The sequence below is a fragment of the Hyphomicrobium sp. genome, assembly GCF_041674905.1.
Classification (GTDB): domain Bacteria; phylum Pseudomonadota; class Alphaproteobacteria; order Rhizobiales; family Hyphomicrobiaceae; genus Hyphomicrobium_B.
This window is the reverse complement of record NZ_JBAYUV010000011.1, coordinates 57,016-97,433: the sequence shown is the minus strand read 5'-3', so window position 1 is coordinate 97,433 and position 40,418 is coordinate 57,016. Positions and strand designations below refer to the sequence as shown.

Sequence of the window (40,418 nt, the reverse complement as noted above, 5' to 3'; positions counted from 1 at the left end):
GCTTCATCCCCGCCCTCGCGCCGACGCAGGCACAGGGCTCCAATCTGCCGCACTTTTAGTCCGGCGCGGCCGAACAAATCAGCCGCTTCTGTGAGGGATTATTGCTCCGGCTTTTACACCCCTCGTTCGGAGCCTCCTTGCGCTTTCGACCCCCGCTCTCGCCGAGCGGCAGGGGTGCATGCGCACCCCCTTTCTTATTTCAAGTGATGCTAGTGCTAGCGCCATCTTGAGCGCTTCCACCCAAGCAGAACCGCTAGCGTTGATAGATTGGCGCAGAAGGGAGTGCGCCATGCCTCATACGTCATTCGATCCGCAAAATTACCTCCATCACCTCGAAGGCATGGATCTCAACGAGGCTGAGAAAGCCGAGTTCATCCGCACGCTTTGGCTGATTGCGCAGTGCTTCGTCGATGATGCGTACAGCGGGAGCGCGGCACCCGATGTTTCTCAACTAAAATCGGGCTTTGACGCTGCCAATGTTGTAAACTTGTCTGCATTCAGACAAACCCGCGCCACAGCAGCGAACGACAACGCCGCATCGCGCGCAAAGAAGGAGCCTAGCGCCCGAAGGAAAAAAGCATGAGCGCCAACGACAACACATCAACGCAGACCACCCGCGCCGTCATCTATGCCCGCGTTTCCAGCGTCAAGCAGGTGGAGGAGGGCCACGGCCTTGAATCCCAAGCCATGCGTTGCCGGGAATATGCCGAGCGGAAGGGCTATGCGGTCGTAGAGACCTTTTTCGATAAGGCTATCTCCGGCTCTCTGTCCGAACGGCCCGGCGTGATGGCCATGCTTTCCTATCTCAAGCACCACAGCCGCACGGGCGAAATCGCTGTCATCATCGACGATATCAGCCGTCTTGCGCGTGACACCCGCGTTCATACCGATCTGCGCCTTGCGATCAGCCTGGCTGGCGGCAAGCTGGAAAGCCCCTCGATTACCTTTGGGGATGATTCCGACTCCATCTTTGTTGAGAACGTGCTTGCTAGTGCTAGCCAGCATCAGCGCCAGAAGAACGGCGAGCAGACCAAGAACCGGATGCGCGCCCGCGCTATGAACGGCTATTGGGTGTTTCGTGCGCCAACGGGCTACACATACGGGAAGGTTGCCGGGCACGGGAAACTGCTGGTGCGCGATGAACCGCTGGCTTCCATCGTGCAGGAAGCACTTGAGGGCTTTGCGTCAGGGCGCTTCCAGACGCAAGCAGACGTTAAGCGCTTCCTTGAAAGCCAGCCTGAATATCCCTGCAAGACCGAAGCAGGAGCTGTTCGTTTTGAGGAAGTGCTGCGCCTTCTCACCCGTCCGCACTATGCCGGATATATCGAAGCACCAGAGTGGGGAGTATCCCTTCGCAAGGGCCATCACGAGGGCCTGATCGATCTTCAGACCTATGAGGCCATCCAGCGCCGCATCAAGGGCGGGCTACGCCTGTTCTCTGCCAACGATATCGGCGAAGACTTCCCGCTGCGAGGCTATGCCGCTTGCGCCGATTGCGGCGGGCCGCTCACCGCAGGCTGGTCAAAGAGCAAGACCGGGAAGAAGCACCCTTACTATCTCTGCTTCACCAAAGGCTGCGCGTGCCGTGGCAAGTCTATCAAGCGCGATATGCTCGAGGAGCAGTTCGGCGCGTTGCTGGAGGGCCTGCGCCCGTCAGCGCAAACCGCTGGCTTGTTCAAAGACCTGTTCTTCAAAGCGTGGGATGAGCGCGGCAGCCGTACCGAAGAAATCGCCAAGGCCCTGCGCGATGACCTCCGCAAGACCGAGCAGCAGATCGAACAGATGCTTGACCGCATCGTGGGGACATCGACAGCCACCGTCATCGCGGCCTATGAGCGCCGCATCGCCAATCTCGAAAGAGAGAAGCTCATCATCATCGAAAAGCTGCAATCCAACGCCTTCCCCAAGCGTGGCTCTGCCGCTCAGTTTGAACTCGCCTTCCGCTTCCTCGAAAACCCGCATGAACTTTGGGTTTCTGAGCGACTGGACGACAAGCGGCTGGTGCTGAAATTGACCTTCGCAGACCGCTTGGCCTACTGCCGGAATGGAGGGTTTAGAACCCCGCAAACCACCTTACCGTTCAAGGCTTTAGAGGCGGTTCAGGGCGGGAAATGCAAAATGGCGGAGAGAGTGTCCGCCTCGCAGCGAACTGACGACTGAAATATCTGAGATAATTGACGTGTTTTGCACTAGCCACCCTGCTAATCACCCTGTCGACAATTGATTGCGGGGGCGTGCAACCATCTTGATTTGCAACTCGCAAAGCTTCTGTCGGTTCTGCTTTAGCAGGGCGCTAGCAAAGATCCGGTGTGGGGGTTCGAGCTTCAGGACGTCTTTGGCTGAACTTGCGGATGCAGGCCGCCAACTTTCACGCTCATCACCGCGACGAGATTGGCAATTCGGATCGCTATCTCTCCGGATGGCAGCAGTTTCCGCGTGAACGTCTCAACACTACAGCCGAATGCATGACGATTAGCGGGCAGCGTGGGTTGGGTCCAACCACCTGCGCGGCATCACGTTCCAACGGGCCGGGGAGCCGCGGGCCTATCCATAGTTCGTCCCAGTCCCCGCCGACCGAGAGCGTAAGCGAATTACTCCATGAAGATTGCGATCTGCTCCAGCAGGATCGAGGATCCTTCGGTCGTTGCGGTCTTGGTGCAGCGGAACGGCCGGTAATTGAGCTCCTCCGGGTCACTCGCGCCAAATTTTTTGCAAGACTGCATAGTTGACTTTTTTAGTAATATTCGCCTAGCTGAACGAGCGATGGCAAGAGGCGCCTCGCGCGGTCGGGGGAAACATGGAGCATCTTGGGCTATCCGTTGGGGGCTTCACTCTATGCGTCTCGCTGCTGTTCGCATCGGGGACGCGCGCCGGACAAGACGCCAACTTCATTTTGTACAATCAGCATATGGAGGAAAAAGGCTCTACCGAATTCGAGGTCTTCTCCGACTACTCCCACGTCGGCAAAGGCGATCCCAATTATACCGCTCAGCTTTTTGAATTCGAGTACGGCGTTACCGAACTCCTCACGACTGCCGTCTATCTCGAAGGGGTGAAGACGTTCGAAGGCAATCAGAACTATGACTTTGGCAGTTTTCGGTTCGAAAACCGCTTACGCCTGTTCGAAGAGGAGACCCTCCTCAACCCGGTCCTCTACGCTGAGTACGAATACAAAAAGCCGTTGAGCCGCTTTGTCCGCGCGGTTGTCGGTCGCACTGACGGGGAGAAAGAAGGGGAAGAGGGAGGCACGCAAGAGAGCGAGCACGAACTCGAAACCAAGCTGATTATCGGACGCGACTTGACGAGCAATTTGAATGTCGCATTCAACACTATCCAGGAAATCAATTTCAACAATGGGCTCTGGTCCTTCGGATACGCAGCCGGCCTGAACTATGCGTTCTTCCGTGCAGCCGAGGCGTCGAACCTGATTGACGCCGGAGAATCTGGGTTGGAGAAGATGACAGTTGGGCTTGAACTCTACGGCGGTCTCGGCGACTCTGAAAAGGGCTTCACATTTAGCGGCAGCAAGACCGAGCAATATGTCGGCCTCAATCTTCGGGCCGACTTCAAAAACGACTTCCACGCCGGCATTGGAGGCGCGTTCGGGCTCACGGATCAAAGTGAAGACGCGATCGTGCGATTGACGGCTGGTTACGAATTCGATTGATGGGCCTGGTCCATGCTGATTAACAGATTGTGGCTTAACGGAGAGAAGTGAAATTGCGAGGCACCTGATGAGATGCAGCTTGCCCTAGATCCCCGCGTACCATTCGTAGCCACGGTCCTCCCAGTAGCCCCCATTACCACCTGCGATATTTGCGAAGCTGTCTGTGATCTGAATGCTCTGGATGTACTTAGCTTGCTTGTCGCCAACCGTAGCCGTAGCGGCACGTCAAGCGCACTTCCGTTGAGCGCATAAGCAATCAGCGTTTGCGGGTGAAAGGCATCCTTTAGACCGATGCTCTCGTAATATTGCCCAGGACTTTGCTCACCACCTTTCGTGGGCTTGCCCGAAAGATTGTCGGCGCAGTGGAACACCACGTACCGCGCCTGCGGACTCACTCCTGCGGCGTTGAGCAGGAGCCCGAGATGAACGCCGCCGGCCATCCCTCGACGCAGTCATGTTTGGTGATTTGCGACCTTGCTTAGCAAATGCAGGAAGGCGATGAATGCCAGATTCTCCTAATTTGGTGTCGCGAAGGAACGGTCAGAGCACCGTCTTTTGCGCGGACTGATCACTTCCGACCGCTCCTCAAAACGCGACACCAGCGGACACCGTGCCGCTAGATTCTATAAGCGAACATTAATGCCGGAACTTGGGGTGTCCTGATGATCGCCCAGGTTGGAAGATCGGTCTGAAGATGGGCTTGGGCGGTTTCGGCAGCTTCGTCGGCTTTGGAGCGCGCATGATATTTCCTGGGCCAATGAGCATGGCCGACCCTCATGTTGCCACCGCACTTGTTAAGAAACGTGCCGAACTCTCCGGCGACATCGAAGCCACCCAAGCCAAACTCCGGCAGATGATCTTGGACCTAGAGTCCTTGGACAAGACGCTTTTGATGTTCCATCCTGACTACAAAATCGAGTGCATCAAACCCAAAGCGGAAGACCGGTCAAAGCGGGGAGAGATGTCTCGGATCATTCCGGGATACTGCGGCAATCAACGGAACCGATGACCAGCTCCGATATCGCTGTTGGATTGATCGCGGAGCGGGCGTTGGATCAGACAGACGCCATGCTGCATCGGCTGATGACGAAACGCGTTGGCGGGGCGCTCAGAGGCTTACGGGATCGCGATGTGGCCAGATCCGAACCGGAACCGGAAATGTCAGTCTTGTGGTGCCTATCGAGATGAGGCGATCTTGACTGATCCACGGCTTCCGTTGCCCGCGTGTATCACTTTTCGACTGATCGAGATGGATTTCGGCAACAACGCGGCGTCATCTTGCGCGCGCAGAGTTGCACAAACGCGAAACAAGCGGCGCTTGGCTTGACGCGCAACTGCCGAGACAAATAAGCAGAAAGGGTCCACCTGCAATCCTTTGGACGGGAATAGCGCAGATGAACCCTTGAAACCTTGGTGGCGCATGGCGCCATACCAAGCGAATCTTGTCTCGCGTATTCGCCCCCTATTGGTTAAGCGCCACCGCGCAACACCGCTATCATCACGGGGGTGCTTGTGAACAATCTTGTTCCGCATAACATTGAAGGCGAGGTCGTCGGACAGCGCGTAAGAGATGGCTACATCAATGCGACGGCGATGTGCAAAGCCGCCAAGAGACTTTGGGCGGACTATCTCCGTCTGAAGTCATCCAAAAAAATCGTCGTCGCACTGGAAGCCGATATGGGAACTCCCATATGGGAACAAATTCAGATGGTTAGGGGCGGCTTTCCGGAATTGCAGGGTACGTGGGCGCGCCCGCAGGTTGCCATTAACTTGGCTGTCTGGTTGCCACCGCGTTTCGCAGTGCAAGTTTCGAAATGGATCTACGACTGGATGACCCGAGCAGGGGACAAAAAAGGCCGAGGTACCCTTCCATTTGCGCCGCTACATGGCGAACTACAACAACGTTCCGACCGGACACTTTTCGGTTCTCACCGAAATCACGCTTGCTCTCATCGCCCCAATGGAGGTGATTGGCTACACGCTGCCGGAACGCCTTTGGCCGGACATCTCAGAAGGCTTGATGTTCGCGAGCTGGCTCCGCCTGAAGTACGGAATCGAGACCAGGAGTCTCCCGATGTACAACACGTTTTCCACGACGGCCGCCGCCCAGTGATGGCGCGAGCGTATCCGGAAAGGCTGTTGGGTGATTTCCGCAGCGACGATCAACGCGGTCTGCCTCACGTTCTCTGACGCCATCGCTTCGCGGATCTTGTGGAACATCACCCAAGCCGCTTTGTGCTGCACATCGAGGTCGCGAGCAAGCTGCACGCCGGAGGGTTTCTTCCCACCACGCGGCTTTTTCAGCCTCACGCGCAATCAGCGCGTCGGCAGCGGCATCAAAGGCAGAGCTTACGCTGGGGTAGGCACCTTTTTCGACGAGTTCGCGAATAAGAGCTGCGCGGTCTTTATCAACGCTGATGCTGAATCGTTCGGTATTTGCCATATGCGTGTGCTTTTATTGTGCGTATCTTATTACTTATTGCACAACACGACAAAAGTATTTTTGAATAAGCTGACACTGCTATAATTTGAAAAATGCGCAAAGCCATATAATTCAAATAATTAGACACGCATAATGTATCTTATGTTAAATGGCCGCGCGCTTTCTTACATTTTTTCCTTAAGCCCTGTCCGCAGAAGCCACCAGTTCACCGGATAGCTCGTGATGAACCCACAAATCATCGCGATTTGCATCATGAACCAGAATTCGGGCGTATTGACTTTGAGTTCAGTCCCTAGAATATCTCGGAAAATCCAAAAGAATGCCACCGCCATAAAGCCATACATTCCGATCTGCCAAGCCGTCAGAGACAGCGTATCTGCTTTTATCGCCGCCCAAATACCTTCTGCAAACCCAAGATTCCGCATGGGTGCAATCGTGTAATATTGAAAGAAAATGCCGAAGAGATAGGCAAATATATAATCAAGGATCCAAACCGCAAATATTTTCTCTGAAAATACCGTATGCCATCCAAGCCAGACCGCTATGGCTGGGAAGCTAAAGGCCAGCCATTCCGCGATGATGTCACCAAGCGTGCAGCCGCTTCCGCAATGAGAGGCTGCTTCTCCAACCATGACTGGGAAAGGCTTGCCTTGGTTCGGAGGTGGGTGCTTCTGTTCCTTCGCTCGCATCACCTGCTCCTTGGTGGCAAGCCGTCCGTATTTGAAATAGGCCCAAAGCCAAAATACAGTTCCGAATAGCGCAGTGATCGGCCAAACGACGTTCATGATCCACATGTGCTGTGGGTGAATCACTTCATCGACGACGATGACAAGTGCGCAGCCTGCACCCAGCAGGAGGGTAGCCACTGACAGGATATGAAGCCACTGTGGGACCACTTTACGGTCTCCTGCTTGGTTTGCTCCTACGGGTTTATGGGTTACCCATTCGTTCGCGTATCATTTGCCGTGTTCGTGAATAATGGTCTGGAGCCTGCGGATGCTCTTTTCCTTTTCAGAAATGATGTTCTGCGCTTCTTCCCGCGCCTTCTCGCTCTTCCCGTATTTCAGTTGAATCTTGGCCATGTCGACGGCGCCCTGGTGGTGGGGAATCATCTTGGCCGCGAATGCCACGTCCGGGTCGGGCGAGTTGGCTTCCATCATGGACTTATATCCGCTGCATCGCCGTCATGTACCCATGAGGACTCGGCAAGCACCGGGCCCGCCATCATCACCAGGGATAGAACGATGCAAGAGATCTGGTTCATTCATTGAACTCCTTACTTGTTGATGTCACCACCTGCACAACAGCTTCGTCTGCTGGTGGTTTCGCGCCATTGGGAAAACGCGACGTTCTCGTCAGAATTCCATATGGATCATTTGTCATGATGCGGATGCTGACGGGAATGCGGGTGCGCCCTGCGATGTTCGCCACTGCCTGAGAACCTTGCGGTATTTGGCGTCAGCGGCTCCCGTGGATCTTTCTTGAAGCAGACGGCAAAGCGACCGCGATCGTTATGGCAATGACGGTCTTTGCGCGTATCGACGAGGGTGAACTCTGTCTGCGGCGGAGCTCCTGCGCCTGACAATGCGAGAGCGACGATTATGCTGGCCAGCTGCATCTTAGCTCCCGGAACCTTTTGTTTGATTTTGTACGAATTGCCGTGAGCCTTTCGGCTCACGGCAGAAGCTCATTGGCTTTTTTCGATGCTCATGACCGTTATCTGGCCATTTACCTTGTCGGCACTGAACTTGACTTTATCGCCCGGCTTCACCTGCTTGAGCAGGGCTGGGTCGTTCGCTTTGAAGACCATGGTCATGGCGCCCATGTCGAGATTGGTGATGGCCTCGTGTTTGATGGTCATCTTGCTCGCGGATTCATCGACCTTTTTGACCTCGCCGTTGATCATCGGGAGGTCGGCGGCGTGCGCCATTCCGGTGATCGCCAAGGCTGCGAGAGCAAGTATCAATGCCTGGGGGGACCGTCTCATAGGGATACTCCTAGTGCTGTTGGATGGATGCGGAATGCTCCGCTGATGCAGTCGTGTCATTTGACCACGACCTTCCCGTGCATCCCGGCTTCGTAGTGACCAGGGATAAGGCACGCGAACTCGAACACGCCGGGCTTTGTGAACCGCCAGAGAAGCTCAGCCGTCTTGCCGGGCTCCACCGTTTGGACGTTGGGTTCATCGTGAACCATTTCGGGGTTCTTCTGCATTTCGATCAGGTGGCTTGCGTTTTGCGCGACCGACGCGAGGTGAAACTCGTGTTTCAATGCGCCGGCATTGTTGATGACAAATTCGATCTGTTCTCCACGCGCGACCTCAATGCTCGCTGGCGCGTACATCATCGCGCCGTCCCGCTCGGACATTGTGATCTGAATGGTTCGGAACTGCTTCGTAGGATCGCCGGGCTCGCCGGCGGCATAATCATCATCGTCCTCATGCGCGCTGGCCTGCATCAGCGCCGACGGCATGGTATGGATCGCGGTGCCGAGCACAAATGCGACGGCGAAAGCCTTCATGGTACGATTCATCAACTACTCCCTATTGCTGATCAGTGATTCATGGGACCGGTGGGTTTCACGACATGCAGTTCGACGTCGCCGGGCGTTGTGGGAGGCTGCTGCGCCTCATCCGCTTTCGCGAGATCACCGGTCCATTCCCGTGCGACCGAACCTTCGGGATGCTTGAACCAACCAGGATCCTTGTAGTCGTTGCGGTCGAGACCTTCCCGGACCTTCAGCACCGTGAACATGCCGCCCATTTCGATTGGGCCGTATTGCCCAAAGCCCGTCATCATCGGCAATGTATTATCGGGCAGCGGCATCTCCATCTCGGCCATGTCGGCGCCGCCAGCCTGGCCCATGGGCATGTAGCCGTCGGGGATGACCTTCGCGATCTTCTTCTGCATACTTTTGAGATCGACACCGACATACGTTTTCACGTCATGTCCCATCGCATTCATGGTGTGGTGCGACTTGTGACAGTGGAACGCCCAATCGCCTGGGTTGCTCGCGACAAACTCCACTGCGCGCATCTGGCCGACCGCGCAGTCGACGGTGACTTCAGGCCAGCGCGCTTCCGGCCGCGTCCAGCCGCCGTCGGTGCAGGTCACTTCGAACTCGTGGCCATGAAGGTGGATCGGATGGTTCGTCATGGTGAGGTTGCCGAACCGGATGCGCACCCGATCATCCTTACGGACCACCATGTGGTCGATGCCGGGGAACGCGCGGCTATTGAAGGTCCAGAGATTGAAATCGAGCATGGTGTTGACCTTGGGCACGTAAGAGCCCGGCTCGATGTCATAGGCGTTGAGCAGGAACACGAAGTCGCGGTCAACGCGATGGACGGTGGGATCCTTGGGATGCACGACGAAGAAGCCCATCATTCCCATGGCCATCTGCAGCATTTCGTCGGCGTGCGGATGGTACATGAAGGTGCCCGACCGCCTGAGCTCGAACTCGTATGCGAAGGTCTGACCAGGCTTGATCTGCGGCTGGGTGAGTCCACCAACGCCATCCATTCCGTTCGGCACCGGCATTCCGTGCCAATGGATTGTGGTGTGTTCCGGCAGCTTGTTGGTGACGAAGATCCGGACCTTGTCGCCCTCGACGCCTTCGATGGTCGGACCGGGTGACTGGCCGTTATATCCCCACAGGTGCGCCTTCATTCCCGGTGAGATCTCGCGCACCACCGGTTCCGCGACCAGGTGAAACTCTTTCCAGTCGCCATTGCGGCGCCACGGAAGTGACCAGCCATTGAGCGTGACGACCGGCTGGTAATCAGGGCCACTCGAGGGATATAGCGGCGGCTGCATGAGCGGAGACGGTTGGGTCGGCGCTTCTGGCACGCCCGCGAATGCAACACGTCCGGTGACTTGGCTCACGCCGGCAAGCGCGATGCCTGAACTTGCGATGAAACTGCGGCGCGAGAGACTCATGCGCTGGTATCCTTCCTAATTGCTTTGTGAGCTGGCTTGCGTCGGCCCTGATGAAGCTCCGGACAGCCCCCCTCCCCCGACCGTCGCGGCATGCAGGTCGGCCTCGGCAATCCAGAAATCGCGCTTGGCATCGATCGCCCGCTGGTTGGCCGCAATGCGGTCGCGGGAATCGGTCAGCAACCCGAAAAGGTCGGAGAGCATGCCGTTGTAGTTGAGGAGAGTTTGCTCGGAGATCGTTTCTCGCAGCGGCAAGACGGTTTTTTCGTAGTAGCGGGCGATATCGTACGAGCCCCGGTATGCCTGGTAAGCCTGACGGGCGTCGGCGCGCGCGTTGACCGACCTGTCGATGAGCATGTTGACGGCGCGCAGATAGGTTTCTTCGGCACGGCGGGTTTTCGTTTCCCCGAAATCGTAGATCGGGATTTCGAAGGTGAGTTGATAGCCGCTGCGCGGTGTGCGTTCTCCCTGCCGAATCTCGTTGCGGTCGACTCCGCTCGCCTCGAGCCTGTTGATGAAGCGCGTCGCGTGGGTAAGGCCATACTCCTTGGCCAATGCGGCAAGGTCCATGCGGGCGATTTGGATATCGACCCGCGACATCACGGCTTGCGCCTCTACGTCAGCCACCTTTATCGGCGAGGATGGGAGGGGCGGGAGCTTATTCGGCAAACGGTAGGTCAGGTCACCGCCCCAAAGTCCGAGCGCGCGGTTGAGGGCCTCGCGCTCGCTGCGCTGCATGAGGCGCGCGGTCGCGAGTTCGCCCACCACCTCCGCATAGAAGGCGTGTTCCCGGGCTTGCTCGAGCTTGGGCATGGCGCCGGTCTCGCCCAGCTTTTTCGCGAGTTCCGACACCGCCTCGGCCGAGGTGCGCGACTGTTCCAAGAAGGTCACCGATTGTGCCGTAGCCACCGCGCGATAATACGCGCGACGCGCCTCCCATGCCGCAGATAGGCTGGCCTGCAACGCCCGCGCTTGCGCCACCTTGAAACGGTCTTCGGCGATGGCCCGCCGACGCGGCAGCGTCAGCAACGCCAGGATGTTCTGCGTAACCTGGCGTTCGATCTCGAGTTCGGCACCCGTCAGATGCACCAGGGAGAATGACGGCGCGGGAGGCAGGCTTGCTTCGACCATCTCCGTCTCGGAGACGCCCAGCTCGTTGTAGGCCGCCTGAAGTGCGCGGTTGTTGAGCAAAGCAATCTCGACAGCTTTGTTGGCGGTGAGCGGCGTCGCGAGCAGCGCGGCAACGCGCGCGTGCGCGGCGGCCGCATCGGCCTCGTCCCTGATCTTGAGCGCGGCTGTCCCGACGATGGCGCCGGTCTGGTCTGCGACGAGTGTCATTCCGCCGTCCTTTGAAAACGTCGCGCAGCCGCCGAGCAATAAGCCGGCTGCCGCGATTGCGATGATGGTCCCTGCGCCCCCGCGCCGTCCCATCCCCTGCTCTCCCCCCTGCATCGACTTCACATCTCCTCAGGTGTGCGCTGGTCAGTGCTTGTCATGTTCCGGCACGGCCTTTCCGTTGGATGGTGCGGGCGCGACGCGCCGGTTCACGTCGCCCCACGGTGCGGGATCCACAGGCTGGAAGCTTTTGGCCCCGGCATTGACGGGTGCGTACTGGCCGCTGCCGGTTCGGACGGGGCGGTCGGGCATCTGGCCGCTGACAGGCCACGGTGGTCCATCGCTCCAACCCGCGAGTGCCGGGATGAGCATTGCGATCGCCAAGCGATACAGCATGGGAGCCTCGTAAGGTGAGGTATGACGTCGGTACCGAGCCAGAGGCTCGATCGACCGGTGAATGAATGTGAATTGCGCGGAGGCGATGCGCCTGACCGCGAGGGGGCTGTTCGCGTTAGCCCACGTCTAGCTGGACGCAATTAGACTCTTGGCGGCCTTTCAAGACCGAAGAGTGCTCTTAAGTGCGTTGAGGGCTCGTCATGCGGAGGTCCGACGCGTTCGCTACGGGCGTGCTGGGGCAGCGCCCATGTTCCATCCGTGATTGCCGAGGCAGAAGGCCCGCAGGGCGCGCAGTGAGACATTCCCTCGCAGCAGCATGACCCATTGCAGTGCCCGCCCGGAAGCGAAGATCCATTTTCAAAATAGCTGGAATGGGACGCTTGGTCGGCGCCGCCGCTGCCCATGTCGGCCGATGCGGTTGGCGGATGTTCATGGCCGTATGCGCCGTGCGCGTTGGCGGCCGCTGGGAGCCCCAGCAGCACGAACACGGTCAGCGCAAAAAATGTAAGCCAGCCTCGCAACTGATTCGGTCCTCGATCTCCGCGCTATTCTCGACACCAATCGATTCTAACTCAAGCGCATACAGGCGACACGGTTCCGGTGTCGCATGCTTGTTGTTGCGGCGCAACTTCCCAAGTGATGTGGCTGGTCGTGCTAAATAGTGACTGCCCCCACGAGCAACGACTACACCGAAGGAACGAGCATGAACACAGAAGCGGCGCACGATATCGAACGGCTCAATACCGACTGTGCGTGCGTCACGCTCGATATTGCGGTTCTGCGGCAAGCGGCTGAAGAAGTCGTGAACGATCCCGCCTTCTTCCGCGAGCTCGCGAAGACGCACCCCTATTTGCTCGCGGCGCAACCGTTGTTCCTGTCTGCAGCTCACGCCGCGCAAATGCAGACGATCATACGCGGCATCGAGAGGATTGCCGGTCTTCCATACTACCAATCCGCCGTCTTGGAGCATGCCCCCGAGATCTCGCGCTTCCAGCCGGGGCCCGTTGGGGTCTTCATGGGCTATGATTTCCATTTAGGAGCGGACGGGCCAAAACTTATAGAGATCAACACCAATGCCGGTGGTGCTCTAATCAATGCCTACCTGTTGCAAGCTCAACGCGCGTGTTGCAGTGAGACGGCAATCTCAGCTGATATGCCTTGCGATCTGCCAACACTTGTAGGCCGGTTCATGGCGAGCTTTGAAAGTGAATGGTCCCGTCAAGGCCGAACAAGCAAACTGAAGTCGATCGCGATCGTGGATCAATCTCCGAAAGAGCAATACCTCTATCCTGAATTCATCCTGTTCCAAAAGATGTTTGAAGCCTACGGCATAGCCGCATTCATTTCGACGCCGGAGGCGTTGTCCTTTCGTGATGGCGCCTTGTGGCATGGGGAGCAGCGTGTGGATCTCGTCTATAACCGTCTTACGGATTTCAACTTGTCCCAACCGGAGAGCGAAGCCCTTCGAAACGCCTATAGAGCAGGTCAAGTGGTGCTAACGCCAAATCCGCGTGCACATGCGCTGTTTGCGAACAAGAGCAACCTAGCCGTCCTCACCGACGAGACCCTGCTTCGGCATTGGGGTGTGGCCGAGGAGCTGATCGCCACGCTGAATAACGGCATACCTCGGACTGAGTTGGTGAAGCTCGCCGACCCCAACGAATTGTGGGGCCGACGCAACAAGCTGTTCTTCAAGCCGAGTTCAGGATTCGGCAGCAAAGGCGCCTATCGTGGGGAGAAACTTACGCGCAAGGTATGGAACGAGATCTTAATGGAAGATTACGTGGCGCAGGCCATTGTGCCTCCCAGCACTCGGACAATCTCGGTAGACGGCCAAATTCAGAGCATGAAGGCGGACCTGCGAAATTATACTTACGGTGGCGAAGTTCAATTGATCGCCGCCCGTATTTACGAGGGACAAACCACCAATTTCCGGACACCAGGTGGTGGATTCGCGCCGGTGTTCGTCGGTAACGGAAATCAACCACGCGCCTGTATGGTGGCAAGAGAGTTGGAGCGGGACTCGGATTGACCCTGCGCTCCTGTCGGGGGATGCGTCCCGCGATCGAGATCACGTCCTACAGACCCGAAATCGTCAGGCCGTAGCGTGCGAGCTGTGCGCGATCGGGGAGGATCTCGAGATAATACCCACCCATGACATGCTCTGCATAGGCGCTGGAGGTGCCTGGGCCCGATTTGAGAACGATTTTCACCTGGCGGGCGAAGGAACCGCCGAAGAGTGGCGCCTCATCGACGAGCATGAGTCTCACCACCCCGAAGACGTCAATCGCGCCGCTAAACTGCCGCTCTAGCCTGTATTCGTGCTGGAGTTCAAGCGCACAAATTCCGAAGAATGATCCGGTTTCCACTGCGTCGTTGTGTGAAGCACGAAATCGATGTCATCATTTTTACTTTGACCATTATAGGGTACCCCACTATATTATCAACGCTCCGGGAGGCCCGCTCATGGCACACACGATCAAAGAGAAATCGAGGCTCGTTGCCAGGGTGCGGCGGCTCAAGGGCCAAATCGATGCCATAGAACGTGGACTGGAAGCCGAGGTTGGATGCGCTGACATTCTGCAGCTCGTCGCGTCCGTTCGCGGCGCATTTAATGGGCTCACCGTCGAGCTGATCGAAGACCACATTCGGAATCATGTCGTCGCAGCGAAGAACAATGATGAGCGCGCGGCAGGTGCCGACGAACTCATCGATGTCGTGCGCTCATACCTCAAATGAAGAAGTTACTTTGAAGAATAGCCTGGTACCCAGCGCCTGCGCCGACGAAAAACATGCCACAACGTGGCGTAGGGAGCGTTTCAACGCCTCGAATAAGAATGTCCGTACCCATGAGTGATTTTTTCTCTCTTCTTCAATCTGGCAACGCCTGGCTATTCATCCCAAGCGCGATTCTTCTTGGTGCCCTTCACGGCCTTGAGCCCGGGCACTCGAAGACCATGATGGCCGCTTTCATCGTTGCCGTTCGCGGCACCGTCGGTCAGGCGATTTTGCTCGGACTGGCGGCAACCCTTTCTCATACCGCCGTGGTCTGGGCCATCGCGCTCGCGGGGCTTCACTTCGGCTCGCAATTCAACACCGAAGCGACAGAGCCCTACCTGCAGTTGGTTTCCGCCGTGCTGATCATTGGCGTTGCACTCTGGATGGTGTGGCGTACCCGGCAGGAGGTGAAGGCTCACAGCCATCATCACAGCGATGAGGTACGAGAAATCGATACCGGCCACGGCGTATTAAGCCTCGAAGTATTCGAAGGCGGTGTGCCGCCGCGATGGCGGATTCGCTCTCTCTCCGGGTCCGCGCTTATCGCCTCAGATCTCGCCGTTAAGACCACCCGCCCTGACGGGGCGACGCAGGACTTCACTTTCGCATCGCGCGGGGACTACCTCGAGTCCTTTGAAGAAATTCCCGAACCCCACGAATTCAAGGCCAGCCTCACGCTGAGCCATGGAAACCATGCGCACAGCTATGCCGTGGCGTTCCACGAGCATGATCATCATCACGCGGAGAACACCGGCCTCGATGTCAGCGACGGTGAGTATGCCGATGCCCATGAACGCGAGCATGCGGAGGACATCCGCCGGCGTTTCGCCGATCAGCACGTGACGACTGGTCAGATCGTCATGTTCGGTCTCACCGGTGGACTCATCCCCTGCCCGGCCTCGATAACGGTGCTGTTGCTATGCCTGCAATTGAAGAAATTCACACTGGGCGTGGCCTTGGTTCTATGCTTCAGCATCGGGTTGGCGGCGACAATGGTGGCTGTAGGGGCGGCAGCCGCGCTAAGCGTCCAGCACGCCTCCAAGCGCTGGTCAGGATTTGGAGACCTCGCACGACGTGCGCCCTACTTTTCCAGCGTGCTGATCATTTTGGTGGGACTGTATACGGCGTATCTCGGAATCAAGGGGCTAGGCGTGACGCACTACTAAGCAGCATCTCGCCAAACGAGATCAGTTGTTTTGTCAGCACGGGCCTGATCTCACTCACCCAGTCCCTTGAGGCTTTCTTCCGAAGCGCCATCGTTTTGCTTTCCACTCGCTCTCAGTGAAGCTCTATGACTGTGAGTGGTTACCCTGCCTCTCAAGCGCCAGCCCTTCACCAACCCATAGATCGCCGGGATGACGATCAGCGTCAGCAGCGTGGACGACACCATGCCGCCGATCATCGGTACCGCGATGCGCTGCATCACCTCCGAGCCAGTCCCGGTACTCCAGAGAATGGGCAGAAGCCCCGCCATGATGGCGACCACCGTCATCATCTTCGGCCTGACGCGCTCCACCGCGCCGACCATGATGGCGTGATAGAGGTCCTCGCGCGTGAATGGGCGCTTGGCGAGCAGGCACTCCGCATGGATCTCGCGCGCGGCTTGGTCGAGGTAGATCAACATCACCACGCCGGTCTCGGCCGCGACGCCGGCGAGCGCGATAAAGCCCACCGCCACCGCCACGGAGAGGTTGAAGCCAAGCCACCACATCAGCCAGAAACCCCCGACCAGCGCGAACGGCAGCGACAGCATGACGATGAGCGTTTCGGTAAGGCGCCGGAAGTTGAGGTAGAGCAGCAGGAAGATGATCATGAGCGTCACCGGCACCACCATTTCAAGGCGGGCCTCGGCGCGTTCCATGAATTCGAACTGCCCGCTCCAGACGAGATAGGTCCCCGGCGGCAGCTTTACCTTCGCATCCACCGCTTTCTTGGCATCAGCGATATATCCGCCGAGGTCGCGGTCGCGAATATCAACGTAGACGTAAGTGGCGAGCTTGGCGTTCTCGGTGCGGATGGTGGTCGGGCCTTGCGTGAGCTTGATATCGGCGACCTCTCCCAATGGCACCGTGCCGCCGCCTGGCAACGACACCACGACGTCTTTGGCGATGGCTTGCGGGTCCGAGCGCAGGTCGCGCGGATAGCGCAAGGCGACCGTATACCGTTCGCGCCCTTCCACCGTGGTGGTGAGCGGCTCGGCGCCAAGCGCCATCGAGATCACATCCTGCACGTTCGAGATCATCAGCCCGTAGCGGGCGAGTTGCTCCCGATTGGGGATGATTTCGAGGTAATAGCCGCTCATTACTCGCTCGGCATAAGCGCTGGAGGTGCCTGGGACGGATTTGAGGACGGTTTCGACTTGGCGGGCGACCTGCTCCATGGCGGTGAGGTCGGAACCGATGACCTTGATGCCGACCGGCGTGCGAATGCCGGTCGATAGCATGTCGATGCGGGCCTTGATGGGCATGGTCCAGGCATTGGAGACGCCGGGGAACTGCAACGCCTTGTCCATCTCGGCCACGAGGCCGTCGGTCGTGATACCCGGCCGCCAATCCTCCTTGGGCTTGAGGTTGATCACCGTCTCGTACATCTCGGTGGGCGCCGGGTCGGTGGCGGTCTCCGCGCGTCCCGCCTTGCCGTAGACCGAGGCGACCTCCGGAAATGACTTGATAATGCGGTCCTGCGTCTGCAGCAGTTCCGCCGATTTCGTCACCGAAATTCCCGGCAACGTGGTCGGCATGAACAACAGCGTGCCCTCGTTGAGGCTGGGCATGAACTCGCTGCCGATTTTTGTCACAGGCCACACCGAGACCGCGAGGATGAGCACCGCGAGCCCGATGGTCAGCGTCTTGGCTTTCAGCACCCTTTTGATGACCGGGCGATAGATGGCGATGAGCGCCCGGTTGATCGGGTTTTTTTTCTCAGGGATGATGCGGCCGCGTACAAAAATCACCATCAGCGCCGGCACCAGCGTCACCGACAGCAATGCCGCCGAAGCCATGGCGAACGTTTTGGTGAAGGCCAGCGGACCGAATAGGCGGCCCTCCTGCGATTCCAGCGTGAATATCGGCAGGAACGACACGGTGATAACCAGCAGCGAGAAGAACAGCGCCGGACCAACCTCGCTTGCCGCGTCGATGAGGATCTGCAGGCGCGGTTTGCCGGGAGGCGCGCGCTCGAGGTGTTTGTGGGCGTTCTCGATCATCACGATGGCCGCGTCGATCATCGCGCCGATGGCGATGGCGATGCCGCCGAGGCTCATGATGTTGGAGCCCAGGCCCAGCATCTTCATCGCGGTGAAGGCCATGAGGATACCGACCGGCAGCATCAGGATGGCCACCAGCGCGCTGCGAACGTGCAGCAGGAAGATGATGCATACTAGCGCCACCACCACGCTTTCCTCGAACAGCGTGTGCTTGAGGGTTTCGATGGCGCGGTTGATGAGCTGCGAGCGGTCGTAGACCGGGATGATCTCGGTCCCGGCCGGAAGCGACGGCATGATCTCCTTGAGGCGCGCCTTGACGTTATCAATGACGGTGAGCGCGTTGGCGCCGGAGCGCTGCAGGGCGATGCCGCTTGCAACCTCCCCTTCCCCGTTGAGTTCGGCAATGCCGCGACGCTCGTCGCCCGCGAGCTCGACATGGGCCACGTCCTTGAGCAGCACCGGCGTGCCGCCGTCGGACTTGACCATGATGTTGTTGAGGTCATCGATGCCGCGCAGATAACCGCGTCCTCGAATCATGAACTCATGCTCAGAGAGCTCAAGCGTGCGGCCACCGACGTCCATGTTATTGCCGCGAATGACGTCGCGGATTTTGGATAAGGGAATGTTGAGCGCGCGGAGCCGGCTGGGATCGACGATTACATTGTACTGTTTGACGAAGCCGCCGACGCCGGCCACTTCCGCCACGCCCTCGGCCTTAGACAGGCCGAAACGCACGTCCCAATCCTGCATCGAGCGCAGGTCGGCCAATGATTTGTTCGGCGCCTGCAAGGCATACTGGTAAACCCAGCCCACGCCGGTGGCATCGGGACCCAGCGTCGGCGTCACACCGGTGGGCAAGCGCTTGGCGGCAGCACTCAGATATTCCAGCACGCGCGAGCGCGCCCAGTAGATGTCCGTGCCATCCTCGAAGATGATGTAGACGAACGAGACGCCGAAAAAGGAAAACCCGCGCACGACTTTGGAGCGCGGCACGGTGAGCATCGCGGTGGTCAGCGGATAGGTGACCTGGTCCTCGACCACCTGCGGCGACTGGCCGGGGAACTCGGTGTACACAATGACCTGGGTGTCCGAGAGGTCGGGGATGGCGTCCAGCGGCAAAGTCTTCACCGCCCAAACGCCCGCCACCACCACGAAGACGGTGGCGATGAACACCAACATCAGGTTCTTCGCCGACCAGGCGATGAGGCGGGCGATCATTGGGTGGCCTCCGTGCTCGACGGTATGGTGGGCGAAGGCGCGTCAAAGCCCTTCAGCGCCGATTGCAGGTTACTTTCCGCGTCGATCAAGAAGTTGCCGTTGACCACGACCTTGTCACCTTCCGAAAGCCCGCTCACGACCTCGCGAAATCCGTCACCCGTCCTGCCGAGTTTGATGTCGCGCGGCTCATAGCGGCCGTTGCCGAGGTCCATCAGCACCACCTGTCGGTTGCCGCTGTCGATCACCGCGCTGGCCAGTACCGAAAGGGCATCGCCGCTGCCGCCGGTCGCGATCTCGACATTGCCGTACATGTCGGGAAGCAACGCCATATCGGGGTTGGGCAGCTCAATCCGCACCTGGGCGGTACGCGTCTCCTTCATCAGATGCGGGTAAACCACCGTCACCCGGCCCTGGAACGTTCGGCCGGGATAGGCGCGCGTCATCACCTTCACGCGTTGTCCGGCCCTGACCAGCGCGATGTCGCCTTCGGCCACATCAGCCATCATCCACACCATGGAGTGATCAACGATGCGAAAGCCGACGTCGCCGGCCTTGAAGCCCTGGCCGTCGCTCCAGTTACGCTCCAGCACGTCTCCGCTGATTGGTGCCCGAATAGTGAACGTGTCCGGCACACTGCGACCATGCTTGACCTGGTCGATGAAGTCCTGGGTCACGCCGAGATTCTGCAGGCGGCGGCTGGCGCCGACCACGCCGCCGGGACCTTTGAGGCCGGGGGGCGTGAACGCGTCGTCGCCGCGCGTGAAGCCGGAATTCTGCTCGATGAGCAGCCGCGCGGCCTGGTCGAGGATTGCCTGGCCGAACACCGTTGCCAGCACATCGCCCTCCTTGACGTGCGTGCCGGTGGTGGCCTCGCCGACTTTGACGACGTAGCCATCGAACTTCGGCGCCACCACCGCGACGCGGCGCTCGTCGATTGCCACCGTACCCGGCGCCTGAATGGTGCGGGTGATGTGATGACGGCCAACCACCACGGTTTCCACGCCGGTGCGCTGAATCTTGCCCGGAGAAACCTTCACCGCTCCATCATCGCTCTCCTCGCCCTCGAACACCGGAATGTAGTCCATCCCCATCGAGTCTTTCTTGGGCGTGGGCGAGGTGTCCGGCAGACCCATCGGGTTGCGGTAAAACTTGATCTTTTTCGCGCCACCCGGTGCGTCGGCAACCTGCGCCACAGCCTTGGCTTTCGGACCGAAGGACACGTCCTCGCTGGCGAGGACCGGCACATAGGCCTGCCCACTGTCGGTGTTGCGCGGCGTCAGCGAATAGAACGCCTTGCCATTGGGATCGCGGTAATAGATCACCGGCCCGCTGGCGGCGGGATGCACTTCGGTCATGGCCGCTGGGGTGGTCATCGGCAGCTTGAGCATGCCGGTCTGGCCGGCCCACAGCCCGGCTGCCGCCGCAGCCAATATGGCTGCGACGGAAGCCAATCCCTTGAGCGAGCTCATTCGGTGGCCTTGACGATGAGCTTGTCCTCAACCGTCCCGGTCTCACCCTGCACCTTGGCGCCGAGCGACAAGGCCCATTCCCCGGCCATGCCGAGGTCGGTCTTGAAGCGGTAGACGCCGGGCTCGGTGGACGAGGTCAGCTCGATCGGGGCGGTCATCATCTCCATGCCGTCCGGGCCCATGTCGATGCGCTTGGCGAAGATCACGGCGTCGGCGATGCCACGGCCCGAAGGCTTGTGCACCAGCTTGACCGAAATGACGGCCGCGCCCTCTTTTACTTCCTTGTCGAGAAGCTGGAATTGGTAGTCCTTGGCATCGGCCAGAGCCGTGCCGGCCAAACCCATGAGCAACGCGACGCCGACGGCGGCCGCGCGCAACGAGAAAGGTTGCATGTTGGTAGTCTCCTATTGTCGTGAACCGGCGCGGGCCACCATGGCCGACGCTGCGCGAAGCCACGGCATCAGCCGTAGCCACAGTCACGCCCGATGGGCGCGGTTCAGACGCTGGGAGGACGGAGGAGCGGCGGGATGAGGGAACTGACGGTGACGCGCGACGGCGTCGGCATCACCCGTTCGCTGCGCACAACGCCTCGAAGGCGCGCCTCGGCGGCGGGTGGCGACAGGGGTTGGAAACATTTCACCAGGCAGCTGCCCATTTCCGGACAGAACTTCTGCGGGCAATTCGGACAGTGTTTGGCGGCTTTGGCGCAATCCATGTCTTTCGGCATGGAGGCCGTATCCATCGCGTGATCGCCAGTCGCCATCGCACTGGCCTGTCCCGCCATCGCGAAGGCGTAGGTCGCGGTCACAGGCATGGACAGCAGCGCCCCGAACATGGCGACCATGCCGAGGACCACAAACCAGCGCTGGAACAAACGGTTTCTCACGGACGGAGAATGGCACAGCTTCAGCTGAATCACAACTCAGCTGGGATCGCGGCGGCCACCCTGATTTCATTCTAAAGCTGTGGGAATGGCTTGCCTACGGCGACCTGGTTAAATCTGCGGGCCGACGAAACTCACAACGATGCGATTACCTTTTCCAACTTGCCGCGAACGATGCCTGCTTTCTCCAGTAGCAGCGGATTGTCGATCTTCGCCATCGACGCCACAGGATCGATTGCAGCAACTTCCACCACCCCTGGAGAAAGTTGCTGAACGATAACATTGCAGGGAAGCATGGTTCCGACCTTATCCTCAAGCTCAAGCGCCTGGTGGGCGAGTGTAGGATTGCAAGCGCCCAGGATCCTGTAAGGGCGGAATTCCACGCCGAGTTTCGCCTTTAGCGTCGTCGTGACGTCGACATCGGTGATGATGCCGAAACCCTCGTCCTTGAGCTTGGCGATGACCCTCGCCACTGCAGCGTCAAATGCGAGTGGCAGCGTTTTGTTAAAGTAGTAGCTCACGGCCCCTCACATCATGCAGCAGCCATTGCCGAGCAGGTAATCGGCCTTTTTCTTTTGGTCGTCACTGAGGGCTTTGTACAATGCCTCGGTGGCGGGTTTGATCGACTTCATGCTGTCGAGCATGCCCTGCATGGCTTCAAGGTGGGCATTCATGCGGTCGATCGCGCTGCCGGACTGCCACGTCTGCATCATCGTTGCGTGCATGCCCTGCATGGCCGTAGAACGCTGCTGGAGCGCGTCAACGTAGCCGTCCCAAACGGCCTTCTGCGCGTCGGTGATTCCGAGCTCGGCTTTAAGATAGGTAAGCTGACCCTGCAACATCGGCCCAGAGCCCATCATCATGCCGGGCCCCATCATCCCCGAGCCCATGCCTCCGTAGCCCATCATGCCGGGACCCATTCGGCCATTCCCCATCATGCCCTGGCCCATCATGCCGTAGCCGTTGCCCATCATACCCTGGCCCCATCCGCCATTTCCCATCATGCCGGAGCCTTGACCCTGGTTGCCGGGCGATTGTGCTGACGCGACCGAAGCAGTGACCGCCATCGCCGCAAAGAGGCCGATGAATACCCGTTTGTGCATATTCATTGCTTTTACTCCCTTGATTGTTGGCGATGGAGGAAACCTCCAAACGTAGGCCTAACGGGATAAGTGTAATTCAGTCCGACGAGATCATATTTGATGTTCGTCAAGCATCATCGCGACGATACCCTTCTGGCCATCCGCTCGAAAGCTAAGTGCCTAAAAAACTGCCGTGTTTCGATTGCGGGCATGGTCCAGGCCCTTCGCCTGCGCGAGGCCTTTCACGTTCTTGAAGACGACGCCGTATATGTTTGCATCCGTAAAATCGGTACCTTCGAGGGCCGCACCGGTGAGGTCGGCATTGGACAGGTCGGCCCTATTCAACATCGCGCCGTTCAGGTTTGCGCCCGCCATGTTGGCGAAAATCATATTGGCGCCCGTCAAATCCGCGCCCTCGAGGTTCGCGCCGCCAAACAGCGCCCCCGACAGGTCGGTCTGCTTTGGCATCTTGAACTGGTTCCGCTCGGTGCCCAGCCGCGCTCCTGAAAGATCGGCGTTGCGAAAGTCCGCACGGCTCAAGCGCGCGAAGATGCGGGCGTGCGAAAGTGGCGTGGGACAGATCTGCGCCGTTGAAATTCGCGCGGGCCAGCGTCGTGCGATCGAGTTTGGCGCCGGTGAGTTTCACGCCGGAGAGGTTGGCTCCCGTCAGGTCATCGCCGAGCATGTTGGCGCCGGCCAGATTGGCCTGCTTGAAATTGACGCCGCTCAGATCGAGAAGCGACAAGTCCTTGCCGGAATAATTGAGGCGCACGCCAGGTTTGGCCTGGAACAGCGCTTGAACGATATCACGGAGAGGCAGCTCTGCGGCGTGCGCGGATGCGACGAACGTCAAGACCGCTAACCAGCCGCAATACCTCAGTCGCATCTCGAACTCGCTTACGCGGTTATGGCTTCCCGACGCTCAGCCCAGGCCTGCCGGAGGATTTGCGTGGACGAGGACAGGAACACCGCCGCCATGATGCCGGCCACCACCAGGTCGGGCCACGCGCTGGTGCTGCCCCAGACCGCCACAGCGGCGATCATCACCGCGACGTTGCCGATGGCATCGTTGCGCGAGCACAGCCAGACCGATCGCACATTGGCATCGCCGTCTTTATAGCGCAGCAGCAGAAGCACGCTGCTCAGATTCACGGCCAACGCCAGGACACCGATTCCGCCCATGATTTCGGCGCGCGGCAAGCCGAGGACCAGGGCGTGATAGAGCGTGCTGCCGAACACCCAAAGCCCCATCAGCAACAGACTGCCTCCTTTGAGCAGCGCCGCCGCCGAGCGCACCTGCAGCGAGCGGCCAATGACGGCCATGCTGATGCCATACGTGAGGGTGTCCCCCAGGAAATCCAACGCATCGGCTTGCAGCGCTTGTGAACCGGCCAGTTGGCCGGCGAGCATCTCGACCAGAAACATGATGCCGTTCAAAGCGATCACGATCCACAGGACGCGCTTGTAGCGCGGGTCGAGGCCGTCAAAGCGTGGGTTTGAATGACAGCCGCATGCGGAAGATTGGCAGGCGTCGGACATGATATAATTCCCTTTCAGCCCCCAAGATAAACCCTCTAGTCACTAGAGGAGCAAGGGCTCGATGACGACCTCGAGTAAACAAGCGATGAGCTCCGCACAAAAATCATACGGTCAGAGTGGTCTCCACGAAGACCCTCAGCAATGCATACTGGCAGAAGCCCATAAAGGCGCAGCGCTGGCGTAGCCGCGCATGAACATGTTCCGTCAAACGACCTAAGCGAATGCCTCGGGGCTCCTGGACAGGTCCGTGTGGCTTTCGACCGGTCTGCTCCTGCTTCCGAACCTGACGCACAGCGCCGGGAGGATAAGAAGCGTCAGGACCGTAGCGCTCGCCAGGCCGCCGATCACAACCGTAGCCAATGGCTTCTGCACCTCCGCACCGGTGCCGGTCGACAGTGCCATCGGCACAAATCCAAGAGAGGCCACCAACGCGGTCATCACCACGGGTCGAAGTCTGGTGACAGCGCCCACGAAGATGGCGCGCCTCCGCGTGAACCCTTGCTCAAGCAACTGATTGATGCTGGTCATCATCACCAGACCGTTGAGGACCGCGACCCCCGATAGCGCGATGAATCCCACGGCGGCCGATACGGAGAATGGCATGTCTCGCAACCACAGAGCGATGATGCCGCCCGTCAGGGCAAGCGGAACGGCGGAAAACACCAGCAGCGCGTCCCGTGGCGAACCGAGCGCAGAGTAGAGCAGCAGGAAGATCAGAAAGAAACAGGCGGGCACCACGACCAGCATGCGCTGGCGGGCAGACGCCAGGTTTTCGAACTGGCCGCCCCAGGCAACGAAGTATCCGGCCGGCAATTCAACCTGCTCGTTCACCTTCGCCTGTGCTTCCGCCACCACCGAAGCGATGTCGCGACCCCGCACGTTGGCCGTGACCACCACGCGTCGCTTTCCGTTCTCACGGCTGATCTGGTTAGGACCTTCCGTGAAGTTGAAGCTTGCGACCTGCTCCAGCAGGACCGAGGAGGTACGACCGTTGCGGTCTTGAGGCAGCGGGACAGGCAGGTGCTTGAGGTCCTCGAGATCTTCCCGCACACCGTCCGACAGCCTCACGACGATCGGATAGCGACGGTCACCCTCGAATACCACCCCAGCCTCTCGGCCGCCTATGGCGGCGCCTATGACATCCTGCACGGCCATCATACTGAGGCCCAGCCGCGCGATCTCCTCCTGGTTGAGTGCGATCTCGAGGAACGGCAGTCCCGACGCCTGTTCCACGCTGATATCCGTTGCGCCTTCCGTGCCCCGGAGGATCGACGCGACCTGGTTCGCCGCGCGAAGCATGGGCTCGAACTCTTCGCCAAAGATCTTGACCGCGAGGTCACCTCTCGCTCCCGCCAGAAGCTCATTGAATCGCATCTGGATCGGCTGCGAGAACACAAGATTGTTTCCCGGCTGCTTCTCGATAGCCGATTGGATTTTCTGGACCAGGGCGTCTCTGCTGAGCGTGGGGTCAGGCCATTCCTCGGCGGGTTTAAGGATGATGAAGGTGTCCGAAGCGTTGGGCGGCATGGGATCGGACGCGACCTCCGCCGTGCCGGTTTTGGAGTATATGAATCCGACTTCCGGAAAGCGGCTAACCACCTTCTCCAGCTCGATTTGCATTTGCTGCGATTGGGCCAGCGAGGCGCTCGGGATGCGGATAGCCTGCATGGCAAGGTTCTTCTCGTCGAGGGTTGGAATGAACTCCTGCCCGAGCTTGGAGAGTAGGAAACCCGACAGCACCAACAATGACACGGCCCCACCGATGAACACCACAGGACGCAGCAGCGCCCTCCGCAACAGGGGCTCGTACACCCGCTTGCATGCGCGAACCAAAACATTCTCGCTCTCCCGGACGCGCCCTGAAAGCGCAATCGCGATGGCAGCAGGAACGAAGGTCAGGGAAAGCACAAAAGCCGCTATCAGCGCGATGATCACCGTCAGCGCCATTGGCTCGAACATCTTTCCTTCTACTCCGGTGAAGGTCAGCAACGGAACGTAAACAAGGATGATGATGGCCTGCCCGTAGACGGAGGGCTTGATCATCTCCTCGGCGGAGATAACCACTGTCTGCAATCGCTCTTGCAGCGTCAGCCTCCGCCGAAGGTCGTGCTGGTGCTCCGCCAGGCGCCGCAACGTGTTCTCTGCGATGATGACCGCCCCATCCACGATCAGACCGAAATCGAGCGCGCCAAGGCTCATGAGATTCGCGCTGATCTTTCCCTGGACCATCCCGGTCATTGTCAGGAGCATGGCGAGGGGGATGACCAGCGCGGTGATAAGTGCCGCGCGAATGTTCCCGAGCAGCAGGAAGAGGACGACGATGACCAACAAGGCGCCTTCGGCCAGGTTCTTGCTCACGGTCGCGACCGTGGCATCGACCAGAAGCGTGCGGTCAAGCACGGTCTGCGCCTCAATGCCCGGGGGAAGGCTCCGCCTGATCTCCTGCATCTTCGCGTCTACAGCCGCTGAGACCGTGCGGCTATTGCCCCCGATCAGCATCAGCGCGGTCCCGACCACGACCTCTTGGCCGTTTTCGCTGGCGCTGCCGGTTCTCACTTCGCGCCCGATGCCGACCTTGCCGATATCTTTGATGCGGATGGCAACGCCCTCGCGACTCGCAACGACCACGTTGGCGATTTGCTCCAGACTCGTGAGCCGTCCCGTGCTGATGACCGCGTAGCCTTCGCCGTTGCGCTCGACGTAGCCCGCCCCTCGATTGACGTTATTGCGCTCGAGCGCCTGCGCCACATCTGCAAATGAGAGATTGAGCGCCGTCAGACGTGAGGGATCCGGCTGAACCAGATATTGCTTTTGGAAACCGCCGATGACGTCGACGCCGGCCACGCCCGGCACGGTGATCAGTTGCGGGCGGATGATCCAGTCTTGCACTGTTCGCAAGTAAGCCGCGCGTTCGACCTCGGTGGTGAGCTTCTCGCCTTCCGACGTTACAAAGCTGCCGTCGCGCTGCGGACCCGGCTTGCCGTCATCCGATGCTCTAGAATCGGCCCCGTACTTTACTGCCCACATGTAGATTTCACCAAGGCCGGTCGATATCGGCCCGAGCTTCGGCGTGGCACCTTCGGGCAAGCTCTCTTCCGCAACCCGCAACCTTTCGCCCACTTGCTGCCGGGCGAAGTAGATGTCGGTCTTCTCCGAGAAAACCGCTGTCACCTGCGAAAAACCGTTGCGCGACAATGACCGTGTGTATTCCAGGCCCGAGATGCCCGCGAGTGCGTTCTCGATCGGAAAGGTGATCTGCTTTTCGATGTCGATGGGCGAAAGCGCAGCCGCAACGGTGTTAATCTGCACCTGATTGTTAGTGATGTCGGGCACCGCATCGATGGAAAGTTTCTTCAGGGCGTAAACGCCGTATGCAGCTGCGGCGAGCGTCAGCATCACCACCAGCCAACGCTGGTGAACGGAAAAGGCGAGCAATCGGGCAATCATCTTCTGTCCTCAATCAATGATCATGCTCGGCTTCGGATTTCCCGAGCTCGGCCTTAAGCAGGAAGGTGTTGGCAATCGCGACAAACTCTCCGGCCTTGAGGCCCGATGTGATCGCGACGGACTTCCCATCATCGTGGCCAACCGTGACCGGGCGGACCTCGAAACCTTCGTTGGTCCGAACGAAGACACGACTTTGCCCTTTGATGTTTTGAATGGCAGTTTTGGGAATAGCCACGTCAGCTTTCGTGTCCCCGACCATCACCTCGGCCGTGACAAACGAACCAGGCCGCCAGACGCCCTCCTGGTTGTCGACCGAGGCCACCACGCGGGCGGATCGGGTGTCCTGATTGAGCATCGGGCTGGTGAAGATGATTTCACCATCGGTGGTCCGAGGGACACCGCTGGCTTCAATCGTCAGACGCTGACCTTCCCTGATCTGAGGGAGGTCCTGGGTTGAGACGGTGAGTTCAACCCAGACCCGCGCTAAATCCGTGATGGCATACAGCTCATGTGCCTGGCCTTCGCCGCCCATCGGGGTGCCGATGTCAACCAGCTGTTCGACTATGCGACCGCCGATGGGCGCCTTGATTTCGTAGCGCTCCAAAGCGGTGGCCGATTGTTTCGCGTCCGACAACCGGGCAACCGCATCCTCGCTTACCCCTAAGGCGGAGAGCTTTTGCCGGGCGACGTCACGGCGGACGAGAGTCTCCTGGTAGGTGGCTTCCGCGCGTAAGAGACGCTGCTCCGAAGACACCTGTTTTTCGAAAAGCGTCTTCTCACGCTGGTAAAGCGTGTCCTGGAGTCGAAAATTTACCAGAGCTGCGATGTATTCACTTTTGGCGTCGGCAACCTCGCGACTGTCGAGTATCGCGATCACTTCTCCGGCCGAGACGTGGTCACCAAGACGCTTTTTCAGTTCAACGACTGTCCCGACCACTTTCGAGGGCACGCGGCCGACGCGATTGCGATCCGGTATGATGGTGCCCGGCACGCGCAATCGCTTCCGGATGAGGCCCGCCCCCGCAGGTCTCACGTCTATCTTCGAACTTGCGACCTGCTCGGAGGCCATGCGGACGTTGCCGTCCTCGTCATCGTGACCGCCACCTTGGTACGGTTCAGCGTGTGCATCATGATTCTCTGCCTGCGGCTTGCTGGCAGAATGCTCCGTCTGAGTCTCGCCGTGACCAACATCTGCCACAGCGGGTGGCGACATCCACGGGAGGTTTATGGAAATGAACAGCCCGCGAAAATCTGGGCCGCTCGTCATTGTGGCAGCCGCAACCCCGCCACCTAAAATGCCGATGGTCAAACCGGCGGCAATACCGAGTCGGTTCATGATGAAGTGTCCAAATGTGGTGACGCTACTTGCGGCTCTCGCCGCGCGTCGGTGAAAAGAAATCCGGGCAGCGCACATACGAGCTTGGCAGTCGCCTACGGACGGAGTCCTTACGAAGCTCGGGCAACACCGTTCAGCCGTGGCCGTAGGAGCGTCTGCTGCCGCACCCGGGCTCGCCTCTGAGGCAGGGTCTGTTTTCCTCGACCTCCCCCTGGTGTGGTGTGTCCGTATTCGGCGGCCAGTTCTGCGGAAGCCGGTCTTGCTTGTGGCAGTACGTTCGTCGCGGAAGGTTGTGGCAGTGCCGATAGGGATGGGCATCGGCCACACGCACGGCCGACGCTGTCGCCCCATTCTCGGGCATGCGGTGCTCTGCGGCGACTGGCATAGCCATTGACGTCGTGACTGCGAGGGCAAACGTCGTGATCAGCAGCGGGTGACGAGTGGGACGAAGACGGGTGTTCTGATGCATTGTACAGTCCTAATGATTGAATTTCGACTTGCAGGATGGCTGCGACACCGCGAGAAGCTCACCCATCAGGCGCTGCGTCGCGCTTGTCGGGCGGGCGGCGTGATGGCCGCAAGAATTGCGAAGGGAAGGGCAGGCGGCAGCGCGGACGACGATCAATCGACAGCAACACGCAGCCTGGGGTGACTGCTAGTTCAGCAGCACGACCGTCCGTCGAGCTATCAGTCCGGGATCCGCAAATGTCTTTTGATGCGGCCGAAGAGCAAGGGACAAAGCGGCCTGCTGCGCCGGCGGAGGCTTTACCGTGATCAGCGCCAGGGTTGGCATCATCGGCGGCAAATGCCTCTGTGAGGCAATCTTGCTGCTTGGCTTTAAAACCTCGACGAAGAGCAGGTGATCAATGCAGAAGAGGCTGCCGGGTTGGACCACGGTGACCGCAGCGTGCAGCTTTGCGGGGAACGAAGCCGAAGGAAGCGTATGCGCAACGTTGCCGGCATGGGTGAACTCGATGGCATGATGGCCATCTTGCGCCACGCAGTGACGTAGCGCCCCGGCCATTGCCGCCGAACCGGTGAGGATCGACAGCATCAGCGCGACGATGCAGCGGAAAACCAGGCTCTCGCGGGCTCTGCTTGGACGAGTGACGCGTTCTAAGCGAAGCAAGCTCATTCCCCCATCAAGGCGAGGCCGGCCCGCGCACGCGCGCTGCCCGGATCAATTGCCAGCGCGCGCTTGAAATCGGCACGGGCAGCGTCCGCTTGGCCCTGGCTCAAGAAAGCGTAACCACGCTCGGCGAGCGCAGGCGCCAACCGTTCATCCAACCCGAGGGCTCTGTTGAAGTAGGCGACGGCCAGTCGAGCCTCACCAATTCGCAAGTGTGCGGCTCCCCTGTAGAACAGCACCGCCGGGTCGTTCGGCCTCAGCTCTTCGGCGCGTGTAAGATCAGCGATAGCCTCGGCGTGACGACCTTGTCCGAGGTAGACACGCGCGCGATGTACCAGCGCCACATGGAGTTCCGGCAGCAACGTGAGAGCCGCCGTGAAATCAATGACTGCTCCTGCGGAGTCACCGGAACGTTTGCGCGCTAAACCCCTGTTGAACAGCACTCGGCCATCGCGCGGCTTCAGGCGTAACAAATCGGAATACGATTTGATCGCTTCCCCATACTCTCGGCGCTCGAAAGCCGCCTTACCCTTCTCGGCCAATCTCTGGGCAGTTTGGTCGAGCCGTTCCTCGTCGGTGCTCAGATAGTCCTTTTCCAATGCGATGGCGACGGGGCCGGTGATGCACACTCCAGCGCCAAGCGTCGCAAAAAAGTATTTCAGGTAAATGCGGCTGCCGCTAAGCCGGGCACAACCGGAGCCCGTAGCGCACCGCGATACGACGGCAAGCGTCATCCGAGGTCTCCAACGATTCAGAAAAAGCAAATGCAGCTGCCACGAAGGCGCTCTGCTCTGCTTTGCTCTAAATTTGGAGAACGATGGTGCGGCGTTCCCGCAAGCCGGGAGGAGATCCAGGGGAAGAGTTGCGTCGGCCGTCAACCGGTGGGCCGAATGAACTCAGCCCTGGCCTTTCGAGGCTCAGGTGCGGCTGTTCCCCGCCCGCCCTGTGCGACGTGGGCCGATGCTCTTCCTGCTTGGAAAGTGTCCCATGGTCGAACTGGAAATCGCTGCAGGGTTGGCTCTGCGCATCCTGGTGGGCCGAATTGACGAATGCGCGATGGCTTGTCGAGGCCAGGTTATGTACCCGCCCGACTTCGATCACCGCGCCGTGGGCGTCGCTCACGCACACGATTACTGGCAGCCCTGCCACCGCCATGGTCAGCAGAACCGTCGAAGTCAGCAGATATCTCAGAATCTTCGTCAGCATTCGTCTCTAGGTAACTTCAGAACCGGCCGTTTTTACGGCACATGAAACTCGAGAACGCTTACAGCCATCATAAGTTGCACGCGCGCAACGGCACATGCCCACTCACACGACGTGATCCGGGGCGAGGGCGCACGCTGTAGCTTCGTCCGTCTCGATCTGAATCGTCGCATGACCGATGCCGAAGTCATGCTCGAGTTCGTGACAGATCTCCACCAGCACGGCGTCGCCCGGATGTCCTGAGGGCATCACCAAATGAACGGTCAGGGCAACGTCGGTCGTGCTCATCGACCAGATATGCAGGTCGTGGAGTGCTTTCACGCCCTCCACGCTTTGGAGATAAGCGTGCACCCCGGCCGCATCAACGGCGGGTGGCACCGCGCTGAGCGACATGGCGACACTGTCTCGCAACAGACTCCAAGTTCCCCATACGATGATCGCGACAATGATGAGGCTCACCACCGGATCGAGCCAAACCCAGCCCGTATAAAGGATGACCACACCGGAAACGACCACACCCGCAGAAACAGCGGCATCAGCCGCCATGTGCAGGAACGCACCCCGGATGTTGATGTCCCCTTTGGCGCCGGAAGCAAACAGCCACGCGGTGAAGCCGTTGATCAGGATACCGACCGTCGCCACCACCATCACTGTCTTGGCATCAAGCGGTTGCGGCGAGTCCAGCCTCTGCAGGGCTTCCCACGCTATCGCGCCGAGCGCGAGCAGCAGGAATACCGCGTTGAAAAGCGCGGCGAGGATCGAGGAGCCGCGAAGTCCGTAGGTGTACCTTTGGCTTGGCGGCCGTTTGACCAGCACGCTCGCGATCCAGGCGGCGGCCAGACCCAGCACGTCGGAAAGGTTATGGCCCGCATCCGCGACCAAGGCGACCGAATTGCTGACATAACCGTACCCGCCTTCGATGATGACGAAGGCCACGTTCAACGCAATGCCGAGAGCAAAAGCGGTGCCGAACTCGGCTGGGGCATGCGAATGACTGTGCCCGCCATGGTTATGGTCGTGATTGTGTACATGAGCCATGTCGTGCGCGGTCCTTGCCTTATTCGCTCCCTCGGTACATCCGCTAGTGACTAGAGGAGCAAGCTTTTATGTTGGAAACGATTCCAATCGGCGGACTGTCACGCAAAACCGGCGTCAAAGTACCCACCATTCGCTATTACGAAAGCGTGGGCCTGTTGCCGGCGCCGCCGCGCACCGACGGCAACCGGAGGCTCTACGACGCCAAGGCAATCGACCGGCTCCGCTTCATCCGGCACGCGCGGGAACTCGGATTCGAGCTCGACGCCATTCGCGAACTCCTGAATCTCGCCCAGCAGCCGCAGCGCTCCTGCGCAAAGGTCGATGCGCTTGCGCGCGAACACCTGCACGCCATCAGCAGCCGCATTGAACGCCTCACGGCGCTGAAGACCGAGGTTGAGAGCATGATCAAAGCTTGCGCGAAAGGCCGCATCGCCAAGTGCCGGATCATCGATGTGCTTTCGCACCACGAGCATTGTGTCCACGACAAGCATTGAGAATGCAGCACGTTGGAGGCAGGTCTGCTAGCCGCGCGATCATCCAAGTGACTTTTTAACTCGACATTCATTACTTTTCGGGTCAACAAGCCGCGACGAGCATGTTGGGTGGAGTGTCATGCGCTATCTTCTGGTTCTCGTTCACCGCTGGGTTGGCCTCAGCATCGCCGGATTTCTCGTTCTCGCCGGCGCGACCGGCGCGGTGATCAGCTGGGATCACGAACTCGATGAGCTGCTGAACCCGCACCTCATCTTCGCGCCCACAGTCGGTTCACCGCAATCCGCGCTGACGCTTAAGGATTCCGTCGAATCCAGGGACCCACGCCGACAGGTGACATACCTTCCGATCGCGACCGAGCCCGGCCATTCGCTGCAGATGTATATGGAGGGCCGGCCTGATCCGCAGACGGGTGCACCCTATGAGCTCGGCTATAACCAGCTCTTCGTCGATCCGGTGAGTGGAAACGAGCTTGGCTCCCGCAATTGGGGCGCGGCCTGGCCCATCACCCGGGAGACCTTGGTCTCGTTTCTCTACAAGCTTCATTATACGCTCCATCTTCCTCCGATGTGGGGCGTTCAGGATTGGGGTACCTGGCTCATGGGCGGCGTGGCGCTGCTCTGGACGCTCGATAGCTTCGTCGGCTTCTATCTCACTCTTCCAACAGCCCGCAAATCCGGCCACGTCCGGGCTCCTGCGGTGGCACGCAGGCTTGCGCGTGGCTGGTGGTCACGATGGAGGCCCGCGTGGATCGTGAAAACAACCGGCACCGGCTATCGCATTGCTGTCGACATCCATCGGGCACTTGGCCTCTGGGCCTGGTGCGCCTTGCTCGTCATGGCATTTACCGGCTTCTCGCTCAGTCTCTTCCGGCCGGTGTTCCTGCCCGTTGTCGAGCTGATCTCCACCACCACACCATCGCCCATCGCTGTCCGCGCGCCTGTACCCGCCACCCAGCGGACCCGAACGCTTGTCGACTTCGCACGTATTTTACAGCTTGCGAGCGCCAACCAGGACGAGTCGGGCATCACCGCCCCGGTCGGAGCCATAGGTTACATCCGTGATTTCGCAACTTACCGCGTCTCGTATTTCAGGCCCGGCGAGGAGCATGGCACTGGCGGCGCCGGCGTGCCGGAAACCTATTGGGATGCGTCGAATGGAGCTTATTTGGGAATGACCACACCGTGGAGCGGCACAGCCGCCGACCTGTTCGTGCAATCGCAGCTCCCAGTGCATTCCGGTCGGATCCTTGGTGTTCCGGGCCGGATCATCATCTCCCTTATGGGGGCGTTGGTTGCGGTGCTTGCCACCACCGGCGTGCTGATCTGGTGGCGTAAATACAAAGCCCGCAGTCTTCGTGATGCACGTCGTGTTTCCGCCGAGGGGACGCATGCTGCTGGATGATCGGTTGCGAGAATACAACATCGAAGACGACAGTCCGTCGAACGGCGATCAAAACTTGACTCATTAAGTACACTTATGCCCCTCTTCGGGTCGTGCTTTGGGGGAGCGGTGATGGGTATTTCTCGAATGAAGGCGCTGGCGATTGCGGCCATGTTGGCTCCTGCTCCCGAGGCTGCTGCGCAGAGCAGCCCCTCCAACGATCCAGCAGCCAGTTCCGCGACGGACACCATCCCGGCACCAGCTGCATCGCCCACGCCGCAGAATGGCGTTACGCTCCCGCCCGTGACGGTGACAGCGGCGCCGCAGCGGCCGAAACAGTCGGCGAAGCCACGCAAAACAAAAGCTGCACCGCCCAGCGCTGCAAGCTCCCCCGGCGGCGCTGCCCATCGCGCTGCTCAGGAAGGAGCGGCTTCCGCAACCGAGGATCCGAAAGGACCGGGCGCAGGGATCATCGCGTCGCGCACGACCTCGGGCAGCAAGACAGACACGCCCATCATGGAAATCCCGCAGGGCATCAGCGTGGTCACCGCCGAGCAGATACAGGATATGGGCGCAACCTCGGTGGTGGAGGCTACCCGTTACGCGCCAGGCATCCGCTCCGAAACCTTCGGCAGCGACACACGCAACGATTGGTTTCTTGTGCGCGGCTTTTCCGCCCAAGAGACCGGGTACTATCTTGACGGTCTGCAGCTTTTCTCCACCGCATTCGCAACCTGGCGATTGGAGCCGTGGGGATTGGACCGGATTGAAATCCTCAGGGGACCATCTTCGGTTCTTTACGGTGGTGGCAATCCTGGCGGCCTGATCAACGCAGTAAGCAAGCGTCCCGGCCCCGGCCGCGACAACGCGATTTCCACCGGCATCGACGAATTCGGGAATGCGTATGCTGCCACGGATCTGAATGGTCAGCTCGGAAGCAGCGGCGAGTTCTTCTACCGGCTGAACATGCTTGGCCGCGTTGGCGGAACACAGGTTGATGACGTCGACAATGACCGCTTCTTTATTGCGCCAAGCCTCCTTTGGAGGCCGAACGCCGATACCAGCGTTGTCTTCCTCTCGTCTTATCAACGGGACAAAACCGCCATTCAAAACTTCCTGCCCTACGAAGGCACGGCGGTCGATGCACCTTTCGGAAGAATCCCCACCTCACTCGACACGAACAACCCTGACTATGGCTCGTTCAAGCGTGAGCAGGCGATGGTCGGTTATGAGTTCGAGCACCGGCTGAACGAAACCGTGTCGCTCCGGCAGAACTTTCGCTACAGCCACCTCGAGGTCGATCTCCTCGGGCTCTACGGTCAGGGCTACGCGGCCCCGCCAACGGCGACCTCGGGGATTATCTCGCGCGGAAACTTTATCACAGCGCCGATCGCGGACGAGTTCGCCGTCGATAACCAGGCTGAATTCCGCGTCGAAACAGGTCCCCTGTTTCACAAAATTCTTGCTGGCGTCGACTACAAGAACTACCGCATCGCCGACGATCAGGGATTTGAATTCCGCTTCGCTGACCTCGATGTGGTCCATCCGGTCTATCCACCTAACCCCGCACCGCCCTCAAGCCGGTATCTTCTGGCCACAACGGTCCAGCAGCAACTTGGCTTCTACTTGCAAGACCAGGTGAAAATCGAAAAACTCACGCTGGCGCTGTCTGGGCGCCACGATTGGGTCAACACCGATCGTGACGACAAGCTGGTTCCAGCCCAAAGCGTGAATGTAGGTGATGGCGCTTATACCGGGAGGGCGGGCGCAATCTACAACTTCGACAATGGGCTTGCGCCGTACATTGCGTACTCGACCTCGTTCAATCCGCTGGTAGGTCTTAATGCCACCACAGGCACGCTTCTCGAGCCGGAAACAGGAAAAGGCTGGGAAGGTGGCGTGAAGTGGGAGCCGAAATGGCTCGACGGACGCATCACGCTTTCCTATTTCGACATCGACCGGTCAAACGTGCCCTCCACCAATCCGCTTGACTTTTCCGTTCGACAAATCGGCGCCCAGAACTCACACGGTTTCGAATACGAGGGCATCGCCACGTTGATGCCCGGACTTAACCTGATCAGCTCGTACACGATCTACGACCTCACCACGCTGGCCGATACCGACCCTTCCGCAATCGGCAAAGTTCCGATCGGCATACCCGAGCAGTTTGGCGGCGTGGCTCTAGACTACACGCTGCAGAGCGGCGCGCTTAAAGGCTTCGGCTTCGGTGCCGGCGTTCGCTACAACGGACGCTCGTATGCTGACGCGGCAAACACCCTGCGCGTCCCGTCGTATACGCTTTTCGATTTGGGGCTGCATTACGAGAGCGGCGGCTGGCGGACGGCGTTGAACGTCACCAACCTCATGGACGACGCCTTTGTGAGCTCATGCTCGGGTCCGACTGCATGCTTCTATGGCGAAAGACGAAGGGCTCTGGTGAGCACGACATACAGGTGGTGAATGAGCTGCGCCGCACCTTCTGAACGACCGAACATTGCCACGCGGCGCTTCTACGCAGCACGGCCATAACTCGGCGGATATGCTCCGTAATAGGCACGCATGAACGTGGGTGCGTTTACAGCGGTGTCTTGCGAGTGCCGAACCATAACCATCAAGTCGTGTTGAGCTTCGGTGACAGCATTCGAACTTGGACTTCCAAACGCATTTGGCAAGCAGGACGAGTGTCGCTGAAACCGGTTGCGATATTCTCGCACTTGAGACTCATCCAGGCGCAGGTGCAGGGAAGCAGCAACTCGACTCGCCTCATAGAGGAGATCGGAGAGAAGCGATTTACGTCTCGCAAATGACAGTCTCTCTGCTGCGTCAGCGGAGACGATCTTAAGGAACGCGGCCCCGATTGCGCTGAACATGAACCTGCAAAAGATGTGAGCGCGTATGTCTGAACTCCGTTTGACTTCGAAGCCGGCGTCATCGAACACCCGAGATAGTTGCTCCAGCGCTACGCCTGAGGCGCAAGTCAGGCCACCCAAGCGCAATACTGGGCGCTCGCTCGTTTGCCGAACCGTCCCGTCCGGTCGCATCGCGATATCGACCTCTGCTACGGCGCCTAGCGGAATTCCAGTTCCATCCTCCACCAGCGTCTCAAGCCGGATCAGATCGAATGCGAGCGGCAAAATAAGTGTTTTGTCTGTAATTGCTGGGCTTGCGGCCGCCAACGCGAACGATGCGACATGGGCGCGTGTCGCGAGAACAACGAGATCAACGGGCTCGATCTGGCTGAAACGTCGCGTCCTTATCAGGTGTCGCGAATTGAAATCGCGATCATTGATCACGATCCCGTGCCGTCCGATTTCAGATACTCGCTCCGAGTTGCCTATTATGCTGACGCCGACACCGGCATGAAGGAGCCGGCTCGCCACAAAACTAGCTAAACCGCCCGCGCCTACTACAAGAACGTTCATCCTGAATCCTCCTAGGCAAGCGTTCACTTTATGTTCTTTTTAATCCCTGTCAACATCCCTGGATCTCGAAGGCCTCCCCCAGCGAACCGGGCATCCATTTGAGGATCTGATGAAGTCGCAGTCGTTGCTGACAAATAATGGATCCATTCAACACCCCATCGAGGCCCGGTCGTTGCCTGTTATGGTATGTGAACAATTAGGTAGAGTCGGCGGGATACAGCTGCCGGATGTCCTGATCGAACGCCTCAACCATTTGCGGTTTTCATGGTCTGAACGCCACGCCATGGCGCGCGCGGATTATGGACAGACCGTACTGGTCCTGGAGGCGCTCCATCGCCTTGCAACTCCGACTCGTGTCGAAGAGTTCGTCGTGCTCGGTGCCCAGCTTGCGCCTATCGATGACGACAGCAATCCAGAGGAAGCGTTCGCGCGCTTTGTGCTCGCTCGCAATTTCGGAGTCTGGAACGACGCAGAATGGCGAGCCCAACTGTTGTCTGGTGCAATTAGAATCGCTGACGTTCGTGAATTTCTGCGCACGCAAATAAACGATCTGCATGACACGTATGGAAGGATCAAAGGAGGTGAAAGAAATCACGACTTGGGATGGGTGCTGTTCGAACTTGCTCAGATCTACGACGCTGCTGGAGGGAAGGTCACCGCCTATTGGGGTATACGCCCAAAAGGGCACGAAGAAGTCGGTCAGTGGCATACCGACAGTCGATTCGTTCGATTTTGCCTAATCTTTCTCGAACATCTCAATCCGCTTCCCATGGACGTCGATGTCGGAGGCCTGATACGCCGCTCCCTTGGGGGACTGAAGAAATAAAAATCACATTTTTTCGTGACTGGGACGGGGTGGAGCGCTCACGGGCATTATCCGGCACATCGATCAAGGCTGGAAGTCCCTATGAAACAAACCGAGCCCACGAAAATCTCTCAATTGCTCACAGTCGATGAGGCGGCGAGCAGACTTCGATGCTCTCCTCGGCACGTCTGGCGACTGATGAGTCCCGAACGACGAGAGCTCGAACGCGTCGCAATCGGCGGCATGACCCGAACCACTGAACAGTCCGTGCAAAGGCTGATCGATAAGAACAAAAAGTAGTCCTTCCCTGTCGTTCGGTGGCAGCGGGTGTCGGAACGCTCGTGAACACATCAGGACAAAACAGGCAGTTTTTTCAGCCCACCTGTCTTCCCGAAATCGGGGTTGTGTCACCCCCAGTCATCACGAGGCGCGTAGTGTCTGATCGCAACCTCTCACGAGCTAACCCGATTTTCCGTCAGCCGATCCAAACATGCGCCGATCTTTTGGCGATGCTGGATGTCGATCCCATTCTAGGGGCGCGCAAAAAAGAAGCTCGTCGCTACGGAATTCGCTCGCTCTGCACGGGGCTGGGCAAGTTGCCTGAAAACGCCTCAATCGACGAACTCGAAAAGGCCTTGATCAATCTGACGCCAGAGAAGTGCGGCGTGTCCCATCGCACAATGGCGAATAACAAATCGTACGTGCGCCAATCTCTCTTTGCTTACCGCGCGGATCTGATCGATACCCGCAAGCTCCCGTGGTCGCCGGCTTGGTCGCATCTGTTCCAGACTGTGGCCGACAAGGATGTCGTAAAGGCGTGCGGTCGATTTGCTCGATGGGGAACTTCCCTTGGGATCGAACCTCTCGGCGTTGACCAAGCCGCCGCCGAAAACTTTCGCGATGAACTTGCCACGCGCATGCTCAGCACGAAATCCCGCGCGGCTTACGTCAGGCTTTGTCGCGGGTGGAATAAGGCCGCTGCTGAATATCCCGCAGTTTGGCCGCAGCTTCGCCTCGCTGCCGGTGACTTGCGCCGCTTTACCGTGCTCCCGCGCGCCCAAATCGACGTCAATTTTATTGCCGATCTTGAGAGCATGCTGTCGGCGTTCGGTACCCGGCTCAAAATGCCCAAGGGATTTCGGAAGCCTTACGAGTCGAGCACGCTGAATGAACTTCGCCGCATTTTGCTACGTCTTTATTCGGTCGGTCTCAACGTTTGTCCGCGCATCGCCAAGCTGTCTTCGCTGTCCGATCTGGTGCGCGTCGACGTCGCCGAAGCAATCATTGGCTTTTACCTCGAGATGTTTGGCGACGAGAACACGATGTCAGCTCACAAATACGCGCACTACCTCTACGTGGTGGCGAAGTACTGGGTTGGCCTTCCTCCGGCGCAGTTGGAGACCCTCACACAGTTTCGGTCGAGGACGCAGCCTAGGCATACCGGAATGACGGCAACAAACCGTTCGATGCTGCGTCAATTCGAGAATGATAATGATCGGGTCGGCCGTCTCCTCTTTCAAGGGGCCGCTGAATTGGCAAAATTCAATAAGATCAGACGACCAGGCATGCGAGACGCACTCGAGTTGCAGTCGGCTTTAGCGATCGAAATTCTGATTGCCGCGCCGGTTCGCCCACAGAACCTTTGCTCGATCTCGCTTACTCGCCATCTTGTTCGTCAGCGGGTAGGCAAGCGCGAAAGCATTCAGCTGGTCTTCCCGGCTGATGAGGTCAAGAACGACCTCGATCTCGAGTTCCGCTTACCTGAGCGCGTCACCAAGCTCCTACGCGTTTATGTCGACAAGGCGCTGCCACTCCTAGCGCAGGCTGGAAATAGCCATTTATTCCCAGGACTTGGGGTCAAACACAAATCTGCTTGTTACCTGTCTCAGCAAATCGCCAAGCGCACTCTTCGCGTTCTAAGATCAAGGGTAACAGGACACCGCTTCCGGCACCTCGTCGGGTTCCTCTATCTGAAGGACCATCCCACGGGCCATGAAGTAGTCCGCAAGTTCCTCGGCCACAAACGCATTGAAACGACAATTGCCTTCTACGCAGGCATGGAGCAGGCGGCCGCGATTGCTCTCTACGACGAACATATCGAAAACTTACGTCGGCGCTTTGTTGCGGCTCGCCCAGCTCGTGGCAAACGTTTTTCGAAGACGGTGGCTAGCAGTCCTACGGGCTTCCGACTTCGGGGAGGGCTCTAGCATGCC

38 protein-coding genes and 5 pseudogenes (1 of these 43 running past the window's edge) are annotated in these 40,418 nt (G+C 59.1%); 16 read left to right on the top strand and 27 right to left on the bottom strand.

Annotation, left to right across the window (positions count from 1 at the left end; translation table 11 throughout):
* Positions 1–289 precede the first annotated feature (289 nt).
* From WC026_RS07000 to WC026_RS06990, 3 genes are all read left to right on the top strand, one after another.
* Entirely contained in the window at positions 290–583 is a 294-nt protein-coding gene (locus tag WC026_RS07000; protein ID WP_372710108.1) for a hypothetical protein, read from the top strand.
* The gene (locus WC026_RS06995) at positions 580–2,160 is read left to right on the top strand and encodes a recombinase family protein (protein WP_372710107.1); all 1,581 of its coding nucleotides are present in this window, start codon (positions 580–582) and stop codon (positions 2,158–2,160) included. The genes WC026_RS07000 and WC026_RS06995 overlap by 4 nt, the downstream gene beginning before the upstream one ends.
* A 637-nt stretch (positions 2,161–2,797) precedes the next feature.
* Entirely contained in the window at positions 2,798–3,667 is an 870-nt protein-coding gene (locus WC026_RS06990; protein WP_372710106.1) for a hypothetical protein, read from the top strand.
* Between the two features lie 84 nt (positions 3,668–3,751).
* Here the strand turns inward: WC026_RS06990 and WC026_RS06985 are convergent.
* Positions 3,752–4,145 (bottom strand): annotated as a pseudogene (locus WC026_RS06985) (molybdopterin-dependent oxidoreductase); the annotation flags it as partial.
* A 222-nt stretch (positions 4,146–4,367) separates the two neighbouring features.
* On the opposite strand from WC026_RS06985, the gene WC026_RS06980 reads away from it, so the two are divergent.
* From WC026_RS06980 to WC026_RS06970, 3 genes and pseudogenes are all read left to right on the top strand, one after another.
* A complete protein-coding gene (locus WC026_RS06980) occupies positions 4,368–4,676 on the top strand; it encodes a hypothetical protein (RefSeq protein WP_372710105.1) in 309 nt (102 codons plus the stop codon).
* Positions 4,677–5,173: 497 nt separating this feature from the next.
* Positions 5,174–5,491, top strand: a pseudogene (locus WC026_RS06975) (KilA-N domain-containing protein); the annotation flags it as partial.
* A gap of 61 nt (positions 5,492–5,552) precedes the next feature.
* Positions 5,553–5,780 carry a hypothetical protein gene (locus WC026_RS06970; protein WP_372710116.1) on the top strand — a complete coding sequence of 76 codons (228 nt, stop codon included), beginning with the start codon at positions 5,553–5,555 and terminating at the stop codon, positions 5,778–5,780.
* Positions 5,781–5,851: 71 nt separating this feature from the next.
* Here the strand turns inward: WC026_RS06970 and WC026_RS06965 are convergent.
* The 8 genes and pseudogenes from WC026_RS06965 to WC026_RS06930 form a co-directional block, all read right to left on the bottom strand.
* A pseudogene (locus WC026_RS06965) lies at positions 5,852–5,956 on the bottom strand (IS1595 family transposase); the annotation flags it as partial.
* A 318-nt stretch (positions 5,957–6,274) separates the two neighbouring features.
* Positions 6,275–7,006 (bottom strand): DUF4396 domain-containing protein, encoded by a 732-nt coding sequence (locus WC026_RS06960; RefSeq protein WP_372710104.1) that lies wholly within the window; start codon positions 7,004–7,006, stop codon positions 6,275–6,277.
* Positions 7,007–7,066: 60 nt separating this feature from the next.
* Complete coding sequence (locus tag WC026_RS06955) at positions 7,067–7,270, bottom strand: DUF305 domain-containing protein (RefSeq protein ID WP_372710103.1); 204 nt, start codon at positions 7,268–7,270, stop codon at positions 7,067–7,069.
* A 527-nt stretch (positions 7,271–7,797) separates the two neighbouring features.
* Positions 7,798–8,097, bottom strand: coding sequence for a copper-binding protein (locus WC026_RS06950; protein ID WP_372710102.1), 300 nt, complete (start codon positions 8,095–8,097; stop codon positions 7,798–7,800).
* Positions 8,098–8,153: 56 nt separating this feature from the next.
* Entirely contained in the window at positions 8,154–8,642 is a 489-nt protein-coding gene (locus WC026_RS06945) for a plastocyanin/azurin family copper-binding protein (protein WP_372710101.1), read from the bottom strand.
* A 20-nt stretch (positions 8,643–8,662) separates the two neighbouring features.
* Positions 8,663–10,048: a multicopper oxidase family protein gene (locus WC026_RS06940; protein ID WP_372710100.1), complete on the bottom strand. Its 1,386-nt coding sequence runs from the start codon at positions 10,046–10,048 to the stop codon at positions 8,663–8,665.
* A 15-nt stretch (positions 10,049–10,063) separates the two neighbouring features.
* Positions 10,064–11,383: a TolC family protein gene (locus WC026_RS06935; RefSeq protein WP_372710099.1), complete on the bottom strand. Its 1,320-nt coding sequence runs from the start codon at positions 11,381–11,383 to the stop codon at positions 10,064–10,066.
* 144 nt (positions 11,384–11,527) lie between these two features.
* Positions 11,528–11,776: a hypothetical protein gene (locus WC026_RS06930; protein WP_372710098.1), complete on the bottom strand. Its 249-nt coding sequence runs from the start codon at positions 11,774–11,776 to the stop codon at positions 11,528–11,530.
* A 703-nt stretch (positions 11,777–12,479) separates the two neighbouring features.
* On the opposite strand from WC026_RS06930, the gene WC026_RS06925 reads away from it, so the two are divergent.
* Positions 12,480–13,808, top strand: coding sequence for a hypothetical protein (locus WC026_RS06925; protein WP_372710097.1), 1,329 nt, complete (start codon positions 12,480–12,482; stop codon positions 13,806–13,808).
* Between the two features lie 46 nt (positions 13,809–13,854).
* Here WC026_RS06925 and WC026_RS06920 read toward each other — a convergent pair whose 3' ends face one another.
* Positions 13,855–14,049: a hypothetical protein gene (locus WC026_RS06920; RefSeq protein WP_372710115.1), complete on the bottom strand. Its 195-nt coding sequence runs from the start codon at positions 14,047–14,049 to the stop codon at positions 13,855–13,857.
* Positions 14,050–14,242: 193 nt separating this feature from the next.
* On the opposite strand from WC026_RS06920, the gene WC026_RS06915 reads away from it, so the two are divergent.
* Together WC026_RS06915 and WC026_RS06910 are read left to right on the top strand one after the other, a co-directional pair.
* A complete protein-coding gene (locus WC026_RS06915; protein ID WP_372710096.1) occupies positions 14,243–14,515 on the top strand; it encodes a metal/formaldehyde-sensitive transcriptional repressor in 273 nt (90 codons plus the stop codon).
* A 110-nt stretch (positions 14,516–14,625) separates the two neighbouring features.
* Entirely contained in the window at positions 14,626–15,720 is a 1,095-nt protein-coding gene (locus WC026_RS06910) for a nickel/cobalt efflux transporter (RefSeq protein ID WP_372710095.1), read from the top strand.
* Positions 15,721–15,770: 50 nt separating this feature from the next.
* Here the strand turns inward: WC026_RS06910 and WC026_RS06905 are convergent, their stop codons facing one another.
* The 16 genes and pseudogenes from WC026_RS06905 to WC026_RS06830 form a co-directional block, all read right to left on the bottom strand.
* On the bottom strand, positions 15,771–18,977 hold the full coding sequence (locus WC026_RS06905; protein ID WP_372710094.1) for an efflux RND transporter permease subunit: 3,207 nt from the start codon (positions 18,975–18,977) through the stop codon (positions 15,771–15,773).
* Complete coding sequence (locus tag WC026_RS06900; RefSeq protein WP_372710093.1) at positions 18,974–20,446, bottom strand: efflux RND transporter periplasmic adaptor subunit; 1,473 nt, start codon at positions 20,444–20,446, stop codon at positions 18,974–18,976. Before WC026_RS06900 ends, WC026_RS06905 begins: the two co-directional genes overlap by 4 nt.
* The gene (locus tag WC026_RS06895) at positions 20,443–20,838 is read right to left on the bottom strand and encodes a FixH family protein (RefSeq protein WP_372710092.1); all 396 of its coding nucleotides are present in this window, start codon (positions 20,836–20,838) and stop codon (positions 20,443–20,445) included. Before WC026_RS06895 ends, WC026_RS06900 begins: the two co-directional genes overlap by 4 nt.
* A gap of 104 nt (positions 20,839–20,942) precedes the next feature.
* The gene (locus tag WC026_RS06890) at positions 20,943–21,320 is read right to left on the bottom strand and encodes a hypothetical protein (protein WP_372710091.1); all 378 of its coding nucleotides are present in this window, start codon (positions 21,318–21,320) and stop codon (positions 20,943–20,945) included.
* Between the two features lie 143 nt (positions 21,321–21,463).
* The gene (locus WC026_RS06885; RefSeq protein WP_372710090.1) at positions 21,464–21,850 is read right to left on the bottom strand and encodes a DUF302 domain-containing protein; all 387 of its coding nucleotides are present in this window, start codon (positions 21,848–21,850) and stop codon (positions 21,464–21,466) included.
* 6 nt (positions 21,851–21,856) lie between these two features.
* Positions 21,857–22,438, bottom strand: coding sequence for a Spy/CpxP family protein refolding chaperone (locus WC026_RS06880; protein WP_372710089.1), 582 nt, complete (start codon positions 22,436–22,438; stop codon positions 21,857–21,859).
* A 153-nt stretch (positions 22,439–22,591) separates the two neighbouring features.
* On the bottom strand, positions 22,592–22,879 hold the full coding sequence (locus tag WC026_RS06875; RefSeq protein ID WP_372710088.1) for a pentapeptide repeat-containing protein: 288 nt from the start codon (positions 22,877–22,879) through the stop codon (positions 22,592–22,594).
* Positions 22,880–22,903: 24 nt separating this feature from the next.
* Positions 22,904–22,963: pseudogene (locus WC026_RS06870) on the bottom strand (pentapeptide repeat-containing protein); the annotation flags it as partial.
* Between the two features lie 49 nt (positions 22,964–23,012).
* Positions 23,013–23,096, bottom strand: a pseudogene (locus tag WC026_RS06865) (pentapeptide repeat-containing protein); the annotation flags it as partial.
* 212 nt (positions 23,097–23,308) lie between these two features.
* The gene (locus tag WC026_RS06860) at positions 23,309–23,950 is read right to left on the bottom strand and encodes a cation transporter (protein ID WP_372710087.1); all 642 of its coding nucleotides are present in this window, start codon (positions 23,948–23,950) and stop codon (positions 23,309–23,311) included.
* Between the two features lie 213 nt (positions 23,951–24,163).
* A complete protein-coding gene (locus WC026_RS06855) occupies positions 24,164–27,397 on the bottom strand; it encodes an efflux RND transporter permease subunit (RefSeq protein ID WP_372710086.1) in 3,234 nt (1,077 codons plus the stop codon).
* A 13-nt stretch (positions 27,398–27,410) separates the two neighbouring features.
* Positions 27,411–28,733 (bottom strand): efflux RND transporter periplasmic adaptor subunit, encoded by a 1,323-nt coding sequence (locus tag WC026_RS06850; protein ID WP_372710085.1) that lies wholly within the window; start codon positions 28,731–28,733, stop codon positions 27,411–27,413.
* 655 nt (positions 28,734–29,388) lie between these two features.
* Positions 29,389–29,868: a hypothetical protein gene (locus tag WC026_RS06845; protein WP_372710084.1), complete on the bottom strand. Its 480-nt coding sequence runs from the start codon at positions 29,866–29,868 to the stop codon at positions 29,389–29,391.
* Entirely contained in the window at positions 29,865–30,596 is a 732-nt protein-coding gene (locus WC026_RS06840) for a tetratricopeptide repeat protein (protein WP_372710083.1), read from the bottom strand. Before WC026_RS06840 ends, WC026_RS06845 begins: the two co-directional genes overlap by 4 nt.
* Positions 30,597–30,663: 67 nt before the next feature.
* Positions 30,664–31,068, bottom strand: a complete 405-nt coding sequence (locus WC026_RS06835) for a hypothetical protein (protein ID WP_372710082.1) — start codon at positions 31,066–31,068, stop codon at positions 30,664–30,666.
* A 102-nt stretch (positions 31,069–31,170) separates the two neighbouring features.
* Positions 31,171–32,103, bottom strand: coding sequence for a cation diffusion facilitator family transporter (locus WC026_RS06830; protein WP_372710081.1), 933 nt, complete (start codon positions 32,101–32,103; stop codon positions 31,171–31,173).
* A 68-nt stretch (positions 32,104–32,171) separates the two neighbouring features.
* On the opposite strand from WC026_RS06830, the gene WC026_RS06825 reads away from it, so the two are divergent.
* The 3 genes from WC026_RS06825 to WC026_RS06815 all read left to right on the top strand — a co-directional run bounded on the left by WC026_RS06825 (position 32,172) and on the right by WC026_RS06815 (position 36,438).
* Entirely contained in the window at positions 32,172–32,597 is a 426-nt protein-coding gene (locus WC026_RS06825) for a helix-turn-helix domain-containing protein (RefSeq protein WP_372710080.1), read from the top strand.
* Between the two features lie 118 nt (positions 32,598–32,715).
* The gene (locus tag WC026_RS06820; protein WP_372710079.1) at positions 32,716–33,999 is read left to right on the top strand and encodes a PepSY-associated TM helix domain-containing protein; all 1,284 of its coding nucleotides are present in this window, start codon (positions 32,716–32,718) and stop codon (positions 33,997–33,999) included.
* 111 nt (positions 34,000–34,110) lie between these two features.
* On the top strand, positions 34,111–36,438 hold the full coding sequence (locus WC026_RS06815) for a TonB-dependent siderophore receptor (protein WP_372710078.1): 2,328 nt from the start codon (positions 34,111–34,113) through the stop codon (positions 36,436–36,438).
* A 50-nt stretch (positions 36,439–36,488) separates the two neighbouring features.
* Here the strand turns inward: WC026_RS06815 and WC026_RS06810 are convergent, their stop codons facing one another.
* On the bottom strand, positions 36,489–37,400 hold the full coding sequence (locus WC026_RS06810; RefSeq protein WP_372710077.1) for a ketopantoate reductase family protein: 912 nt from the start codon (positions 37,398–37,400) through the stop codon (positions 36,489–36,491).
* A 109-nt stretch (positions 37,401–37,509) separates the two neighbouring features.
* Here WC026_RS06810 and WC026_RS06805 point away from each other — a divergent pair, with 109 nt between their 5' ends.
* The 4 genes from WC026_RS06805 to WC026_RS06790 form a co-directional block, all read left to right on the top strand.
* Positions 37,510–38,226, top strand: a complete 717-nt coding sequence (locus WC026_RS06805; RefSeq protein ID WP_372710076.1) for a hypothetical protein — start codon at positions 37,510–37,512, stop codon at positions 38,224–38,226.
* 81 nt (positions 38,227–38,307) lie between these two features.
* The gene (locus WC026_RS06800) at positions 38,308–38,505 is read left to right on the top strand and encodes a helix-turn-helix domain-containing protein (RefSeq protein WP_372710075.1); all 198 of its coding nucleotides are present in this window, start codon (positions 38,308–38,310) and stop codon (positions 38,503–38,505) included.
* Positions 38,506–38,639: 134 nt separating this feature from the next.
* The gene (locus WC026_RS06795) at positions 38,640–40,412 is read left to right on the top strand and encodes a tyrosine-type recombinase/integrase (protein WP_372710074.1); all 1,773 of its coding nucleotides are present in this window, start codon (positions 38,640–38,642) and stop codon (positions 40,410–40,412) included.
* Position 40,413: 1 nt separating this feature from the next.
* On the top strand, positions 40,414–40,418 hold the 5' portion of the coding sequence (locus WC026_RS06790; protein ID WP_372710073.1) for a hypothetical protein. It continues 1,060 nt past the right edge of the window; the window shows 5 of its 1,065 coding nt (coding positions 1–5); the start codon lies at positions 40,414–40,416; the stop codon falls past the right edge of the window.

Excerpts from the sequence above, each read along its gene's own strand:
- WC026_RS06945 (WP_372710101.1), bottom strand. The coding sequence starts at position 8,642 with ATGAATCGTACCATGAAGGCTTTCGCCGTCGCATTTGTGCTCGGCACC.
- WC026_RS06950 (WP_372710102.1), bottom strand. The coding sequence starts at position 8,097 with ATGAGACGGTCCCCCCAGGCATTGATACTTGCTCTCGCAGCCTTGGCG.
- WC026_RS06995 (WP_372710107.1), top strand. The coding sequence starts at position 580 with ATGAGCGCCAACGACAACACATCAACGCAGACCACCCGCGCCGTCATC.
- WC026_RS06925 (WP_372710097.1), top strand. The coding sequence starts at position 12,480 with ATGAACACAGAAGCGGCGCACGATATCGAACGGCTCAATACCGACTGT.
- WC026_RS06815 (WP_372710078.1), top strand. The coding sequence starts at position 34,111 with ATGGGTATTTCTCGAATGAAGGCGCTGGCGATTGCGGCCATGTTGGCT.
- WC026_RS06875 (WP_372710088.1), bottom strand. The coding sequence starts at position 22,879 with ATGCCAAAGCAGACCGACCTGTCGGGGGCGCTGTTTGGCGGCGCGAAC.
- WC026_RS06845 (WP_372710084.1), bottom strand. The coding sequence starts at position 29,868 with ATGAGCTTGCTTCGCTTAGAACGCGTCACTCGTCCAAGCAGAGCCCGC.
- WC026_RS06895 (WP_372710092.1), bottom strand. The coding sequence starts at position 20,838 with ATGCAACCTTTCTCGTTGCGCGCGGCCGCCGTCGGCGTCGCGTTGCTC.
- WC026_RS06805 (WP_372710076.1), top strand. The coding sequence starts at position 37,510 with ATGAAGTCGCAGTCGTTGCTGACAAATAATGGATCCATTCAACACCCC.
- WC026_RS06810 (WP_372710077.1), bottom strand. The coding sequence starts at position 37,400 with ATGAACGTTCTTGTAGTAGGCGCGGGCGGTTTAGCTAGTTTTGTGGCG.
- WC026_RS06830 (WP_372710081.1), bottom strand. The coding sequence starts at position 32,103 with ATGGCTCATGTACACAATCACGACCATAACCATGGCGGGCACAGTCAT.
- WC026_RS06880 (WP_372710089.1), bottom strand. The coding sequence starts at position 22,438 with ATGAATATGCACAAACGGGTATTCATCGGCCTCTTTGCGGCGATGGCG.
- WC026_RS06850 (WP_372710085.1), bottom strand. The coding sequence starts at position 28,733 with ATGAACCGACTCGGTATTGCCGCCGGTTTGACCATCGGCATTTTAGGT.
- WC026_RS06990 (WP_372710106.1), top strand. The coding sequence starts at position 2,798 with ATGGAGCATCTTGGGCTATCCGTTGGGGGCTTCACTCTATGCGTCTCG.
- WC026_RS07000 (WP_372710108.1), top strand. The coding sequence starts at position 290 with ATGCCTCATACGTCATTCGATCCGCAAAATTACCTCCATCACCTCGAA.
- WC026_RS06855 (WP_372710086.1), bottom strand. The coding sequence starts at position 27,397 with ATGATTGCCCGATTGCTCGCCTTTTCCGTTCACCAGCGTTGGCTGGTG.
- WC026_RS06820 (WP_372710079.1), top strand. The coding sequence starts at position 32,716 with ATGCGCTATCTTCTGGTTCTCGTTCACCGCTGGGTTGGCCTCAGCATC.
- WC026_RS06900 (WP_372710093.1), bottom strand. The coding sequence starts at position 20,446 with ATGAGCTCGCTCAAGGGATTGGCTTCCGTCGCAGCCATATTGGCTGCG.
- WC026_RS06825 (WP_372710080.1), top strand. The coding sequence starts at position 32,172 with ATGTTGGAAACGATTCCAATCGGCGGACTGTCACGCAAAACCGGCGTC.
- WC026_RS06955 (WP_372710103.1), bottom strand. The coding sequence starts at position 7,270 with ATGATGGAAGCCAACTCGCCCGACCCGGACGTGGCATTCGCGGCCAAG.
- WC026_RS06940 (WP_372710100.1), bottom strand. The coding sequence starts at position 10,048 with ATGAGTCTCTCGCGCCGCAGTTTCATCGCAAGTTCAGGCATCGCGCTT.
- WC026_RS06915 (WP_372710096.1), top strand. The coding sequence starts at position 14,243 with ATGGCACACACGATCAAAGAGAAATCGAGGCTCGTTGCCAGGGTGCGG.
- WC026_RS06970 (WP_372710116.1), top strand. The coding sequence starts at position 5,553 with ATGGCGAACTACAACAACGTTCCGACCGGACACTTTTCGGTTCTCACC.
- WC026_RS06910 (WP_372710095.1), top strand. The coding sequence starts at position 14,626 with ATGAGTGATTTTTTCTCTCTTCTTCAATCTGGCAACGCCTGGCTATTC.
- WC026_RS06840 (WP_372710083.1), bottom strand. The coding sequence starts at position 30,596 with ATGACGCTTGCCGTCGTATCGCGGTGCGCTACGGGCTCCGGTTGTGCC.
- WC026_RS06860 (WP_372710087.1), bottom strand. The coding sequence starts at position 23,950 with ATGTCCGACGCCTGCCAATCTTCCGCATGCGGCTGTCATTCAAACCCA.
- WC026_RS06935 (WP_372710099.1), bottom strand. The coding sequence starts at position 11,383 with ATGACACTCGTCGCAGACCAGACCGGCGCCATCGTCGGGACAGCCGCG.
- WC026_RS06905 (WP_372710094.1), bottom strand. The coding sequence starts at position 18,977 with ATGATCGCCCGCCTCATCGCCTGGTCGGCGAAGAACCTGATGTTGGTG.
- WC026_RS06835 (WP_372710082.1), bottom strand. The coding sequence starts at position 31,068 with ATGCTGACGAAGATTCTGAGATATCTGCTGACTTCGACGGTTCTGCTG.
- WC026_RS06930 (WP_372710098.1), bottom strand. The coding sequence starts at position 11,776 with ATGCTGTATCGCTTGGCGATCGCAATGCTCATCCCGGCACTCGCGGGT.
- WC026_RS06800 (WP_372710075.1), top strand. The coding sequence starts at position 38,308 with ATGAAACAAACCGAGCCCACGAAAATCTCTCAATTGCTCACAGTCGAT.